This window comes from Escherichia sp. 20412-1 (assembly GCF_003027595.1).
Lineage (GTDB): Bacteria > Pseudomonadota > Gammaproteobacteria > Enterobacterales > Enterobacteriaceae > Escherichia > Escherichia marmotae.
The window spans coordinates 1-55,232 of record NZ_PYQM01000004.1 but is presented as its reverse complement, the minus strand read 5'-3'; the positions used below and the strand labels follow the sequence as shown (position 1 = coordinate 55,232).

The window sequence follows — 55,232 nt, the reverse complement described above, 5'->3', positions numbered from 1 at the left end:
ATTTGTGCTGCTCAAAGAATGGCATCACTTTTTCATCTTTGTGTGGCATAGCCCAGTATTCAAACTTCGTCATCAGGCCAGAGATGGTCGCAACTTCGAACTCGAAACCAGCAGCATGCAGGTGATACAACGGCAGCAACGTTTCAATGGGATGGTTGCCCGTCGAGAATAGTTTACCGTTATCGGTCGGCAAATAGCGTTCGTCAGCGGCGATCACCAGAATTTTATGCTTACCGCTATACGGTTTTGGGTAGTCCACACCATCAAGATCAGATACAGGACTGGTATATTGGCTAAGCGAATATTCTGAAGGGAAGAACGCATTATCTTCAGCAATATCAATCTGCGGGTTCTTACTTGTTTGAACAGTCATAGTGTATTCCTTATTGTTACTTCGGTAGGTTAGTCACTATATTCGCGACTGAGCTGGATGCTATATTTAACCAGGAACGTAAAACGAGTCAATATACCTAAAGCGGTAGAGGGTTGCGTTAAACACGTCAGGGAAAATACATCACAGTTAACGAATAGTGTTCTCATCGAATCAACCTTATTTGCAATAAAAAACGTAAAGCGTAGCAATATATTTTAGTTCATTTTTCAGAAAAGATGAGATTGCATACTCTCGTTACATAGGGCGACTGTAAGAATCATAAATGAGATTTTTAGCAAAAAATAATGATGAAGCCGTTCTGTATAACCGTCAGTCGTGGAAAAATGATGAATCAGATTAAGCTTAACTGATGACAGATATGGTTAATTACATGCTATCAGATTCTCTAATTACAGTAGCAACCAGAAAAAGGTGTGCAAGGAGTGGCTAAGGTTACAGCAGATATAATGCACCAAATATTTAAGGCATAACTATAATCTTTAACAGGTAAATTAATAATAATTTATAGTCTTTTTTATATTAAGATGTTTTCAGAGGTTTTCTATGTACTGAAATATTGTTATTCCGGTGAATGTCTTTCTCGGGATGATAGGGAACTATCGCTTTATTATGCGTAGTTTTTCGCTAACGTTTCTTCAGGGCATATTCATTTACCTGGCTTTATTCCGGAATATGTAAGAATCCTGGAGCGTAGATATGTTTCTGACATGCATCGTTTTAAAGATGCACTACGTGATCAGGCTTTGCACTGTTTAGCGACTCTGGCTGAACAGAAACTGGCAGATGTTATTGTGCCGGGAGTCACCCAGGAATTGAGTTTTGTCGACATGCTACAGCGGTTGAGAGTGCCGCTGCTGGTGATTTGACGAGGGGGATAAAAAAGCCCGAGTTCAATGAGGGACGAACTCAGGCTGGATGAGTTTTTACAGTAACGTGCCGTGGCGCGTTGGCTGATTAGAACTGGTAGACGATACCAACTGCAAACTGGTCATCAGTTGCTGCGCCAGTAATTGCCGCGTCATCTTTATCCAGCATGTTGAATTTATATGCAGTATAAACGTTCATGTTCTTATTGAAGTAGTACCAAGTACCAACTTCAATGTAGTTCACGCGGTCAGCGTCAACATATCTATGGCCTGGGACGCCTTTAATATCTTTACCTTTGGAGTAGACATAACCTAAGGAAGGACGCAGACCAAAGTCGAACTGATACTGAACAACTGCTTCAAAGTTCTGAGTTTCGTTGAGCAGTTGATCATGCATTATCGAGTTGCCGTCTTTGTCGAAGCCGCCTGTATTAACTGATGTCGGTGTCATATTACGAGTTTCACCATACATCACAGCAGCGTAGACATTGTTCGCATCATATTTTGCTGCCAATGACCATACTTCTGCATTTGAACCGTTTCCATCAGCAACTTGCTCATTGGTACGATCAGATTTACCATAAACACCGACAATACCAAAACCATCAATGTTGTAGTCTACGGACAACGCATAGCCATCACCGTTTTGTTTAGTAACGCCACGATTGCTGTTCTTGCCTTGATACTGAATTGCAAAATTCAGTCCATCGACCAGACCAAAGAAATCAGAGTTGCGGTAGGTTGCAACACCGTTGGTACGACCGTTCATAAAGTTGTCAGCGGAAGCCCAGGAATCGCCGCCCCATTCAACTAACATATCGGTATAAGCTGCGGCATCATAGGCAACACCGTAGTTACGACCGTAGTCGAAAGAACCAAATCCGTTATATTTCAAACCGGCGAAGGTTAAACGGGTTTTTTCCTGATTAGAACCTTCAGGCTTGCTGGCATCAAGGTTGTATTCAAACTGACCAAAACCAGTCAGTTCGCTGGTAATCTGAGTTTCACCTTTAACGCCGAAACGAGCATAGGAGGTATCCTCGTTTTCGCTGTTATTATCATCAGTGTTCGACCAGATGCGTTCGCCAACCATCTTGCCGTAAAAATCAACTTTATTGCCATTCTTATTATAAATTTCAGCCGCATTTGCTGCGCCAGCAACTAATAACGCCGGGACCAGCATTGCCAGAACTTTTCTTTTCATTATGTATTCCCTTGTAATTATAATCTTCATGAATATATCAATAAGTGCCATTATCCAAAAAAAAGCACATTTGGATACTATTCTATGAAGTTCATTTTATTTTAAAGATTACATGTAACAAATATATTTAAAAGATTTCAAAATGTTTCTATCTTATTTAATATAATTCAAAATCATGAATTTCAGATACAAAAATTCATGTCATTTATGGTTGTATATCAATGGATTATTGATTTTTCGGAAGGATAGTTTGTGTCAATGAGTGTTGCACCAAAGACCCTGGGTGATCTTGCGCACATTATGAATGGCATAAAAAAAGCCGGCATCATGCCGGCCCAAAAATATAAACAAGACGATAAAGGCTAATAACGGAGTTATCATGACACAGAAAACGAAAAAGGTATAATTGTATTCAGTGCTAATATATACAAGATGTGAATTAATTAATTATCCACTGCCGAAAGAAAAATACTTTCTTATTTGTTTTTTCTGCAAATAATAGCCATTGGCTAAGATTTATATATTTGTTCAAAAAATGAGTGAGACTTGACTGTCTCAACTAATGTGGAAAAATGTGACTTTTATCACATAATAGTGCTAAGTCTGAATTTCCCGGGTTATCTCAAAATGGAGTACGGTTCGACAACGATGGAAGAGAGACTTTCTCGCAGCCCTGGCGGCAAACTGGCTTTATGGGCTTTCTATACATGGTGTGGCTATTTCGTCTGGGTAATGGCGCGTTACATTTGGGTGATGAGCAGGATCCCGGATGCCCCCGTGTCGGGATTTGAAAGTGATTTAGGCTCTACCGCAGGAAAGTGGTTAGGGGCATTAGTGGGATTTTTGTTTATGGCCCTGGTCGGAGCGTTGTTAGGTGGTATTGCGTGGTACACCCGACCCCGACCCGTGCGTAGCAGACGCTATGAGTAAAAACTGCTAAGGTTGCGACTCATTTGCAGCGGAGCGTGTATGGATTTACAACACTGGCAGGTACAGTTTGAAAACTGGTTTAAAAACCATCAAACGCACCAGGACGTGACCCATGACCTGTGTCATTTTCGTCGTGTCTGGGCGACAGCGCAGAAACTGGCGGCAGATGAAGACGTCGATATGCTGGTCATTTTAACCGCCTGTTATTTTCACGATATTGTGAGCCTGGCGAAAAATCATCCGCAACGGCAGCGCTCCTCATTACTGGCGGCAGAAGAGGCGCGTCGCATTTTAAGTGCGGAATTTGTCGATTTTCCGCCAGAGAAAATAGACGCCATTTGCCATGCTATCGCGGCACACAGTTTCAGCGCACAAATTACACCTTTAACGGCGGAAGCCAAAATCGTGCAGGATGCAGACAGGCTGGAAGCCTTAGGCGCGATTGGTCTGGCGCGAGTGTTTGCGGTCTCAGGCTCGCTGGGTGTGGCGCTGTTTGACGGTGAAGACCCGTTCGCGCAGCATCGCCCGCTTGATGATAAACGCTACGCGCTGGATCATTTCCAGACTAAGCTGCTGAAACTACCGCAAACCATGCAAACGACAAAAGGTAAACAACTGGCGCAACACAACGCCCGTTTTCAGGTGGAGTTTATGGCTAAACTCAGCGCTGAACTGGCGGGCGAGAATGAAGGTGTGGATCATGACGTGATTCGTGCCTTTTCTCCTGCAGGCTGACCGCGTGGCCCTAAACTGAAGTAATTATGTTAACCTGTCGGCCATCTCAGATGGCCGGTTAAATCTATGCAGGAAAATATATCAGTAACCGATTCATACAGCACCGGGAATGCCGCACAGGCAATGCTGGAGAAACTGCTGCAAATTTATGATGTTAAAACATTGGTGGCGCAACTTAATGGTGTGGGTGAGAATCACTGGAGCGCGGCGATTTTAAAACGTGCGCTGGCGAATGATTCGGCATGGCACCGTTTAAGTGAGAAAGAGTTCGCTCATCTGCAAACGTTGTTACCCAAACCACCTGCACATCATCCGCACTATGCGTTTCGTTTTATCGATCTGTTTGCCGGAATTGGTGGCATCCGTCGCGGTTTTGAGTCGATTGGCGGTCAATGCGTGTTTACCAGTGAATGGAATAAACATGCGGTACGCACCTACAAAGCGAATCATTATTGCGACCCGGCTACGCATCACTTTAATGAAGATATCCGCGACATTACCCTGAGCCATAAAGAGGGCGTGAGCGATGAAGCAGCGGCGGCACATATTCGTCAGCACATCCCTGAACATGATGTTTTATTGGCCGGTTTTCCTTGCCAGCCGTTTTCCCTGGCTGGCGTATCGAAAAAGAACTCTCTTGGTCGCGCGCACGGTTTTGCCTGCGATACCCAGGGGACGTTGTTTTTTGATGTGGTACGCATTATCGACGCCCGCCGTCCGGCGATTTTTGTACTTGAAAACGTCAAAAACCTGAAAAGTCACGACCAGGGCAAAACGTTCCGCATCATCATGCAGACGCTGGACGAACTGGGCTATGACGTAGCCGATGCAGAAGATAATGGCCCGAACGATCCGAAGATCATTGATGGCAAACATTTTTTACCGCAGCACCGTGAACGCATTGTGCTGGTGGGTTTCCGTCGCGATCTTAATCTGAAGCAAGATTTTACCCTGCGTGATATCAGCGATTGTTTCCCTGCGCAGCGAGTGACGCTGGCGGAGTTGCTGGATCCGATAGTCGAAGCGAAATATATTCTGACGCCGGTGCTGTGGAAGTACCTCTATCGCTATGCGAAAAAACATCAGGCGCGCGGTAACGGCTTCGGGTACGGGATGGTTTATCCGAACAATCCGCAAAGTGTCACGCGCACGCTTTCTGCCCGCTATTACAAAGATGGCGCAGAAATTTTAATCGATCGCGGCTGGGATATGGCAACAGGTGAGAAAGACTTTGACGATCCGCAGAATCAGCAACATCGTCCGCGTCGGTTAACACCTCGTGAATGCGCACGGTTGATGGGCTTTGAAGCGCCGCATGAAGCGAAATTCCGCATTCCGGTTTCTGACACTCAGGCCTATCGCCAGTTCGGCAACTCGGTAGTCGTACCGGTCTTTGCCGCGGTGGCAAAACTGCTTGAGCCAAAAATCAAACAGGCGGTAGCGTTGCGTCAGCAAGAGGCACAACATGGCCGACGTTCACGATAAGGCCACGCGTAGCAAAAATATGCGCGCGATTGCCACGCACGATACAGCAATCGAGAAGCGCCTGGCCAGTCTGTTAACCGGACAGGGGCTGATGTTTCGCGTTCAGGGTGCCAGTCTACCCGGACGTCCGGATTTTGTCCTCGATGAGTATCGCTGCGTGATATTTACCCACGGCTGCTTCTGGCACCATCATCATTGCCATCTGTTCAAAGTTCCTGCCACACGAACGGAGTTCTGGCTGGAGAAGATAGGTAAAAATGTCGAGCGCGATCGTCGTGATATTAATCGATTGCAGGAACTCGGCTGGCGTGTATTGATTGTCTGGGAGTGTGCGTTACGTGGGCGAGAGAAGTTGACGGACGCGGCGCTGACCGAGCGTCTGGAAGAGTGGATCTGCTGCGAGGGTGCCAGCGCGCAGATCGACTCTCTGGGGATTCATTTACTCGCTTGATGTGTCCTGAATGACGGGGGCGACAACGGGTTTTGCAGGAAAGAGATATTTCCCCAGCGTTACCAGCACCACCGCGAAGACAATCACGCCCAGTGCCAGCCATTCAATCCGCGATAGCGTTTCGCCACCCAGCCCCGTACCCAGTAATACCGCGACCACCGGGTTAACATAAGCGTAGCTGGTCGCCAGGGCCGGGCTGACATTGCGGATTAAATACATATAAGCGTTGATGGCGATGATCGAACCAAACAGCGCCAGATAGCCGACCGCCAGGAAGCCCGAAAGAGAAGGGAGCGCCGTCAGTTTTTCACCCGCAATCATCGATGCGATCATTAACACCACGCCTGCCGCCAGCATTTCAATGGCTCCCGCCATCATCCCCACTGGCAGAGTGATTCGTGAGCCATAAACTGAACCAAATGCCCAACTCACAGACCCGATCAAAATCAGGATCGCGCCCCACGGATTGCCGCTTAAATTACCGCCACTGTTGAGCATGATGATCCCCGCTAACCCAATGGCGATGCCAAGCCACTCCAGTTTGCGCGTTTTTATGCCAAACAGGCGGCTGAAGCACAGGGTAAAGAGTGGCACCGTTGCCACCACCACGGCGGCAATGCCGGAAGGGACGTTTTGATGTTCGGCTACCGTTACCATGCCGTTACCGACAGCCAGCAGTAACAGGCCAATAAGCGCGGCATTAAGCAGTGGACGTAGCGGCGGCAATTTGTGCCCGCGCAGCAGTAAAAATGCCATTAGTAAAATACCGGCTGCCAGAAAGCGCACGCCCGCCATCATTAACGGTGGCCAGCTTTCTACCCCAATCCGAATGACAAAATAGGTTGAGCCCCAAATGATATACAGCGCAAACAGTGCGCCAAAAAGCGGTAACAACTGGCGGAAACGCATAATCCCTCACGATGGAAATAAAAAGGCGGTTCATAGTAAACGTGAAAATCATTTCACTGGCGAGAGATATAATCGTAATTGATTGTTAATAAAATGTTGACTTGTGAAGCAAGTATCAGACAAGCCGATTTTGCTTCATACTTAGCACCGTCAACAATAAAAATGAGAGGGAATGCTTTTGGCCGGGAGTAGTTTATTGACGTTGCTCGATGATATCGCCACTTTGCTGGACGATATCTCCGTGATGGGCAAGCTGGCGGCGAAGAAAACCGCTGGTGTATTAGGGGATGACTTGTCGCTCAATGCGCAACAAGTTTCAGGTGTGCGTGCCAACCGGGAATTACCCGTGGTCTGGGGCGTGGCGAAGGGATCGCTCATCAACAAAGTGATTCTGGTGCCGTTGGCGCTGATCATCAGTGCGTTTATCCCGTGGGCGATTACACCGCTGTTGATGATTGGCGGTGCATTTCTCTGCTTTGAAGGGGTAGAGAAGGTGCTGCATATGCTGGAGGCGCGTAAGCATAAAGAGGATCCGGCACAGAGTCAGCAGCGTCTGGAAAAACTGGCAGCGCAGGATCCGCTGAAGTTCGAAAAGGACAAAATAAAAGGGGCGATTCGTACCGATTTTATTTTGTCTGCGGAAATTGTCGCTATCACGCTGGGGATTGTGGCGGAAGCGCCGTTGCTTAATCAGGTGCTGGTACTTTCAGGGATCGCACTGGTGGTTACCGTGGGCGTCTACGGTCTGGTGGGGATCATCGTTAAGATTGATGATCTGGGTTACTGGCTGGCGGAAAAATCCAGTACGGTTATACAGGCGCTGGGCAAGGGGTTATTGATTATCGCGCCCTGGCTGATGAAAGCGTTATCGATCGTCGGCACGCTGGCGATGTTTCTCGTCGGTGGTGGCATTGTGGTACATGGTATTGCGCCGCTACATCATGCTATTGAACATTTCTCCGGGCAGCAGAGTGCGCTGGTGGCGATGATATTACCGACTGTTTTAAATCTGATTCTTGGTTTTATCATCGGTAGCATCGTCGTATTGGCAGTGAAAGCAGTAGCGAAAATGCGCGGTCAGGTACATTAATATTCTCACTGGCTGGTATGCAAAATTCGCCATTCTCGACTAAGGTGAACAAGTTTCACTCGAAAAAAGGAGGCGAGTATGAGCTTTGTGGTGAGTGAGGAAGTAACGGTTAAAGAGGGCGGCCCGCGGATGATTGTTACCGGGTATTCCAGCGGCATGGTTGAGTGTCGCTGGTATGACGGTTACGGCGTCAAACGGGAAGCCTTTCATGAAACTGAGCTTGTTCCGGGGGAGAAGAGTCGTTCATCGGAAGAAGTTTAAAAGCGTATAATTAACACCAGGGCAGATAAGGCGTTCACGCCGTATCCGGCGATTGTGCCAACGTTGGCATTGAAAGCCTGATGCGACGCTGGCGCGTCTTATCATGCCTCGTTATAAAAATATTGTTGTTTGGCGGTACGCTATTGCCAGGTTATGCCAGAATCATAAGAAAGCAGGTTGGGAGTTGTCAGGGTGCTGCACGAGACAGAAATGGAAAACCAGAGCTGGCTGAAAAAACTCGCGCGCCGCCTGGGGCCTGGTCATGTCGTTAATCTCTGCTTTATTGTGGTGTTGATCTTCTCAACTTTACTCACATGGCGTGAAGTCGTCGTACTGGAAGATGCCTATATTTCAAGTCAGCGTAACCATCTGGAAAATGTTGCCAACGCGCTTGATAAACAACTGCAATATAACGTTGATAAGTTATTATTTTTGCGTAACGGGATGCGCGAAGCCCTCGTTGCGCCGCTCGATTTCACCTCTCTGCGCAATGCCGTTACCGAGTTCGAACAACGTCGCGATGAACATGCCTGGCAGATAGAACTCAACAGACGACGTACCCTGCCGGTAAATGGCGTCTCTGATGCGTTAGTCAGCGAGGGGGATCTGCTTTCTCGCGAAAATGAATCCCTGGACAACGAAATTACCGCCGCGCTGGAAGTCGGTTACTTGCTGCGACTGGCGCACAACTCCTCGTCGATGGTTGAACAGGCGATGTATGTCTCGCGCGCCGGATTTTACGTTTCTACGCAGCCGACGCTGTTTATGCGAAGTGTGCCCGGGCGTTACTACGAATTTGTCACCCAACCCTGGTTTATCGGTCATTCACAACGAGAAAACCGCCAACGTGCGGTGCGTTGGTTTACCTCTCAGCATGACCATAACAATGTTACTGAACCACAAGTCACTGTAAGCGTGCCGGTTGACAGCAATAATTACTGGTATGGCGTGCTGGGAATGAGTATTCCCGTGCGTTCAATGCAGCAATTTTTACAAAATGCTATCGATAAAAATCTCGACGGTGAATATCAACTCTACGACAGTAAACTGAAATTATTGACCTCTTCCAACCCGGAGAATCCTACCGAAGATCTCTTTGATCCTCGCGAACTGGCATCACTTGCGCAGGCCATTGAACACGATACGCGCGGTGGAATCCGGATGAACAGTCGCTATGTTAGCTGGGAACGGCTGGATCATTTTGACGGGGTATTAGTGCGAATCCATACGCTTAGCGAAGGTGTGCGTGGTGATTTCGGCAGTATCAGCATTGCATTAACCCTGTTGTGGGCGCTCTTCACAACCATGTTACTTATCTCCTGGTATGTGATTCGCCAGATGGTCAGCAATATGTTTGTCCTGCAAAGCTCGTTGCAATGGCAGGCGTGGCACGACACTTTAACCCGCCTGTATAACCGTGGCGCACTGTTCGAAAAAGCGCGTCCGCTGGCCAAAATGTGCCAGACACACAAACATCCTTTTTCTGTCATTCAGGTCGACCTTGACCATTTTAAAGCGATTAATGACCGCTTTGGTCACCAGGCGGGCGACCGTGTGTTGTCACATGCTGCCGGATTAATTAGTCGTTCATTACGACCCCAGTATGTTGCCGGACGGGTTGGTGGTGAGGAGTTTTGTGTGATTCTGCCTGGCGCCAGCCTGGAGCAGGCAAAAGAAGTTGCCGAACATATTCGTCTGAAGCTGAATGAAAAAGAGATGTTGATTGCCAAGAGCAAGACTATCCGCATCAGTGCTTCATTGGGGGTGAGCAGCAGTGAAGAAACCGGTGATTATGATTTTGAACAATTGCAATCGCTGGCCGATCGTCGGCTGTATCTCGCTAAACAAGCAGGACGTAATCGGGTCTGCGCCAGTGATACCCCTTAACGGACGGTAAAAAAGTGATCCAACCCCTCGCGCCAGCCATCAGGACCTTCTCGCTGCGTTCGCCAGACACGAGGCGGATCCTCATTTTGCAGATGAATGCCTTCCCGGTTTAGCCCTTTCACAATGACCGCGTAATCCATCACTTCCAGTAATGGCGCGTCATTTGGACCATCGCCTAAGCCAAGCGTCGTCGGACGTTCTCCGCCTGATTGTTGATATGCCGCGATGATCCAGTTGGCGGCCTGATCTTTTCCGGCAGAGGCGTCCAACACATGCCAGAAGCGAGCGCCCTGGACAAACTGCAACCCTAACTCGTTCAGGCGAGCGGTAAATTGCGTCATTTGCTCGTTACTGTCGCGCCAGATGAGCGTGACCGAGGCTTCATGCAATTGCGTCAGCGCCGCCTGGCTACGGCTTAATCCAGTCCATTCAGCAATGGTTGTCTCATCGACATCATCAAAAGTGGTGAATTTGAAATGTTCTTTCTCGCGTAACGTATTCAACACCAGACTGATTTCACTATGGGCAATACCCGAGATGATACGGGGGAAACCATCTATATCTTGCCATTGATGATCCAGTTGGATCACCGCTCCGTTTTCGGCAATCAGCGGCAACCCTTGCAGACCCAGGATTTTTTGCAAGTACAGCATTTCCGCCGACGTTTTACTGCTGCAGAGAATCACTGGAACGTCTGCTTCTCGTAAACGGTTTAGCCAGGGAGCGGCAGGCTGCCAGTCATAGCTATGACTGTCCAACAGGGTGCCATCGAGATCGGTGAAAATCAGCAGTGGTTGTTGAATTGAAATCATGGTAGCGCATACTCCCTTTACCAGGATGTTTCTCAAAATAGCACGATTTGTATTTGATCATTTTTTGGGAGCGATCCCGCCCGTAGCAGAGGCCATAAGGGGTGACGAAAGTCACAATTTCATTCATTAGTGATATTAATCATTCATGCAAAGAATATTTCCTTGTCAGCGAAAAAAATTGCAGATAAGGTGATGAACACATCAGATTTCCTGGTGTAACGAATTTTTTAAGTGCTTCTTGCTTAAGCAAGTTTGATCCCGACCCCCACAAGGGCCGGGATTTTTTTATGTCGCATTTAGCGGTTTACTTCCGAGACGCTAAAGTCATGAATATCCAGTTCAAAGGCATCCGCTAATTCACGCCATGTATGGTATTCACGACCATCGATACTGACGTGTTCTGAATCACTCTGGCTGCGATGAACTTCGCTTTCGCTAATTTCATTGATCGCCGCCAGCAGGGCATCGACATCGACGCTGACCTCACGTTTTGCGGTATCGCTGTACTCTTTTGCGGTTTTCATCATCTTTCCTCGCAACCGTTACTCATTTGATGCTGCTGGCCGTGATACACGCCTGGCATCTTTTAAGTATAGACCGTCGAGAAAATCAGCACTCGCGCTCATCCGGCGCTGCCAGCAAAAAGAAATTGTTCTACACTGGCACAAAGCCACAGGAGGAAAATGATGAAGGTGAATGATCGGGTAACAGTCAAAACGGATGGCGGTCCGCGTCGTCCTGGCGTGGTACTGGCAGTTGAGGAGTTTAGTGAAGGCACAATGTACCTGGTTTCGCTGGAAGACTACCCGCTCGGCATCTGGTTCTTTAATGAGGCAGGGCATCAGGACGGTATCTTTGTGGAGAAAGCAGAGTAATTTCATTCAGCCTGACTGGTGGGAAACCACCAGTCAGAATGTGTTAGCGCATGTTGACAAAAATACCATTAGTCACATTATCCGTCAGTCGGACGACATGATAGATAACCTGTTTATTATGCGTTTTGATCTTACGTTTAATATTGCCTTTATGCGATGAAACGGTCTTGGCTTTGATATTCATTTGGTCGGAGATCTGAATGGTTCCCTGACCAGCCATCCACATTCGCAACATACTCGATTCGGTTCGACTCAATGATAACGTCGGCATATTTAAAACAGTGGCCATTGTTGTCTCTTTTTTCAGAATATCGCCAAGGATATCATCGAGAGATTCCGGTTTAATTGATTTAGAACTAATCAATAAATTTTTTCTGACCAACAGATATTCATCAAAATGAACATTGGCAATTGCCATAAAAACGATAAATAACGTATTGGGATGTTGATTAATGATGTGCTTGATACGCTGACTGTTAGAAGCATCGTGGATAAAACAGTCCTCATTAATAAACACCACTGAAGGGCGCTGTGAATCACAAGCGATGGCAAGGTCATCAACGGTTTCGATGTCGTTGATTTCTCTTTTTTTAACCCCTCTACTCAACAGATACCCAGTCAAACCTAGCCGGGTGTAACTACATAAATCCATAATAATCGTTGACATGGCATACCCTCACTCAATGCGTAACGATAATTCCCCTTACCTGAATATTTCATCATGACTAAACGGAACAACAAGCATCACCTAATGCGGCACTCTCGCGATTTTTCAGGCGGACTTACTATCCCGTAAAGTTCTTTATAATTTGCCTGGAATTGTCTTAAAGTAAAGTAAATGTTGTGATATGTGAGTGAGACTAAAATAAATATTGCGCCAGCGGAGTATCCTGGAAGATGTAGCCTGATTTTATTTTTCGGATAATCCTTAGGATAACACGATAAACATTACGGAATCATATTGCTGGAAATTCGCTAATAATATCGGCAAGCAAATTAAAAATTTCACTGAATAAATGTTCGCAAAACGGAGCAATTAACGGCATTAATGCTGCCATTAATGAAATACCGACCGTCAGAGTTAATGGAAAACCGATAACGAAAATTGATAATTGCGGAGCCATACGATTAAGTAATCCCAGCGCCAGATTCAGTGTCAGCAGCAGGGTAATAATCGGTAATGCCAGCATCAATCCGTTGAGAAAAATTAAACTTCCTGCTTTGGTGAGCGCCAGAAACGCATTGTTGTTAAGCGGCTCGCCCCCAATAGGCAGAGTGTGAAACGTATCGACCAGCAGCGAAATCAACCATAAATGGCCGTTAAATGTCAGGAACAACAGCAGAGCCAGCATATCCATAATACGCGCCAGAACGGGCATATTAAGATGGCTGCCTGGATCGACGAATGTCGCAAATGAAAGCCCCATTTGCAGACCGATAATTTCTCCAGCAGTTCGCACAGCGGCAAAGGCAAATTGCATGGTAAACCCAAGGGCAATGCCAATCAGGATTTGCTGCACCGCCAGCCACAGGGCATGGAACGAAAAAACGGGAACATCGTTGGCTGGTAATGCCGGGGTAATAGCGAAAGTGATCATCATCGCGAGTCCCAGTTTCACCCGTTTCGGTATACTACGTTCGCTTAAAATGGGCGCGGTGGAGATCAGCGCCAGCACGCGCAGCAATGGCCAGAAATACAGACTTAACCAGGAAAGCCATTGTTCGCTTGTTACCTGCAACATAGCACGCGCTACCCGATGATATACGGCAGGTTAGTGAACAAGGTGCGGACGTAATCCAGCAACAGGTTGAGCATCCACGGCCCGGCAATAATAATGGCGATAAATACGGCGATGATTTTCGGAATAAACGATAGCGTCATTTCGTTAATCTGCGTGGCAGCCTGCAAAATGCTGATAATAAGGCCAGTCACCAGCGCCACCAGTAGCAGCGGGGCGGCCAGCGCCAGAGCGACTTTCATCGCTTCCGTCCCCATCATCATGACCGATTCAGGTGTCATTTTGCCCTCTCTAACTATAAAAGCTCTGCGCCAGCGAACCGACCAGCAATTGCCAGCCATCCACCAGCACAAACAGCATCAGTTTAAATGGTAGAGCAATGGTCGCGGGGGGCACCATCATCATCCCCAACGCCATCAACACGCTGGCGATCACCAGGTCGATAATCAAGAAAGGAATGAAAATCGTGAAGCCTATCTGGAATGCGGTTTTCAGCTCGCTGGTCACATAGGCCGGTAGCAAAATGCGCATCGGCACGGCTTCCGGTCCCGGCAAGGGGCTGGTATTTGCCAGTCTGGCAAACAACCCTAAATCTGCCTCGCGGGTCTGACGCAGCATAAACTCACGCAGCGGTTGCGCCCCTTTTTCCAGCGCCTCCTGCATTGAGATTTTCTCTTCGCTGAATGGCTGGTACGCATCGACATAAATTTTGTCGATAACCGGTGACATAATAAAAAAGGTCAAAAACAGCGCCAGTCCCAGCAATACCTGGTTGGGCGGGGCGGAGGGGGTTCCCAGCGCGTTACGCAGTAAACCAAAAACGATGATGATGCGAGTGAAACTGGTCATCATCAGTAAAATCGCCGGAATAAACGTCAGCGAGGTGATGAACACCAGCGTCTGCACCGGAAGCGACCAGCTTTGTCCTCCGCCAGGCAGCGGTTGGCTGGTGATGCCAGGCAGTTGCGCAAAGGCGAGGGGGCTGACCAGCCAGAGAAGAGCAGGAGCGACAGATAACAGACGACGCATCAGGATCTCCCGTTACGCTTGAGCAAATTTTTCATTAGCGACTGGAAATCGGCCTGTGGCATCTCTTCCGTTGGCGCAGAAGGGGGAAGTTTATGCAACAGATTGATTTGCCCTGCGGTGACGCCGAGTACCAGTCGTGCATCTTCCACATCGATCACCACTACCCGCTCGCGCGCGCCAAGTGAAGCGCTGGCGCTGACTCTTAACCCGCGGGCGTCGCTGCGTTTGGCGGCAAATCCCAGCCGTTTCACCAGCCACGCTGCAGCGAGAATCAGGACAATAATGGCAATTAATGCGCCACTCACCTGCAGGAGCGGCGCGGTGGAAACCGGCGTGGTTGGTTGCACGGTGGCGTGGTTATTCATCACTAACGGCTCAGGCGGCGCATCCGCTCAGACGGGGTAATGATATCGGTGATCCGCACGCCATATTTATCGGCAACGACCACAACTTCGCCCTGGGCGATTAAATAGCCATTGATCAGAATATCCAGCGGTTCGCCAGCCAGACCGTCCAGCGCCACCACTGATCCTTGCGTCAGGCGCAACAGCTCTTTGATAGTCATTCGTGTGCGACCCAGTTCGACGGTCAGTTTGACCGGAATATCCATAATCAGGTCGATATCCTGCAATGTTCCACTGACGTCGCCGCCGCCGAGCTGTTGGAACACCGCCTCAGTGGCGCTTTTGCCGCTGGTTGATTTTTGTTCGTTCAACGCTTCAGCCCACAGATCGTCCATTGCGCCGTTGTTGTCATCGGCCGGATTATTCAAGTCACTCATTTGGGCTGTTCCTCGTTCAGAGAATTCAAAATCGGGTTAATCAAATGTTCTATCCGTAACGCATACTGGCCATTGATGGTGCCGTACTGGCTGGTCAGCACCGGAACGCCGTCAACGTGCGCGATGATACGATCGGGTTTTTCTATCGGCAGGACATCGCCGGGTTTCAGTTTCAAAATCTGCGACAGGCGCAGCGAAATATCGGCAAAGTTGGCGATCAACTCCAGTTGTGAATGCTGTACCTGACGCACCAGATTATCGCGCCAGTTCTGATCTTCATTACGCGAGTTTTCCAGTGGCGGGTTAACCAACAATTCCCGCAGCGGCTCGATCATGCTGAATGGCAGGCAGATATTAAATTCACCGGTCAGGTTGCCAATTTCGACATGAAAAGGCGTATTAACCACAATGTCGTTTGGTGAGGTGGTGATATTGGTAAATTTCACCTGCATTTCCGAACGTACATACTCGACTTCCAGCGGATTAATCGCCTTCCAGGCGTCGCTATAGCCTTCAAGCGCCAGCTTTAACATGCGGTTGATGACGCGCTGTTCGGTATGGGTAAACTCGCGACCTTCCACTTTGGTAGGGAACCGACCATCGCCGCCAAACAGGTTATCCACGGCAATAAACACCAGGCTTGGCGAGAACACCACCAGTCCTGTGCCGCGCAGCGGTTTCAGGTGGATAAGGTTAAGGTTGGTCGGCACCGGCAGGTTGCGGGCAAATTCATGATATGGCTGGATACGGATCGCCCCGACGGTGATGTCCGGGCTACGACGCAGCAGGTTAAACAGCCCCATGCGGAAATGTCGGGCAAAACGTTCATTAATGATTTCCAGCGCCTGCAAACGTTCGCGCACAACCCGTCGTTGCGTATTGGGATCGTAAGGCCGAATGTCATTGTCGCTGGTCACGCCGGAAGTCGGTTCGTCTTTGACCTCGCTGTCGCCATTCAACAGTGCATCAATTTCAGCTTGAGAAAGAATACTATCGCCCATGTCGTTATCGCAGAATAAAAGCGGTATACAGCACGTCGGTGACATCCTGTTTCGGTTGCCCGGCAACAAGCGGGGTGGAGAGTATGGCTTTAATCGCGGCAATCAGCTTTTGCTTGCCTTCTTCGGTTGCCAGCACGGCGGCATCCTGACGCGAAAACAGTAACAGCAAGCGACTACGAACTTCCGGCAAATACTCGCTCAGGCGCGAACGGGTGGTTTCATCTTTTAGTCGCAGAGTAATACCGATATAAAGCACACGATCCGCATCGCCCAGGTTGACCGTAAAAGTGTCCAGTGCGTAGAAGACCGGTGAGGGCATGACATGTTGCTGCGCATTGTCGTCAGTCGCCGCCTGATGCGAGTGCCAGTAGCTGTACCCCGCGCTGGCGCAGGCCGCGAGAGTAATGAATACCAGAATCGGGAACCAAAGCGATCGCTTGCTTTTCTTGCTTATCGCGTAATCAGTCATGTGTTGCGGTCTTCCTGTGTCGCTACTGCTTATCGGTTAATTATCCTGTGTCTTGATCGCGACAAAGCGGGGAAAAGACGCAGATTAAGGGGGTACCTCTGACGTTAGGCGAAAATATCAACGCCACTGTTGCCTGCTACACGCCCTCGTAAAGAGGCAGAAATTGGCAGTGCATCGTCATCTTCGCCAGCCTGGCGTTCATGGTTTATTGTGCGCTGGCCTTGCTGTTGCTGAGACGCTGCCTGTTGCTGACCGCTAGAACTTTCGCCGCTGATATTGCTCTGCCCCAACTGAATACCGCTTTCTGCCAGTTGTGTACGCAGTACCGGAAGAGCCGCTTCCAGGGCGGCGCGCACGTGCTGATGCGGCGAAACCATCTGGATTTGCGCCTGGTTGTCATCCACTTTGAGGGAGATGTGCACTTCACCTAAATCCTGCGGGTGCAAACGCAATTCAGCGCTTTGTTGCCCCTGACGGGTAAACAGTGAAATATGTTGGCTTAAGGATTGTTGCCATTCATGGGAACCCAGCGGGGCACTCAAAACAGGCGCTGCGACGGTGGGCAGAGGCTGCATCTGGTGTGGAGTGATTAGCGGGCTGGCAGCAGCAGTCACTGGCGAAGGCGTGCTGATGACTTCCGCTTTGCTCTGGGCTTCAGCTACCAGCGGTGTTAATGGCTGGACTGACGCTTCAGCGGTGTCGCCAGGCTGTGCTGTTGTGCGTTGCGCAGAAGTCAGTTTTGTGGGGTGTGCTGGCTTTTCTGTCGGTAACACGGTTGATGGTGTGTCAGTTACTTTGGGCGTATTGTCAAAACCCGGCAACATTGCGAAAAGGGCGCTCAGGCTGGCCGCGGCGTCTTCATTAAGATCATCCGCTTTTTCGTCTTTTGCCGTGTCTTTGTCTGGCACCGCAGCCAGCGTAATCGCCTGAGCGGTGATTAATGGTGTTGATGTGGATTGTTCGTCGTTGATGACGGGCTGTGTTCCATCCACAGAGATCCGTAAATCTGGTTGTTGCGCGTCGTTCTGAATATCGCTGACCAGCGGCTCGACTTTGATGACAAGTTTATCTGTCGCCACCAACAATGGGGGCGTAGATTTGTTGTTTGTTGTCTCGCCTGCTAATGCTCCGCTCAACAAAACGAGAAAATCTTGTGCGTTATCGGTGGCTTTACCGCCGGACAGCGTGGTGGTGTCAACGTCAGCGGTAATCAAGGGCGCTAAGCGAATCATTCTGGTTTCCTCATGGCGGCGCGCTGGGCAAACTCATCCATCTTTTTCTGATCGAGGCGGTTTTCTGCTAACAGTGCCGCCGTGGATTGCCGTTCCTGCAGTGTCTGCCAGGCCTGCAAACGTTGTTTCTTTTCCCGCCAGTTATTCAGGGCAACATCAACTTTCTGTGTCCACTGTGTAAGTTGCTGGTGGTGCTGAGTAATGGCTTTTTCCAGCGTCTGGATAAATTGCTGATAGTTAATCCAGCGATTGCTGGTCATTCCTGCACTCATATCGCTATTCAGGTTGTTACGATATTCATTCTGATAATCGATCAGCATTTTGAGTTGCTCTTCTGCCTGCTGGCATCCGCGACGCATTTCACCCAACAGTCGTGCGGCGTTATCCACCTCTTTTTCTGCCAGATCTTTCAGGGTCGCCAGTGCGCCATGTTCTGCCATCTGCTGTTATCTCCTGAGTTATGACACCGTTGGGAAAATGTGCTCCAGCCCCTGGAGAGAGTCTTCCCAGTCCGCGCGTTCAAAAATGCCTTGTTGCAAATAGCCCTCAAGCTGCGGCCATAAGGCGATGGCTTTATCGAGCATGGGATCGCTGCCTTTGGCATAAGCACCAACGCTGACCAGGTCGCGGTTGCGCTGAAAACTCGACAGCAACTGTTTGAATGTGCGCACCCGCGCGTAATGTTGCTCGCTGATCAGTGCTGTCATTGCACGGCTGATTGACGCTTCAATATCAATTGCCGGATAGTGTCCGGCTTCCGCCAGACGACGAGACAGTACGATGTGCCCGTCGAGGATCGCCCGCGCGGAGTCGGCAATCGGATCTTGCTGATCATCACCTTCGGTGAGCACGGTATAAAAAGCGGTAATCGAGCCGCCGCCGCTGATGCCGTTTCCGGCACGCTCGACCAACGCCGGTAGTTTGGCGAATACCGATGGAGGATAGCCTTTGGTGGCAGGCGGTTCGCCAATCGCCAGCGCAATTTCACGCTGAGCCATCGCGTAGCGGGTGAGGGAATCCATAATTAGCAACACATGCTGACCCCGATCGCGAAAATCTTCGGCAATGCGCGTGGCATAGGCGGCACCTTGCATTCGCAGGAGCGGAGAAACATCGGCTGGTGCGGCAATCACCACCGAGCGCGCACGCCCTTCAGCACCGAGGATATTCTCAATAAAATCTTTTACTTCGCGTCCACGTTCACCAATTAAACCAACGACAATCACATCTGCACGGGTGTAACGCGCCATCATCCCCAGCAACACACTTTTGCCGACGCCGGAACCGGCAAACAGCCCCATACGCTGCCCGCGTCCGACGGTAAGCAGGGCATTGATTGGACGCACGCCCGTATCCAGCACGTGCTCAATCGGCGTACGTTGCAATGGGTTAAACGGCGGGGTAATTAATGCACCGGTTTCAGTCGTATCGGGAGAGGGCTGGCCGTCGAGTGGTTTACCGCTACCGTCCAGAACGCGACCTAACAACGCCGGACCGAGCGGTAATTGCTTGCCGCTTTGCAACCCTTGTGGGGAGATGTTTTTGGCATAAACGCGTGCGCCAGGCAGTACACCTTCCACTTCCTCCAGCGGCATTAAAAACAGCCGTTGACCGTTAAAGCCAACCACTTCGCTTTCCACTTCGTGAGTTTCAGCGCCGTTCTGGCGTTCAATCACACAGGTTGCGCCGAGCGGTAGTTGTAATCCGGTGGCTTCCAGCACCAGCCCGGTGGCGCGGGTTAATCGCCCGTAGCGGCGTACCGCAGGAAGTTGCGCAATTTTGGCTTCAAAGCTATCCAGCGAGGTTAACCAGCGTGTCAGGCGAGTGGTCATCACACCACTCCAGGTGCTGCCAGACGGCAGAGTTCTTGCCAACGGGTGGCGACACTGGCATCGAGATCGCCTTCATCGGCAGAGACTTTACAGCCGCCGGGATGCAGAGTTGGATCGCCGCGCAACCGCCAGCCGTGCAGGCTTAACGTTGCGCCAAGCATCTCATCGACGCGTTGCAGGTCATCCGGATGCACGCGTAACTGTGGTTTGCCGCTGAATAACGGTTCCTGCTGTAGCAACTGCTGGATCTGTTTGATCAGTGCCTGGCTGTCCACCGTGGGCGTCTGACCGATCACCTGACGCGCCGCCTCCAGAGCCATTTGCATCAGCCGCGAAGCTATCACGCTATCCAGCGCGTCAAGGGTGGTCTGGAATTCGCTGACTAGTTGCTGCATCCGCGCATGAATCGGTGCTTGCTGAGATTTCGCCTGCACCAGTCCTTGTTCCAGCCCCTGTGCCAGACCCTCCTGATAGCCTTGTTCATGGCCTGTCTGGCGACCTTCGGCAATCCCCGCCTGATAACCTTGCTCGTGAGCCTGCATTTGCAGTTGTGCCAGTTGTTGTTCAAGGCTGGGTTCGATCTCTTCAGTGACGGTTTCTTCCGGCTCCATCAGCGGCACAAACTCTGCCTGTGGCGGCGCAAGATCGTCAGGCGTCCAGGTTTTCCACGGCAGGTTATCAGACATAGGTGTCCTCGCCGCTGCCAATCACCATTTCGCCGGTTTCGGCAAGGCGGCGCACAATCAGCAGAATCGCTTTCTGCTCGTTCTCCACCTGCGACAAACGTACCGGACCACGGTTGGCGAGGTCGTCGCGCAGGATATCGGCGGCGCGTTGCGACATATTGCGCAGGAACTTCTCGCGCAGTGGCTGTTCGGCACCTTTCAGGGCGATCAGCAGCGATTCGGAATCCACTTCCTGCAACAGACGCTGGATACTGCGATCGTCGACATCCACCAGATTTTCGAACAGGAACATTTCGTCGATGATTTTCTGCGCCAGCTCACCGTCAAATTCACGCACGGCGGTAATAACCGCCTCTTCCTGCTGGGTTTTCATCAGGTTGATAATTTCGGCTGCTGTTCTCACGCCGCCCATTTTGCTGCGTTTGAGATTCTGACCGTCGAGCAGACCATTCAGCACTTCGGTCAGTTCCGCCAGCGCGGCAGGCTGTACACCGCCAAAGGTGGCGATACGCAGCATCACGTCGTGACGCAGACGTTCATCGAACAACGCCAGAATATCGGCGGCCTGGGCGCGCTTCAGATGTACCAGAATGGTGGCGATAATCTGTGGATGTTCATCGCGAATAAGATCGGCGGCACTCTGCGGCTCCATGAAGTTGAGCGTTTCTATGCCGCTGGCGGTGTCGCGGGTTTCGAGAATATCTTCCAGCAGGCTGGCGGCACGCTCTTCGCCCAGCGCTTTCACCAGCACCGAACGCAGATAATCGTTGGCGTTAATATTCAGGGCGGCGAACTGTTCAGCTTCTTGTTCAAACTCCGCCAGCACTTCAGTTAACTGTTTATTGGAGATCTGCGTGACATTTGCCATCGCTGCGCTCAGGGTTTGCACTTCGCGCTGGGAGAGGTGCTTGAACACTTCAGCCGCCCGATCTTCGCCAATGGTCATTAGCAAGATGACGCTTTTATCGGTGCCTGTCAGGTTACTCATGATCGTTATTTATCCACTGGCGAATGACCAGCGCTACTACGCGCGGATCGTTATCAGACATGTCACGGATACGCTGGCTCATTACTTCCGCTCCCAGACGTTGGTTAGCACGGCGTTGCTGCAATTGTTCGTCTTTGCTGAGGCGTACTTCCACCGCATCTTCCACTTCCTGGCGAGCCTGTGGCTGCTGTTGTACGGCGCTCGCCGCCTCGGTGCGGCGTGTTAACTGCGGGCGTACCGCTTTACGCCACAGCAGCCACGCCACCAGTAGCACCAGCAACCAGCGACCGGCAGCCAGCAGTTGATCGATAAACACTTGTTGTTGCCAGAACGGCAGTTCTCCACCGCTTTCGTCACCGCTGTTGAAGGGGGAGTTGACGACATTGAGTGAATCGCCGCGCTTTTCAGAAAAGCCCATCGCCTCGCGGGTCAGATCTTCAATTTGCTTCATCTGTTCGGCGCTCAGTGGCAGCGGTTTACCATCCGGCAGCGTTTTGTAATTCACCACGACGGCGACCGACAAACGTTGCACGTCGCCTACGTTCATTTTGGTATGACGAATAGTGCGATCGACTTCGTAGTTGCTGGTTTCATTACGCTGGGTGCTGCGCGGGCCGCTATTACTGGTGGTGCTTGTTTGTTGCTGACGGTTGTTTTGATTTGCCGGAGGCGTACTGATTGGCGCGTTATTGGCAGGCGCAGGCTGATTCGATAATGCGCCAGGCACGCCGCCAGGGTAACCGGAACCGCTTTGTTCGCTCTCATTCAGTTGACGGGAACGGAGCGCTGCCTGTGACGCATTGCCATTAGGGCGATACTGTTCTTCGGTTTGCTCTTTACTGGCGAAATCCAGTTGTGCCGTCACCTGAGCGTGAATATTGCCGTTGCCGACAACTGGTGACAGGATCGCTTCAATACGCCGCTGAATGCGACCTTCGACATCACTGGCATATTTTAACTGGACGTCATTAAGATCGCGCCCGCTGGTGCTGGACTGGGTTAACAGATGCCCACCCTGATCCACCAGCGTGACGTTACCCGGTGGCAATCCGGCTACCGCACTGGAAACCAGATGCACAATGGCACTGATTTGCCCTTCATCCAGCGCGCGACCAGGTAAAAGATTTACCGTCACTGATGCCGAAGGGGATTTTTGTTCACGGACAAATAAAGACGGTTTCGGCATCGCCAGATGCACGCGCGCTCCTTTTACCGGGCCGATAGTTTCGATGGTACGGGAAAGTTCACCTTCCAGCGCTCGCTGATAATTCACCTGTTCGCTGAACTGGCTGATACCAAACTTTTCCTGATCGAGCAGTTCAAAACCGACCGCGCCGCCTTTAGGCAAGCCTTGCTGTGCCAGACGCAGACGTAGCTCGTGAACTTTATCTGCCGGAACTTCAATCGCGCCGCTGGCTTCGCTGAAGCGGTAAGGAATATTCATTTGTGTCAGTTGGCTGACGATCGCACCGCCATCCTGATCGGAAAGATTGCTGAATAACGTGCGGTAATCAGGGGCTTTTGCCCACAGAATTAACGCGACCATCACTGCAACCGCCGCGGAAGCAGCAACAACCAAAGGTATTTTCGGATTTGCGCGCAGGCGATTAAGCCACTCAAGAGATTTTGTCTGGGCTGCAGTCGCATTCATCGCGCACCTCGTGGCAGATGATAGACAGCGGTATTGGCAAAGTGGAACAAGACGCACTCCCGGGTCAGCAAACTCGAAAAATTAACGGCCTCATTATTTGTGGTTTTATTTTTTTCTATGCGCCAATTAACCCATTTTTTTGTCTCTATTTAGCGCCTTTATCTTATTGACTTACTGGTAGGCTCTGCTACCAAGAATTGTCCGGGAGATGAATATGTCAGCGATACAGGGGATTGAAGGGGTTATCAGCCAGTTACAGGCCACGGCGATGAGTGCGCGTGCGCAGGGGACTCTGCCGCAACCGACCATCAGTTTTGCCGGACAGCTTCATGCTGCGCTCGATCGCATTAGCGATACGCAAACCACCGCCCGCACACAGGCAGAAAAATTTACCCTCGGTGAACCCGGCGTAGCGCTAAACGATGTGATGACCGAGATGCAAAAAGCGTCGGTTTCGATGCAAATGGGGATTCAGGTGCGTAATAAGCTGGTGGCGGCGTATCAGGAAGTGATGTCCATGCAGGTGTAGGTTTTGTAACCTGTTGACTATGAGAGTGAAAAGAAGCGCGGCTGTCGGATTGGAGCCGCGGGACAAGGTCCAAAATTATCTAAGAGTTGTTGAATTTCCCAGCTTCTGTTGAAGCATATGCATCTTACTAATAACTAAAAAAGGTTTAAACTAAAAAATTAACCGTATTTTCAGGTAAGTCTTACCGACATATCCTCACCGCATTCAGACGGTTAAAGAAGCCGTATTTAGCGCGTAAACAGGGCGCGGGGGTGTCCCTTATGCCAGCAGATTCAATCGGGTGGGAAGACTCCGGGTCATATTTCATGTGGCAGGAACAGCGTCATAGACAGCCTCTGTCTGTTACTGACAGTTATCCTCAGGTACAGGAAAGCAATGACGGGGATAGCCCCGTCAATTTCTGTTTACTCAATCTGTATGTTGACGCTGTATTTTTTTACTTTGTTTTTACGAGCGTCATTACGGGTTTGAAGCACTCTTAGCTCATATTTACCGGAAGCGGGAAGGATGTACTGACCATTGTCATCAAGCTCGGGAGAATATCTGGAGAGATCAACAGAGTCGCTAATTCCTGGCCCAAAGAGGACAATATCAGCACCCTCATTGGAGATACTGATATGCACCTTCTGGCCTTTTTTGGCATAGAAGTTATATGTGTCGTAATCGTACCCCTTTATCTCTCCTGAGTACTGGGCGCTACTATGCCCCTTTCTGAACTCAACATTAATGTCCTTGCCAGCGGCAGAGGCCGTTGAGGTTAGCAGTGCAAAAAGAAAAATGATTTTACCTATGTCATTGATTTTCATGTATTTTCTCCTCAATCAGGGTAAAACTGTTCACTGTTATAATATAACAATTTTTGGCAGGCATTTTCCATGAACTTCCCGTCTGGGAGCTGCTATGGAGCGTGAGTGGTGTCAGAGAAGAGAAAATCAAGCCAGAGATAATCTGACAGATACCTGTACGGATAACTGTCAGATCTGAAATGAGCTAATACATCTAAATTAAGGGTTTATTGTTCTCAACATCTTCAATATATAAGAGTGTATTATCGATAGAATAGTAACGACGTTTATTATCGTTAACGTCAGTAACCCACCGGAAGACACCCGCATTCGCGAGCGTTATACAATATTCCCGAAAAGTAGATCTTCTGGCAATGTGAGTCCGGGCTGCTTTTATTACTTTCTCAGGGTTCTTAGTGGCACTGACTTTTAATAGATTTCTGCTTCCTCTTATTAACAATACCTTGTCATCGTGTGTAACGATCCTAATGTTATCTGTAGCAAGATAGTAAATGTAATGCGCAATATGATGACGTTTTAACTCTGTGTAAAACCAGGAAAAGTTTAGCTCCGTTCTCACTTGCTCAAACATCTTTTGGAAAATAGCAACCTGATCCATCAGGGGGAATAATCTCTTGTTGGTTGTGAGAGTTTGTAGTTTGCATGATTGGTGCTATTCCTTCAATCAGATCCGATGACTTAATGTTGTCTCTGTACTGCATTCATGATTTCCCGTTATTACTGGCAGCGCAGTAAGACAAAATCATTACAATAAAAGCTTTCAACGGCGCATTTCTTCAACGGTTGTAGTTGGTGATAAAGACGTACTAAATGTAGGGTTATGGTGCGTGTGTTTGGTTAGGTTTTGCTATTCGTTCTTCAGTGTTGTTTTTATTAAATGTTATGTTATAACATTATGTGATGTTGAAGCGGGAGGACAAACTGGATGATGATTGTTAATAAATTGGCTTTTGCTCTGGGGTTACTATTAGCAGGCAACTATGCACTTGCTCATGGGCATCATTCACATGGGGCACCACTGACAGAAATGGAACAAAAAGCAGCAGAGGGTATTTTTGATGATAATAACGTGAAGGATAGATCCCTCGCTGATTGGGAGGGTATTTGGCAATCGGTGTACCCCTTGCTTCAAAGTGGTGATCTTGATCCTGTCTTTAAAATGAAAGCAGAAAAAGAACCGGGTAAATCATTCGCAGATATTAAAGCCTACTATCAGAAGGGATACATAACAGATGTTGACACAATTGGCATCGAAAATGGTGTTATGGAGTTCCATCGAGGGGAGGAGATGACTTCCTGTAAATATAATTACAGTGGGTTTAAAATACTGACATATAAATCAGGGAAGAAAGGTGTGCGTTATCTGTTTGAGTGCCGGGAACCAGCCAGTAAAGCCCCTAAGTTTGTGCAGTTTAGTGATCATATTATTGCCCCTCGTAAATCATCCCATTTTCATATATTTATGGGGAATACGTCACAACAGCAGTTACTTGAAGAAATGGACAACTGGCCAACTTATTATCCTTATCAGTTACAGACGAAAGAAATTGTGGATGAGATGCTTCACCACTAATTCATTCCTGCATGGTCATCAAATATTGAGACTATTTTTCTGATATACCACGGACTTTCTGTACGTCCACAATGGAGAATTCGTAGCAAAGATACTCCCGCTGCCTGAAACAGCGGGAGAAAAGATTACTTCTGAATTAAATAACGAATGGTCGGCCCGTCTTGTTGGATATCCAGTACGGTATAGCCGTGGTTACGTGCGTCCAGTGGAATATTATTAATTGACTGCGGACAGTCGCTGACCACTTCGAGGATCTCGCCTTTTTTTAACTGCGGCATCGCCTCAAGGGTCGCGACCGCCGGATAAGGGCAGGGTTCGCCCACCATATCAAGACGGTAATCAGGAACGATATTTTTCATGCAATCTCCTTAGCAGTTTGCAGCGCCGCGCGGCGGAAGAAGCGTTTCTCCCAGCCGATAATCAACATCAGGGCAGCGAACAACAGTAAATATGTCACCAGCAGGCCGCCCATTGGGCCAAAGGTTTTCAGCAGGTTGATTTTGTCCCAGTCGGTGGCCAGTGCCGGGGCGAAGTCATCCCAGTAATAAGCCAGAATCGTTGAGCCGATAACATTACCCAGCCCAACCCACCAGTAGTGCACCTGGCCTTCCACTGCACGGTACATCCAGCCAGTTTCGCAGCCGCCCGCCAGCACAATACCAAAGCCAAACAGTAACCCGCCAATGACGGCGTTCGGGCCAGCCCACATGATTTTCGGTTCTACACCTAACTGTACGTAACTGAAAATACCGATGGCACTTACCGCCATACCGATAATGATCGCTTTCGCCATATGGGTACGCCCGGTGATCCACATATCGCGGAACGCCGAAGTAAAGCAGATTTGCGCGCGTTCAATCAGTAAGCCAAAGCCGACGCCAAACAGCATTGCCAGCCCCAGCTTCGGTTGATTCATCGCCGTTAACAGCGCCCAGCCCAACATGCCAAAAAAGACCAGCATCCCGAGGCGGAAACGACGCCGTGCCTGATCTGGTTTTTGTGTTAGCGGTGAGGCGGCAGAGACTTTTTGCATTTTTACCGGGATACGGAAGACTGGCAGCAGAGTAAAGCGTGCACCAAACCATGAGCCAATGGCGGTGGCGATGGCAAAGAACCAGGCGTGCAGTGAGAACTGCGGAATGCCAGTGAAAAATGCAGCCAGGTTACAGCCCATCGCCAGACGCGCGCCGAAACCAGCGATAATCCCGCCAATAATAGCCTGCATAATGCGGATACGGCTGCGCGGCATACGTAATTTAACGTTGTTGGCCCACAGAGCCGCGGCAAAACAGCCGCCAAACATACCAAGAATCATCATCCCGTCAATGCGGGTTAATGGCGATCCTTCCAGATGGATAATTTTAAAATAGCCCCACTCTTCGGCATGGACGCCAAACAGTTGCAGGAGCTGACCACCCCAACGGGTAAATTCGCCGGTAACAGCCCAAAAGGTGCCGGTGATGCCAAAATAATAAGTGGAGAGAATACCCGCCGCGATGACCGCAGGGATGGGGGCCCAGAATTTAATCAACCAGGCTTGTTTGAATTGCTGCCATGACATGTATATAGCCTCTGAACTCAGAAGGTTTGAAACAAGAGCCGCGAATAATACACCAGACAAATTCTTTTTCGTGGTAATAATTCACAAAAATAATGGTTAGATCAAATTTCTCTTTGGGCCTGGAAAGGCTGGCAGCATCAAGGCATTAATGCCACAATCCTCTTTTCTTCTCATGCAGGATGAATGATGAAAAAACTCGCAATTGCAGGCGCACTTATGCTGCTGGCTGGCTGTGCCGAAGTTGAAAATTATAACAATGTTGTGAAAACGCCCGCGCCAGACTGGCTGGCGGGCTACTGGCAGACTAAAGGGCCGCAACGTGCTCTGGTCAGCCCGGAAGCGATAGGTAGCCTGATTGTCACTAAAGAGGGTGATACGCTGGATTGCCGTCAGTGGCAGCGGGTGATTGCTTTACCGGGTAAGTTGACGCTGATATCTGATGATCTCACTAACGTTACTGTCAAACGTGAACTGTACGAGATTGAGCGTGACGGTAACACTATTGAATACGATGGCATGACGATGGAACGCGTGGATCGACCAACGGCTGAATGTGCTGCTGTGCTGGAAAAAGCGCCGTTGCCGACGCCACTACCGTAATGAAATATCCCCGGTTTGCCGCCGGGGATGTGTTTAAATCACCTCTTCGATAACCCACACACTGACGCTACCGCCGTTGCAAAAAAAGGTCGCTTCGCCATTTTCATCGGTCACCACGCTCTCTTGCCGATTGCCCAGAAAATCACGCCAGGTTTTATTGCCGTAATTCTCTCCCAGATGAATGGTTTTTTCGCCATCGTCACCGTTTGACATCACCACCACACAGCCTGGATATTCGTCGGTGCCGCTGCGACTAAAGGCAATACAGTTCGGATGATCGAAAAATAACGTCTGTACACCGTGGGCGAAGCGCTGGCGGGCGAGGATTAACTCATCGAGCTGTTCGATTATTGGCATATCTATCGGATAGGTTTGCCCGTCACCGCCGACATCTTCGTAATGAGCACCGTACAGATCAGGGTAGAACACTGAAGGGACGCCATTTTCCCGCAGCAAAATAAGGGCATACGCCAGCGGTTTAAACCACGGTTCTACCGGAGCTTCAAGGGCTTGCAACGGTTGGGTATCGTGGTTGGCGACCAGTGTAACGGCATGGAAAGGATCGGCTTCCACCAGCGTACCGGTGAATATCTGCGTCATATCGTAGTTGCGCCCCATTCGGGATGCTTCATGGAATTTCATTTGCAGCGGCGCATCAAATAGCATGGTTTTGCCTTCTACCTGGGCAATATATGTTTGCAGCTTATCTACTTCACGCGACCAGTATTCCGCCACAATAAATAGCGGTTTTGGCGCGACTTCCTGCACGTGTTCGATCCACTCTTTATAAAACCAGGCTGGAATATGTTTTACTGCGTCGAGACGAAAACCGTCGCACTGCGTTTGCTCCATCACCCAGCGTGCCCAGTATTTAAGCTCTTCCGTGACGGCATGGTTGCGAAAATCGATATTTTCGCCCATCAGATAGTCGAAATTACCTAACTCATCATCAACCTGGTCATTCCAGCCTTCGCCGGTGTAGTCGTTGACGATTTTAAAAATGCCATCTTCGTTTGGATTTTCGATATGGTCGATGCCGCTAAAACATTTGAAGTCCCAGATGAACTGCGAGTATTGACCGGCACGAGCCGGGAAGGTGTAACGGGTCCAGCCTTCGCACTCAATGATTTCATCATCAATTTGCGTGCGATCATCTGCATTGACGCGCTGTACGCGAATGGCTTCTTTTTCGTCAGCCCCCATTTTGTGGTTGACGACCACGTCCAGCAGTACGGCAATGTCATTGCGTTTGAGTGCGTCAATGGCCGCCAGCAACTGTGCTTTATCGCCATATTTGGTGGGGATGCTGCCTTTCTGATCAAACTCGCCTAAATCAAATAAATCATAGGAGTCGTAGCCAACAGAATACCCGCCCGATGCGCCTTTATAGGCGGGCGGCAGCCAGATCATATTGATACCAATATCATTTAAACCGTCGGCGCGCTCGGCCAGTTCAGGCCAGAGCTTGCCGCCTTCCGGGTAATACCAATGAAAACATTGCAACAGCGTGGGGTTACGCATTCTTCGACTCCGCTCAAGGGGAACATTAGAAGCGTAGCCGTAATCGGATTATTCGCGAGCAATCAGCTCTTTAAGCTTCAAAAGAGATTTTCCTGCGGCGCCAGCACGTAGCCACCCTGATCGCCGTAGGTGCTTAACACCGATTTTTGCATTGATGACTGACCGACCAGTTTCGCCAGTTCATCCATCCGAATCTGCAATAACTGTTTTACTTTGTTTTCGTTTTCCAGAACGAGGCGCAGCATAGGTCTGAGTTGCTCCTGGATCATGGCAGAGGGTTCCATTTCTTCCGTTAAGTGTGCAATTTTTTGCACCGCATTGACATATTCCATTTCGCTGGCGATGAGTTCATCCCACCGTCCTTCTGTCGCCAGGCGTAACATGAGCTGGCTTTTTTCGACGAGTTGTTGCCAGGCAAAATACAAGTGCGGTGCATGGTTCATCAGACAGGGTCCTGAATCAATGAAGGGGAGAGTAGAGACTCTTTCCAGGCATCGGCAAGATTGCGCATTAAAGTTTCCACTTCTGCGACTGCGGAGACATCGTTGCGTAAATTAGCTTGCAGCAAACGCCTGATCATATAGCTATAGAGTGCAATCAAATTCTGGGTTAATTCGTCCTGACTTTCTTCGTCAAGACTGAGTCTCAGCCCGTTCTCAATAATGTTGATCGCTTTTGACAAAGAGACGCCTTTGCCTTCCTGATTGTTGTCCTGCATAAACAAGCGCGCTCTTACCAGCGCACTCAACACGCCGTCAAATAGCATGGTGACCAGTTGCTGTTGGCTGGCACTCATTACGGCGCTTTCGACGCCAATTTGTGCGTAGGCCTGGGTGCCTTTTGCGCTGTACATTGTCTCTCCTGAGATTATTTCGAACTGCTATTTGAGGTGTCGAACTGTTGTGTCAGATAGCTGCTGGTGGAGTTCAGCGAGTTCATTAACACATCTAATTGGGTGAACTGGGCTTTATAGCGCGCCATTAATGTATCGATGCGTTCGCTGGCGGCATTGTATTGATCGGTCAAATTGTTCAGCGTTTTGCTGACGCCATCTTTTGCGGCCTGGATTATCCCGGTGGAGGAGAGCCAACTGGTCAGGTTGCTGCTAATGCTGGTGGTTACGCCTGTACTTTTACCGTCACCAATAAACATTTCACCGACGCCAGCAGCATCTTTTTTCAGCGCTGTTTGCAGTTTGTCGGTCGCTATTTCCAGCTTTCCGGTACTGGCATCGCTGGTAATGCCAATTTGTGCCAGCGTTTTATAGTTTGAACTGCTGTGGGTATTGGCGAGCAAGGTTTTAAGCTGAGTCTGGATGGTACGCAGTGTGGAGTCACCGAGTAATGCACCATTGCTGGAATCCTGGTTTTCAGCACCGGCATCGACGGCTGTGTATTTCGTTAAGTTGCTGAAGGTATCCTGTAATGCGTTATAGGCATCCACCCACGCTTTAACCGCATTTTCAGCTTTGGATGTATCTTTACTGATGGTCAGTGTCTGATTACCGGTGGTGACGTCATTCAGGTTGAGGGTGATATCTTCCAGCGCGTCACTGATAGTATTGCTGCTGTTTTCAATCTCAACGTTATTGACCGTCAGTTTGGCGTTCTGCGCGGTGACGCTTTCAACCATGCCATTGCTGCTATCACCCGAAGTTCCGTTGTAACCCATAAAACTTTGCAGGGTGCTGTCACCGCTGACGCTGAGCTTCATGGCGTTGTCGTTACCGGTATCATTGGCGGTGATGGACAAACGATACTCGCCGTTACCCACATTGATGATACTGGCGCTGACACCAGCTTTGGCGTTGTTAATGGCATCGCGAATGCCGGAGAGCGACGAATCAGCCGCACTGATATCAATCGTGACCGGCTCTTTACCGCCGCCTTGCTGGATGGTCAGTACGCTATCGCTGGTGGCGATGGCGGCTTTACTGTCTTTTTGACTATTTTGGGTGGTCAGCGTCTGCGCCTGCGCCAGTTGGCTGACGCTAATGGTGTATTTCCCGGCAATCGCGCTGCCCGTGGTCGTGGCGCTGAAAGCTGATGAGCTGCTGGTGGTTGAGGTGGCGGTAAATAAATCGGCTTTATTCAGTGCTGTATTGGCCGTCTGGAAACTCTCCAGCGCGCTTTTCAGCGTCCCGTAGGCGCTCAGTTTCGCGGTGTAAGAACTTTGCTGTTTCGATATCGGCGTCAGGGTAGATTTTTCTGCCGCCTCCAGACTGTCGAGGATGCTGCTTAAGTCCAGCCCCGACCCAACCCCAAGCGTTGAAATACTCGCCATATAGATTCCTTAATCATGCGACATGTAGAACGAATACCGGGGTTATCGGCGTAAGTGGGGCAAAGTTTACGATTTATTTTTGGGCTTAATGACACGAACAGCAACGAGGAAGGGGAGTATTTCGACCGCTAGAAAAAAATTCTAAAGGTTGTGAGTGACCAGACGATAACAGGGTTGACGGCGACGAAGCCGAAGGGTGGAAGCCCAATACTTAAACCGTAGACTTGAAAACAGGAAAATGAATTATGGCACAAGTCATTAATACCAACAGCCTCTCGCTGATCACTCAAAACAACATCAACAAAAACCAGTCTGCGCTGTCGACTTCTATCGAACGCCTCTCTTCTGGCCTGCGTATTAACAGTGCGAAAGATGACGCTGCCGGTCAGGCGATTGCTAACCGTTTCACCTCTAACATTAAAGGCCTGACTCAGGCTGCGCGTAACGCCAACGACGGTATTTCTCTGGCGCAGACCACAGAAGGTGCGTTGTCTGAAATCAACAACAACTTGCAACGTGTGCGTGAGTTGACCGTTCAGGCGACGACCGGTACTAACTCTGATTCTGACCTGTCATCTATTCAGGACGAAATCAAATCCCGTCTGGATGAGATTGACCGTGTTTCCGGTCAGACCCAGTTCAACGGCGTGAATGTACTGGCAAAAGACGGTTCGATGAAGATTCAGGTTGGCGCGAATGATGGCCAGACTATTAGCATTGATTTACAGAAAATTGACTCTTCTACATTAGGGTTGAATGGTTTCTCCGTTTCTGCTCAATCACTTAACGTTGGTGATTCAATTACTCAAATTACAGGAGCCGCTGGGACAAAACCTGTTGGTGTTGATTTCACTGCTGTTGCGAAAGATCTGACTACTGCGACAGGTAAAACTGTCGATGTTTCCAGCCTGACGTTACACAACACCCTGGATGCGAAAGGGGCTGCCACCGCACAGTTCGTCGTTCAATCCGGTAGTGATTTCTACTCCGCGTCCATTGACCATGCAAGTGGTGAAGTGACGTTGAATAAAGCCGATGTCGAATACAAAGACACCGATAATGGACTAACGACTGCAGCTACTCAGAAAGATCAGCTGATTAAAGTTGCCGCTGACTCTGACGGCGCGGCTGCGGGATATGTAACATTCCAGGGTAAAAACTACGCTACAACGGCTCCAGCGGCGCTTAATGATGACACTACGGCAACAGCCACAGCGAACAAAGTTGTTGTTGAATTATCTACAGCAACTCCGACTGCGCAGTTCTCAGGGGCTTCTTCTGCTGATCCACTGGCACTTTTAGACAAAGCCATTGCACAGGTTGATACTTTCCGCTCCTCCCTCGGTGCCGTTCAAAACCGTCTGGACTCTGCGGTAACCAACCTGAACAACACCACCACCAACCTGTCTGAAGCGCAGTCCCGTATTCAGGACGCCGACTATGCGACCGAAGTGTCTAACATGTCGAAAGCGCAGATCATCCAGCAGGCGGGTAACTCTGTGCTGTCTAAAGCTAACCAGGTGCCGCAGCAGGTTCTGTCTCTGCTGCAGGGCTAATCGTCGTAATATAATGACAACAAACGCCAAATTGCCTGATGCGCTACGCTTATCATGCCTACAAGGTGAATCGCAATTAATTAAATTTGCATATTCGCGTAGGTCGGATAAGGCGTTTACGCCGCATCCGGCAAGATGAGGCGGACTTTGTCAGCTATCTTAACCCCGCTCCAGCGGGGTTATTCTGCTCACTATTTACCGATTACCCCAAATAACCCCTTATTTCACCCATTAATCGTCCGATTAAAAAACCTGCAGAAACGGATAATTATGCCGATTATTTATATAACGCAGGGCTGTTTATCGTGAAATCACTCTATACCGCTGAAGGTGTAATGGATAAACATTCGCTGTGGCAGCGTTATATCCCGCTGGTGCGTCACGAAGCATTGCGCCTGCAGGTTCGACTGCCCGCGAGTGTAGAACTTGACGATCTGCTACAGGCAGGCGGCATTGGATTACTTAATGCTGTTGAACGTTATGATGCCCTGCAAGGAACGGCATTTACAACTTACGCAGTGCAGCGTATCCGTGGTGCTATGCTGGATGAACTTCGCAGCCGTGACTGGGTGCCGCGCAGCGTGCGACGCAATGCACGTGAAGTGGCGCAGGCAATAGGGCAACTGGAGCAGGAACTTGGCCGCAACGCCACAGAAACGGAAGTGGCAGAACGTTTAGGGATTGAAATCGCTGATTACCGGCAAATGTTGCTTGATACTAATAACAGCCAACTTTTCTCTTATGATGAGTGGCGCGAAGAGCACGGTGATAGCATCGAACTGGTTACTGACGATCATCAGCGGGATAACCCGTTACAGCAGTTACTGGACAGTAATTTGCGCCAGCGGGTAATGGAAGCCATCGAAATGTTGCCGGAGCGCGAACAGTTGGTATTAACGCTCTATTACCAGGAAGAGCTTAATCTCAAAGAGATTGGCGCGGTGCTTGAGGTCGGTGAATCGCGGGTTAGTCAGTTACACAGCCAGGCTATTAAACGGTTACGCACCAAACTGGGTAAGTTATAACTCAGGTAAATGCCGCACATTAATTTTGAATACCAGGAGTTCTTAATAATGATGCAGCACCAGAAAAGGCGACCATTAAGCCGCTATCTTAAAGATTTTAAACACAGCCAGACTCATTGCGCATATTGCCGTAAATTACTCGATCGCATTACCCTGGTTCACGATGGCAAAATAGTCAATAAAATCGAGATTTCCCGTCTTGATACGCTGCTTGATGAAAATGGCTGGTATGAGGAACAAAAATCATGGGCAGCGTTATGCCGTTTCTGCGGTGATTTACACTGCAAAACCCAGAGTGATTTTTTTGATATTATCGGCTTTAAGCAGTTTCTTTTTGACCATACTGAAATGAGCCCCGGTACAGTGCGCGAATATGTGGTTCGTCTACGTCGTTTGGGTAATTATTTAAGCGAACACGATATTTCCTCTGACCTGTTGCAGGATGGTTTTCTTGATGAAAACCTCGCACCCTGGCTGCCCACCACCAGCACCAATAATTATCGCATCGCATTACGTAAGTACCAGTGTTACCAGATGCAAACCCGCGGCGACCTTGCGCAGAAATCCCCCAGTCTGTCAGCTACTGATATATATTAAATAAGAATAAGATGTAGCAGAGTTGTTTTTGTGTCTACGAACAATGGCTCTACACTGCAAACCAACATAACAACATTCGGGGTGAATATGAAATTAGTACATCTGGGGCGTCAGGCGTTGATGGGTGTTATGGCCGTGGCGCTGGTTGCGGGTATGAGCGTGAAAAGTTTTGCCAACGAAGGCCTGCTCAATAAAGTAAAAGAGCGTGGCACGTTGCTGGTGGGACTGGAAGGGACTTACCCGCCGTTTAGCTTTCAGGGCGATGACGGTAAATTGACCGGTTTTGAAGTGGAGTTTGCTCAACAACTGGCAAAACATCTGGGCGTTGAAGCCGCATTAAAACCGACCAAGTGGGATGGTATGCTGGCGTCCCTGGATTCTAAGCGCATCGATGTGGTGATTAATCAGGTTACCATCTCAGATGAACGTAAGAAAAAATACGATTTCTCTACCCCTTACACCATTTCCGGTATTCAGGCGCTGGTGAAAAAAGGTAATGAAGGCACAATAAAAACCGCAGACGACCTGAAAGGTAAAAAAGTTGGCGTTGGTTTAGGCACCAACTATGAAGAGTGGCTGCGTCAGAATGTTCAGGGTGTTGATGTGCGCACCTATGATGATGACCCGACCAAATATCAGGATCTGCGCGTAGGTCGTATTGATGCCATCCTGGTTGACCGTCTGGCGGCGCTGGATTTGGTGAAGAAAACCAATGATACGCTGGCAGTAACCGGCGAAGCCTTTTCCCGCCAGGAGTCAGGTGTCGCGCTGCGTAAAGGCAACGAAGATCTGCTGAAAGCAGTCAACGATGCCATCGCAGAAATGCAAAAAGATGGAACCTTGCAAGCTCTTTCCGAAAAATGGTTTGGTGCTGATGTGACCAGGTAATCAGCATAATGACAAAAAAGGGCGCTTTAATCGGCGCCTTTTTTATTTAAGCGTTTTCAGCGTGCATAATAACAATATCACAACAACAGACATCGGAGGCTTTTATGCCACTGCATAATTTAACTCGTTTTCCACGGTTGGAGTTTATCGGCACACCGACACCGCTCGAATATCTGCCACGTTTTTCTGATTATCTCGGTCGGGACATTTTCATCAAACGGGATGACGTCACCCCGTTGGCAATGGGCGGAAATAAGTTACGCAAACTGGAATTTCTCGCAGCAGACGCCTTGCGCGAAGGTGCTGACACACTGATTACAGCCGGAGCGATTCAGTCTAACCATGTGCGCCAGACTGCCGCAGTGGCCGCAAAACTTGGTCTGCATTGCGTGGCGCTGCTGGAAAATCCCATTGGCACTACTGCAGAAAATTATTTAACCAACGGCAACCGCTTGTTGTTAGATCTCTTCAATACCCAGATTGAAATGTGCGACGCGCTGACCGATCCCAATGCCCAACTGGAAGAGCTGGCGACTCGCGTCGAAGCACAAGGCTTTCGCCCATACGTCATTCCGGTTGGCGGTTCCAATGCTTTAGGCGCGTTGGGCTATGTGGAGAGCGCGCTGGAAATCGCGCAACAGTGTGAAGGGGCGGTTAATATTTCTTCGGTGGTGGTGGCGTCGGGCAGTGCCGGAACGCATGCCGGGCTTGCAGTAGGGCTGGAACAACTGATGCCAGAAAGCGAACTGATTGGCGTGACCGTGTCACGTTCCGTTGCTGACCAGTTGCCAAAAGTGGTTAGCCTGCAACAGGCAATCGCGAAAGAGCTGGAACTGACCGCGTCAGCAGAAGTTTTACTCTGGGATGACTACTTTGCCCCTGGCTACGGCGTGCCAAATGACGAAGGCATGGAAGCGGTGAAACTGCTGGCGCGGTTGGAAGGCATTCTGCTTGATCCTGTGTATACCGGAAAAGCGATGGCGGGGCTGATTGATGGCATCAGTCAGAAACGCTTCAAAGACGAAGGGCCGATTCTGTTTATTCATACTGGCGGCGCGCCTGCGCTGTTCGCCTATCATCCTCACGTCTAGCCCCGGAAACGCTCATGCAAGAAAGTATACAACTGGTTATTGATTCTTTGCCGTTCCTGCTAAAAGGGGCTGGGTATACGCTGCAACTCAGCATCGGCGGTATGTTTTTCGGTTTGCTGTTGGGGTTTATTCTCGCGCTGATGCGCCTGTCACCCATATGGCCCGTACGCTGGCTGGCGCGTTTTTACATCTCCATTTTTCGCGGTACGCCGCTCATTGCACAACTGTTTATGATCTACTACGGTCTGCCGCAGTTTGGCATTGAATTAGATCCGGTTCCGTCAGCGATGATTGGACTGTCACTGAACACTGCCGCCTATGCTGCCGAAACGCTGCGGGCAGCGATTTCGTCTATTGATAAAGGTCAGTGGGAGGCGGCTGCCAGTATTGGCATGACGCCGTGGCAAACTATGCGTCGCGCAATTTTGCCGCAGGCGGCGCGGGTGGCACTGCCGCCGCTGTCGAACAGCTTTATCAGCCTGGTGAAAGATACCTCACTGGCCGCGACGATTCAGGTGCCGGAACTGTTTCGTCAGGCGCAGTTGATAACCTCGCGTACTCTGGAAGTGTTCACCATGTATCTGGCGGCTTCGCTCATCTACTGGATTATGGCGACAGTGTTATCGACGCTGCAGAACCATTTTGAGAATCAACTAAATCGCCAGGAGAGAGAGCCAAAATGAGTGCCATTGAAGTTAAAAACCTGGTGAAAAAATTCCACGGTCAGACGGTGCTGCACGGTATCGATCTGGAGGTCAACACCGGCGAAGTGGTGGCAATTATCGGCCCGAGTGGTTCCGGCAAAACCACGTTGCTACGCAGCATAAATTTGCTGGAACAGCCAGAGGCGGGGACCATCACCGTTGGCGATATTACTATTGATACCGCACGTTCGTTAAGTCAGCAAAAATCGCTGATTCGCCAGTTGCGCCAGCACGTCGGGTTTGTGTTCCAGAACTTTAATCTGTTCCCGCATCGTACGGTGCTGGAAAACATTATTGAAGGGCCTGTGATCGTTAAAGGCGAACCGAAAGAAGAGGCCACGACACGCGCCCGCGAACTGCTGGCGAAGGTCGGGCTGACGGGGAAAGAGACCAGCTATCCGCGTCGTTTGTCCGGCGGTCAACAGCAACGTGTGGCGATTGCGCGTGCGCTGGCGATGCGCCCGGAAGTCATTCTGTTTGACGAACCTACCTCGGCGCTGGATCCGGAGCTGGTGGGCGAAGTCCTGAATACCATCCGCCAACTGGCACAGGAAAAGCGCACGATGGTCATTGTGACGCACGAAATGAGCTTTGCTCGTGACGTTGCTGACCGCGCGATCTTTATGGACCAGGGGCGGATAGTCGAGCAGGGGCCAGCAAAAGCGTTATTTGCTGATCCGCAGCAGCCCCGTACCCGCCAGTTCCTTGAGAAGTTTCTGTTGCAATAATAAGAAAAAATCAGCCCCGTCGGCTTTCCAGACGGGGCGAGAACGCGCTCTCAATCTGGTGAATTGCTTAACAAATCAGCATAACTTATTAATAACATAAAAGAATGCTATGTCTTGAAAAAGTAATTCATTGTCTGAATAATATAAATTATATATAAATCTTATTTATGTGATAGTTTGAGTTATCAATATAAATGATACTCACTCTCAGGAGCGTTGCGGTTAACTATGCAGGATACGGATTTTTTCAGTTGGCGTCGCACGATGCTGTTACGTTTTCAGAGAATGGAGGCCGCGGAAGAGGTCTACCATGAAATAGAGCGGCAGGCTCAACAACTCGAGTACGATTTCTATTCATTATGTGTGCGTCACCCGGTGCCATTCACGCGACCGAAAGTGGCCTTCTACACCAATTACCCGAAATCATGGATTAGTTATTATCAGGCAAAAAACTTTCTTGCCATTGATCCGGTGCTTAACCATGAAAACTTCAGTCAGGGGCATTTATTGTGGAATGATGACTTATTTAGCGAAGCGCAGCCGCTATGGGAAGCCGCGCGTGCACATGGTATACGCCGTGGTGTCACTCAGTATTTAATGCTGCCAAACCGGGCGCTGGGTTTTTTGTCCTTTTCCCGTAGTAGTACGCGTGAAATACCTGGCCTTAGTGATGAACTGCAATTAAAAATGCAGTTATTGGTGCGCGAAAGTCTGATGGCGTTGATACGCTTAAATGATGAAATAGTGATGACGCCAGAGATGAATTTCAGCAAGCGGGAAAAAGAAATTCTGAAATGGACCGCGGAAGGAAAAACGTCAGCAGAGATAGCGATGATCTTGTCAATCTCTGAAAATACGGTCAATTTTCATCAGAAAAACATGCAGAAAAAAATCAATGCACCGAATAAGACACAGGTTGCCTGCTACGCTGCTGCAACTGGCTTAATATGACATCAATTACATTCTGCGTGCCAGATGCAAAACCGGCTGAAAGGCGCGCTTTCAGCCGGTTTTATATTACTGACGGTAGGCTTGTTTAATTTGCTTAACCGTTTTGGAAAATATTGCAGCCTGGGTTTCGTCTTCGATCAGCGCAAGCTGTTTTTCCATCTTTAACATCACGCGGCCCGCGTCAGCTTGTCCCATCGCCTGCAGCATCAGCGTCAGCATCGCTTTCAGGCAGGAGACTTCATTTGCCAGATCTTGATTATTCTCGGCAGTAGAAAAATCAGGCGTACTCATTTATTTTCCTCGTCATGTTGCAATAAAAATTTGCGGTGAAAAATGTTAAGGCGGCGGAGTATACCATAAGCTTTGCTAAAAATATTAGTGGTTGTTTTTTGTGCGCTGTATCGTCAACTATATTAATTCAGTCAATATAATGACCAATAAATATTTTTATCATGAATGTTTTTTGCACGTATTGTTCGGGTTAATTAATGTTACATATTCATACCGCTGATTTTTCATTTGTGCTGAATAAAGTCAATTTTTGTCACATCTCGCCGTTGGTTGTGCTGTGAAACGAACCGGCAAACCTTTGATGACGGGCGTGATCATAACTGTGGACAATCGAATTTACAAAAACGAGAGAAAAATCGAATACCCACCATTTTTAACGTTTCAAAGTTGCAATAAAACCCGCTAATATACTAATGACTAACTATCAGTAGCGTTATCCCTATTTCTGGAGATATTCCTTTGATCAACGTTCTACTTGTTGATGACCACGAACTGGTGCGCGCAGGGATACGACGCATTCTGGAAGATATAAAGGGTATTAAAGTTGTCGGTGAGGCATCCTGCGGTGAAGACGCCGTTAAGTGGTGCCGGGCAAATACCGTTGACGTTGTGCTAATGGACATGAGTATGCCTGGCATTGGTGGTCTTGAGGCGACGCGTAAAATCGCCCGCTCGACAGCCGATGTCAAAATCATCATGCTTACGGTTCATACCGAAAACCCTTTACCAGCGAAAGTGATGCAGGCCGGTGCCGCGGGCTATCTCAGCAAAGGCGCAGCCCCGCAGGAAGTCGTGAGCGCGATTCGTTCTGTTTATTCAGGGCAGCGTTATATTGCTTCTGACATTGCTCAACAAATGGCGTTAAGCCAAATCGAACCAGAAAAAACAGAAAGCCCGTTTGCCAGTTTGTCGGAACGTGAATTGCAGATTATGCTGATGATTACCAAAGGCCAGAAGGTCAATGAGATCTCAGAACAGCTTAATCTCAGCCCGAAAACGGTGAACAGCTATCGCTACCGTATGTTTAGTAAATTAAACATACATGGCGATGTTGAGTTGACTCACCTGGCAATTCGCCATGGTCTGTGTAATGCGGAGACATTAACAAGTCAGTGAGTGTTCAGTTTGACGCAAAAGCGTTTTTAAAAACCGTAACCAGCCAGCCGGGCGTTTATCGCATGTATGATGCTGGTGGTACGGTTATTTATGTCGGCAAAGCGAAAGACCTGAAAAAACGGCTTTCCAGTTATTTCCGTAGCAACCTCGCTTCGCGCAAAACCGAAGCGTTGGTCGCCCAGATCCAGCAAATCGATGTCACGGTTACCCACACCGAAACAGAAGCGTTATTGCTGGAGCACAACTACATTAAACTCTATCAACCGCGTTACAACGTTCTGTTACGCGATGATAAATCTTATCCCTTTATCTTCCTGAGTGGCGATACCCATCCGCGTCTGGCTATGCATCGCGGCGCGAAACATGCCAAAGGTGAATATTTCGGCCCGTTCCCAAACGGTTATGCCGTGCGTGAAACCTTGGCGCTGCTACAAAAAATTTTCCCGATTCGCCAGTGTGAAAATAGTGTTTATCGCAACCGCTCGCGTCCGTGTCTGCAATATCAGATAGGGCGTTGTCTGGGGCCGTGCGTTGAAGGGCTGGTGAGTGAAGAAGAATACGCCCAGCAGGTAGAGTATGTGCGCCTGTTTTTATCCGGCAAGGACGATCAGGTGCTTACCCAACTGATTAGCCGCATGGAAACAGCCAGCCAGAATCTGGAATTTGAAGAGGCTGCACGTATTCGCGACCAAATCCAGGCGGTGCGGCGCGTAACCGAAAAACAGTTTGTCTCCAATACTGGTGATGATCTTGACGTTATTGGCGTGGCGTTTGATGCAGGCATGGCTTGTGTCCACGTCCTGTTTATTCGTCAGGGCAAGGTGCTCGGTAGCCGTAGTTATTTCCCGAAAGTACCTGGCGGTACGGAATTGGGCGAAGTGGTGGAAACTTTTGTCGGCCAGTTCTATTTACAGGGTAGTCAGATGCGCACTTTGCCGGGTGAGATCCTGCTCGACTTTAATCTTAGCGATAAAACGCTGCTTGCCGATTCTCTTTCGGAACTGGCGGGGAGAAAGATTAACGTTCAGACCAAACCACGTGGCGATCGGGCACGTTACCTGAAGCTGGCGCGCACCAATGCGGCGACTGCGTTAACCAGCAAACTTTCGCAGCAATCTACTGTTCACCAGCGTCTGTCTGCGCTTGCCAGCGTGTTGAAACTGCCGGAAGTGAAGCGGATGGAGTGTTTTGATATCAGCCATACCATGGGCGAACAAACAGTCGCTTCGTGTGTGGTGTTCGATGCTAACGGCCCGCTGCGAGCGGAGTATCGACGCTATAACATTACTGGTATTACGCCGGGCGATGATTATGCGGCGATGAATCAGGTGCTGCGTCGGCGTTACGGAAAAGCTATCGACGACAGTAAGATCCCGGACGTGATCCTTATCGACGGCGGCAAAGGACAGCTTGCGCAGGCGAAAAATGTTTTCGCTGAGCTGGATGTCTCATGGGATAAAAACCATCCGCTGTTACTTGGGGTAGCGAAAGGGGCCGATCGTAAGGCTGGTCTGGAAACGCTGTTCTTCGAGCCGGAAGGAGAGGGATTCAGCCTGCCGCCAGATTCACCTGCGCTGCATGTCATCCAGCATATTCGCGATGAATCACACAATCATGCGATTGGTGGTCACCGCAAAAAACGGGCAAAGGTCAAAAATACCAGCACCCTGGAAACCATCGAAGGTGTCGGGCCAAAACGCCGGCAAATGTTGTTGAAATATATGGGCGGTTTGCAAGGTTTACGTAACGCCAGCGTCGAGGAAATTGCAAAAGTGCCGGGTATTTCGCAAGGTCTGGCAGAAAAGATCTTCTGGTCGTTGAAACATTGATGTCTCTGTAGCAACATAGGGGTAATCTTACTGACAACAGATAGTTACCCGTCATTATGCAATTTAATATCCCTACGTTGCTCACGCTGTTCCGTGTCATCCTTATCCCATTCTTTGTATTGGTTTTTTATCTGCCTGTTACCTGGTCACCGTTTGCTGCTGCGCTCATTTTCTGTGTCGCAGCGGTGACTGACTGGTTCGACGGTTTTCTGGCGCGTCGCTGGAACCAGAGTACCCGGTTTGGTGCTTTCCTTGATCCAGTAGCAGATAAAGTGCTGGTAGCCATCGCTATGGTGCTGGTAACAGAACATTACCATAGCTGGTGGGTGACTTTACCGGCAGCAACGATGATTGCCCGTGAAATTATCATCTCCGCGTTGCGCGAATGGATGGCTGAATTGGGTAAACGCAGCAGCGTGGCCGTATCCTGGATCGGTAAAGTTAAAACTACTGCTCAAATGGTAGCGTTGGCCTGGCTGTTATGGCGCCCGAACATTTGGGTTGAATACGCTGGTATTGCACTTTTCTTTGTGGCAGCGGTACTGACTTTGTGGTCAATGTTGCAATATTTGAGCGCTGCGCGCGCAGATTTGCTTGATCAGTGATCGTTTCGACGCAAAATTCAGCAAACGATCAAAACTGGTGAAAAATATCGTTGACTCATCGCGTCAGGTAAGTAGAATGCAACGCATCGAACGGCGGCACTGATTGCCAGACGATAATAAAATCAAGTGATTAGCTGATTGCTTGATGAATGCGGGAATAGCTCAGTTGGTAGAGCACGACCTTGCCAAGGTCGGGGTCGCGAGTTCGAGTCTCGTTTCCCGCTCCAGTTTAAAAGACATCGGCTTAAGCGGGTGTCTGGCTGAAAAGCCTGAAGAATTTGGCGCGTTAACAAAGCGGTTATGTAGCGGATTGCAAATCCGTCTAGTCCGGTTCGACTCCGGAACGCGCCTCCACTTTTTTCCCGAGCCCGGATGGTGGAATCGGTAGACACAAGGGATTTAAAATCCCTCGGCGTTCGCGCTGTGCGGGTTCAAGTCCCGCTCCGGGTACCATGGGAAAGATAAGAATAATCAAAGCAATAAGCAGTGCTGTGGAACCACCTTCGGGTGGTTTTTTCTTTCCACTACATCCATTTCCTAACATCTTTCCTAACATCAATCCCATTATTGACCGCCAACGACTGGCACTATTTTTACTTTTCGATCGTATCTGGCTGTCTGTGTGATTGTTTTGTGACCTGAAATTTGTTGCTTTTCCTGCAAGGTTCCTTCAAGGTCAGAAACCCCCTTTGCTTTCAGATCGTGAAACGTGAAGTTCAGATTTAAATCTGGGTGCTTTTTTGCTGCACTCTCTTTAGCTTGCCTCCATCGGCTGTTAAAACCGTCGCGGGTGTATCTGCTGCCATCCTGCTGGTGGATGAGGTATACGCTGGAAAAACCTGGCCTTACCGGCAATGATAAAGCCAGATTAACTGCTGTTCTCAGGCGGTCTGTCCAGCCTTTGATCTGTTTTGCTGCTGTTTTGTTTTGCCGGATAAAAATTCCTTCCGGCAAGAGCTGGGATTTTTGTAGCGCCAGAACGTCTCCCTGGCGAGCCAGACAAAGGTAGGAAATCTCCATTGCTGCCCTGACTACATCGCAACCTTCATCATACACAGCATAATACTCTTCATCGGTAACATACCGATCCCGTGCGGTTTCCTTAAACTGTCGAACTCCTTTGCAGGGATTTCCCTTCACGACGCCCCGTTCATAAGCCCAGCTATAAACTCTACTAAGAAATGATTTTTCCCGGTTGGCTTGTGTTGGTGATGACACTCCTCTTTTATCCATGTACATCCTGATGTGTTGTGGTTTCAGTGCATCAGGATCCATTCTCCCAAAAACAGGAAGAAGTTTTTTTGAATATTTTCTGTAGTCTTTTTGTGTTTCACTACTGAGATTGCAAAAATCAGCACAGTTGAAAAAATCGTTTATTAATCCCGCGAGGTTGTTTTTTTGCCGGATCTCGTTCAGAGCTTCCTCATATTTTGCCCAGATCAGCGAAACCGGAGAATCCAGTGAACATAGGTTAATAGAACCGCCGTTAGCAGGGTGAAATTCATACTTTGATTTTCCTCTGTATACTCTTGGTGGAAGAATTGCATCTGCGTGATTTTTTCTTTTTCCAGCCATTTTTTATTACATTGCGTCAAAATTTGGTGTTGTTAACTCTGAATCCAGACTGTTGTTTAGTCGCAGAGATAACGGGTTATTTATGTGAAACCAGGTTGTTTTTGGATTGCCATTTCGATCTTGTGCAAACCAGATACCTTGCTTTGCTAACTCGTTTCGCTGTCTTTTGGCTTGTGTATAGCCAGTGAATTCAGTGATCTCTTCTTTTGTCAAAAAACGATCGGTCATAGCTAAGCCTGATAACCGCCGCCACTATAATCCGTGGACGGCGATCTGGGTTGAACATTAAAAATCAGCCTGACTTGGGATCAGTTTTTGCCAGATTGCTGAAACTTGTTTTGCCTGGTGACGGGCATCGTCCAGCGCATTGTGGGGTACGCCTTCGAATGGAATAGCCATTCTGACATCAAAGCCAATGGCATTACCCAGTTCAACGATTGTGCGTACATCGCGATCGTTGTAGTAAAGCCACGGGCAGGGGATCCCCTGCCGTTCATATGAACGGCGTAAAATTACGTTGTCGAAGTTGGCTCCATTTCCCCATACCTGGACAAAACACCCGCCGGAGTTTTTTTCGATAAATTCTATGAATAGCCGGAGAGCAACATCTAACGAGATTTCATCGGTAAAAATAGCGGATTGTGCTTCGCGTGATCGTTTCGCCCACCACTTTATTGTTTTACGGTCGATGATTCCGCCGGAGGTTTCCAGATCGATAGCTTTACTGAATTCAGGCCCCATCTCTCCGGTTGCCGGATCAAAAAATTTACCGCCAATAGAGTTGATTGGCGCATCAGGATTTGTTCCCATCGTTTCAAGGTCGACCGACAGGTGAATCCACACTCTGCTGGTGGATGTGATAATGTGATGACCGTTCACCGAAATTAAGGGATCTGCCGCCTCGCCAGTTTCACTATCGCTGGTGTGATGCTGATCGTTACCAGCATTCTCATTGTTCGGATGTTCAGCGCCTTCTATTTCCTCCGGATCATTTTTCTTAGCTTCAGCCTGATTTTTTTCATCGAATGTTTCCTGGTATGTTGCGTCGCCCATCACCGCGCCACAATCAGGGCAGCTACCGCCGCCGGTCTGACCGCAGGCGGTGCAGACTTTTTCCGCTTCCTGTTGCGCTACTGGTTCAGGCTGTCTCGTTTCTGGCTCGTTTTGTAATGCATTTTGGCTGTTTTGTTCCGCTTTTGGGTCGTACTGTTCCGTTTCTGACTGGTTCTGGTGCACAGAATCGCGGGTTTCAATCCCCTTCACCCACTTCGGATCGGCAGGGTCACTGATGCCTTCAACAAACTCTCCGCGAGAAGCCGCCAGTAATTTGGCTGCGTCGACAGGATTTTTGGGCGAAATGTTTTTCCTGGCTTCATGGAGTTCTGCCCGCAGTTTCTGATATTTCGCATCAACAGAATTTACCTGTGCCTGAGCATCCAGCGGCTGCGTGTCCTGGTAATGTTCAGTTGTATCCTGTTCCACTGCTTTAAGGGTTGCCTGTTCATCTGCCATTGCGCCAGAAGGTTGCGGTTTTTCTTCATCATCCTGTTTTCCTTCTTCAGTTACACGCTGCGGCATTGGGGCAGAGGAGCGACCGCAGGCAATATCCACGATTTCCGGATCAGGGTTGGCATGATCAGTTTCAGTCAGCACCCTGTTCAGATATTCGGTGACACGGTGGGGGGTAGCCTCTATACCAATTGGCGCTTCTTTCACGGACGCAACCACGATGGCGCGGGAGTAATCCTTGTGGCCTGGCATAGTGATGAATTTGCCGAAAAAAACAGAAAAGGGCGGCTTATTCTCTGAAACGATTTCTTCAACGCGTTTTGCATGCGCAGGATGAAGGTTATAAATATCCACGTCCATTGAACGTGCCAGTACGCCAGTGGCTATGTCACGCGCCACTGACGCATCATCGTGGACAAAACCTTTGCCACGGTCGGTAAGAATTCCTCCGCCAGCATTAGCACCGGATGGGGTGCGATTGATTTCAGATACGCAATTTCCCTTTGCCCACTCTTTTGTCAGCAATCCCTGATCAAGGTAGTCAGTTTTCATCCAGGTGGAAATGAACTTGTCGAATTCTGCCGGGCTGATACGGCGGGTTGTTGCGTGAGTGAATGCCTTGTCCACCGAATGCGCCAGTCTTCCCAGATGATGGTTTGTCAGCTTATCCAGCTCCGGATGCGAACGTACTGCGGTAAGCAGGCTCTGCATGTTTCCATCTTCCATATCCATTTCGATGCGGATCACGTCCCTGCGTTGTTCTGGTGTGGCGTGATGTTTGTATTTCCCGTCGAACTCCCGACCAAATAAGTAGAGGTGCAGGAAACGATGGGTAAGGCTCAGGGTGGCGACGGGAATTTCACATTCAGGGCAGTCATCGTCACTGTCCCGGGATTCACTTTTCTCTGCGTTCTCTGGCTGAGAATCACTTTGTTCATCGTTGCCACAACTGACAGTTGCGACATCTTCACCGCTGGTATTGTCAGTGCTGGCAGGTTTGTCCTGAGCTGAGGGAGAGGGCGCGATAAATACCATTGTGATGCCATCTTCCCCGCCTTTTTCGTAACGGTTGCAGAATTCAGTGTCAAACACGCCTTCAGGTGGAAGGTCATCCACAACGGGTAAATGGACGCGGACGGGTTTTTTGAAATCATCCTCGTCGTAGCCTGCGTCGTCCATTGCGGCAATGCAGCGGGAAGTTGCGACGGATAATTTTTTGGCAGTTATCCAGTAAAAACCACCTTTAATCACAAGACGTTTTCTGACCTTGTCATTTTTGGCTTCGCAATATAGCGCAAATTCTTCTTTATCAGTGCTCATTGATAAACCTCATTACAGATTTAAGGGTGAACAAATCCCTGCCATTGCTGGCATATAAAATTGAACCGAATATATTTATTAAGCCGAATATCGTACCGGGTTAGTTACTTATTACCGTTCACCACGACTCCGCCTTTACAGGTAAACCATCACGCCCGAGAAAGACCTTAATCATGGTTTCCTTAATACAGTGTTGAGTGGAAAAATCACGAATATAGAGTCGGTGTTTTTTAATATTATTTACCGAAGCAATATACGTTCTTCCTTTATGAATAACATAATCCCCGGGAGTCACGCACTGACGGGGTATTTCATCAGTTCCGAAGTGATGAGCAATCATAGATGCCTCCTGAATAAACGGTCTTACAAAGGAAATGTCATAAAACTATTTAATACTCAGCAACTGTTCGACGGTCATATTTTTAATTGTGCTCCGGTTTACAAGAGTCCATCCCTGTTTTTCCAGATAAAACCGGAAGGTGTCCAGGGTACAGACCATTGCACCATCAGGAACGGTTTCGGTGAATTTGATGTTGCCGTACTCATCCAGATGAATAACCAGAGTGCGGCCATTGCCAGGAATCATTCTGTTAGAGGGGTGGGTGTTGTTCTGGTGTAACTCTGCCTCCATGCGGTCGAACTCAGCAATGTAAGCTTCTTTGAATGCAGCGGCTTTTTTGCCAGTGAAACCCATCACCAGGAAAACGAAGCCGTTTTTGGTGATTTGGTACATTGGGCGTTTTTCGCCTTTGGCGTCGGTGTAGGTGACGTCCTTAAAATTAAGGGCGTTAAATTTTTCAGAGCACTCCAGAGTTTTGATTTTTTGAATAACGTTGTCGTGTCGCTTACCAAAATATTCGGCAACCGCAACGGACGTAGTGACAGCGCGACCATTTTCGATGGTTACGTCAGGGTGAGAAAGGGCAGGGATAGTAGCCATAATGGCAGCCTCGATAGTCAGTTTAAATAACTCACCACCAGAGGTAGCAATCTCATGGGTGGTGAGACGCACAGGGTTGCTACAACCGGTGACTACCGAAACCGGCCAGCCTTGCGGCTGCCCTGCACGCCCCACCATAATGCGAATGTGGCTGTGCTTGACGCATAAAAAAACCGCCTGAGCGCGGTTATGCGCAGTAGTCATCATCGGGGTAGCAATCCCGGCACCCGTTTTATAAGGTGCAGGTGCACTATAATTCCACCCGTTCTGGTTTTCAATAGCTACATTCAACATTTTCTCTTACCTTTCATCACCGAAGTGAACTTTGTTGATGCGGTGCCTGGTGCCTCCAGGTGACGTTAACCAGTTAACAATTAACGCCGGATAGAGAGTATTCCCGTTACGCCTTTTAACTGTGCCGCGTGTGCTTAGCCGCATTCACCGCATCACAAAATTCACTTTAAAAAGGGCGGCAGAGCAGTCACGGAGTAAAACTGATACCGCCAAACGTCACCAGAAAATTGATAACAGAGGGCGTTGCAGCGGGGTTGTCACTTAAGCGTATGGTCAACCTGACAACCCGGTGTCCTCAACGGGGAAGGAATAACCCCGCCATACTTACCGCCGCGCCATTTCGCGGATTGCCACAACCTGAAGCGCACGGTCGAAGAAATCTAACGACAAGCCTTATATGCAAAGGAATCTCGCCGTGCGCTTTCGCGTTGTGCGCCTGCTTTTAACCACATCAGGCGAGGTGGTATCTTTAAAGCCTGCCTAAGCTTTTCGGATAAATAAGTTATGTCGCAACAGCCAATAAATCCGCTTGAAAATATGATAGTTGACTACTGGTACAAGGCTCTTACGGTTGTAGGGGCGATGATATTTGTTATTAATGGAACGTCTCTTTTTGACAGATACCCTGTTGTTCCATTGGCTTTTTTGTCCTCCGGGATTTTCTTCATTGGTTTGGGAGAGTGGATTAACCACCCTCTCAGGGTGAGATTTCTTGGTCCCGGGATTTTTGCTCGCGGTCATAATCGCTCTTCGTGTGCGCTTGGGATCATCTTCGATATACTTGGTGGTTGCCTGATTGTTACAGGTGTCGTTAAGTTCTTCTGATGTGAATCCGCAAACAGGGCATACAACTGGAATTCGGCAAAGGATTTCACCTGGTTTGAGGTAAATTGTGTTTATATTCCCGGGGGAATTATCATTACTTTGCCTTTGTTTCTGTATGCCCATATTGACCTCATTTCCCCTTAACGCCGGGGTAGCGGAACTGAAACCTGCTGCGCTGTTATACAAAGTGTTCCCGCCGTCATGTTCATACGCCTCGGGCTGGCTACTTAACCCCTGACCACTGCCTGGTAACTCTGGGTATTGCCCTGCATTGTGTGGAGCGGGGTGGGTTGGTAGATGTATGATGTACTTTTTGTTCATTCATGTAAAGTACTTTTAGTACATTTTATGTTTAAAAAAATGAGGAGGGATTAAGTGAAGCACAAACCCGGAGGGATGTTACCGGATTTATGCTGGATCAAGAGGCTTTTTGTTTTTTCTTTCGTGTTAATTCTTCGTAAATTGCATTGTACTTCTGTTTTTTTTCCTCAAGAGTTTTTAAAAGCTCATCTGTTTCACTGTCAGGTAGCTCGTCTAGAAGGTCAATGATGATTTTTTGTCTTGGGTTTAACTCCTGATAGAAGCGTGCCTGCGCACCATTTTCTGTATCCTCGCCCAAAAGATATGTTGGCGTTGTTCCTATGAGTGCTGCTAATTCCCTCAATTTCTCTCGTCGAGGAATTGTTTCGCCATTAAACCATTTACTGACCGCTTTTGGTGTTAATTTCATTCGACGGGCAATTTCTGCCTGCCTCCCGTGTTGTTCATAACCAGCGTTTTCACAGGCTAGCGCAAGCCTACTGGCGAACTCTTTACGCGCTTTATCTTCATGAACCATAAGTTCAATTATATTCGCTATTGAATGTACTGTCAGTTCTGCTATATCATGTACTCAAAGTTCACATTGTGGAGATGGTATGAACCAGAACACACTTGAAGATGTAATCAAAACTGTTCGTGTTTCTGTTGTGTCCGACGTTTGTGGTGTCAGCCAAAGAGCAATCTACAAATGGATTAATAACGGGAAATTGCCGCGCACTGAATATACCGGTGAAACCAATTACGCTGAAAAAATCGCTCTTGCATCAAACGGATTATTTTCTGCCGATGCAATATTAACTATTGGCAGAAATAAAACTACCACGAAAAAGCTGATGGGAGTTGATTCATGAAAATCAAGCATGAACACATCCGCATGGCGATGAATGCCTGGGCGCATCCGGACGGCGAAAAAGTACCGGCTGCGAAAATTACCAAAGCGTATTTCGAACTGGGGATGACGTTCCCGGTACTGTACGACGACAGCCATCCGGAAGCCCTGGCTCGTAATACCCAGAAAATTTTCCGCTGGGTGGAGAAGGACACGCCTGATGCGGTTGAAAAAATTCAGGCGTTGTTACCTGCGATCGAAAAGGCAATGCCGCCTCTGCTGGTGGCCCGTATGCGCAGTCACAGCTCTGAGTATTACCGGGAGATTGTCGAACGGCGGGATCGGCTGGTGAAGGATGTCGACGATTTTGTTGCGTCAGCGGTCGTTTTGTATGACCAGATGAATCGCGGCGGCCCGGCAGGGAATGCTGTGGTGATGCACTAAAAGCACGGTGTTCGGGGGTTTTATGAGCAGCAAGCTTCATGGTCTTGTCTGGGAAGGGTGCGCCTTCACCGGCATGATCTTATCCAGGGTGGCAGTGATGGCCCGTCTTGCAGACTACAGCAATGACGAGGGCGTGTCATGGCCTGCCATTGAAACTATCCGGCGTCAGATCGGTGCAAGAAGTGAATCCACCGTGAAATCGGCTATTGCAGAACTGGCGAAAGAGGGCTGGCTGACGAAGGATGAGCGTAAGGTCGGTGGGCGTAACGTAAGCAATATCTATCGGCTTAATGTGGAAAAACTCGAAGCAGCTGCAGCAGCGGCGCGTGAGGCATATAAACCGAAAAGAAAAATTAGCCCGGCAAAAAATGACCCGTTAACGGTTGACCAGTCAAATATTGACCCCTCAACGGTTGACCCGTCAAATTTTGATGGATCAACCGTTGATAAAAAACAGCCGGTTAGGGGGGCGATAATTGACCCCGATCCGTCAGTATTAAAACCTGATCCGTCAGATAAAAGATCTTCTTGTCCGGACGTTTCACTCTCGGACGAAAAACAATCATCGCCGGTCGAGCGATTTCTGGAGAAACACCCGGATGCGCATACCTGGAATGTGCCGAAGCGACAGTGGGGAACCCGGGAAGATTTGGTGTGTGCGCAGTGGATCTGGGGACGGGTTGTTGCGTTGTATGAACAGGCTGCCAGTGATGATGGTGAGGTTTCCCGACCGAAAGAGCCCAACTGGACGGTCTGGGCTAACGATGTGCGCATGATGCGGATGCTGGATGGACGTAGTCACCGGCAGATTTGTGAAATGTTTGGGCGTGTCCAGCGGGATACGTTCTGGGTGAAAAACATCATGAGTCCGGCCAAACTTCGCGAAAAATGGGATGAGCTGGTTATCCGCCTGGGGCGTTCGCCCGCGCAGCGTTGTGTGATTCATATTTCTGAACCGGACACCGAAATTCCGCCGGGATTCAGGGGGTGACGGGGCATGAAAAACATTGCGGCAGGTGGAGTTCTTGAGCGTATCCGCAGACTTGCACCACTGGGTGCTGTTCCACCGTACCGGACGGTGGAGGAGTGGCGGGAATGGCAGCTTGCTGAAGGACGAAAACGCAGCGAGGAGATTAACCGCCAGAATCGCCAGTTGCGGGTGGAAAAAATCCTGAACCGTTCGGGCATCCAGCCTCTGCACAGCAAATGCTCGTTTGCGAATTATCAGGTGCGGAACGACGGGCAAAAACACGCGCTGAGCCAGGCCAAATCCATCGCTGATGAACTGATGACCGGGTGCACGAATTTTGTGTTCAGTGGTAAAACCGGCACCGGGAAAAATCACCTTGCAGCGGCGATGGGCAACCGGCTGATGGCGAAGGGGCGTAGCGTGATTATTGTCACCGTGTCTGACGTCATGAGTGTGTTGCATGACAGCTACGACAACGGCCAGTCCGGGGAAAAATTTTTACAGAAACTTTGCGGAGTAGACCTGCTGGTCCTGGATGAAATAGGCGTTCAGCGTGAGACGAAAAACGAGCAGGTGGTATTGCACCAGATAATTGATCGCCGGACAGCATCACTGTGCAGTGTCGGGATGTTAACAAACCTGAATCATGCCGCAATGAGCACGCTTCTTGGTGAGAGGATTATGGACCGCATGACCATGAACGGTGGTCGCTGGGTGACGTTTAACTGGGAGAGCTGGCGTCCAAATGTCAGCCATCTGAGGGTTGTGAAGTAATTTTTATCCGGAGGAAATTTTAATGGAAACCGTTTTTGACGCACTGAAAGCGATGGGTAAAGCCTCTTCACAGGAGGTGGCATCCCGCCTGGGAATCAGCCGTGAAGATGCTGTCCACGAACTGTGGAAACTGAAGCGCCGTGGTGAGGCGGATAACAGGGGCTCGATGTGGTGGCTGACTGAGGCGGGTGAAAGTGAACCGGTGTCACCGGTACCGATAGTGACAGGGCAAATGCTGATTGAGGCGATTGAACAACATGGCCCACAAACGGCGGATGAACTGGCATTGATGTTCGGAATTACTTCCCGCCGGGCGAATTCATCGCTGGCAATGGCAATCAGCAAAGGTCGCCTGAATCGCGTGAATCAGGGCGGTAAATTTCGTTACTGCATACCGGGCGATAATTTACCAGCAGAACCGAAAGCTGCATTGGTAACGAAAAATGATGGTAAAGCCTTTCCTCAGCCAGCCGGTGTTGCGTTACCAGTACAGGAAGCGGCAACACAGGAAGATATTAAAACAGAAACTGTGGCGGACATTGAGCAGACGTTGTCATTGCTCACCGAAACGCAAGCGGATGACCTGGTTTTACCATCGCTGCATATGGCAAATCGCGAACTGCGTCGGGCGAAAACTCATGTCCAGAAGTGGGAGCGAGTCTGCGCCGCGCTGCGGGAGCTGAACAAACACCGGGATATCGTCCGACAGATTGTCGATTCCTCCAGTCGTATTGTGTCGGAAAAGTGATTGCCGGAGGCGCTTATGGCAAAAGTATTTACACAGGAAAAGCGTGAAAAAATTAAGGGACAAATTGTTGAACTCGTACAACAACGTGGACGAATGACTCTTCGGGAACTGGCAGAGATTGTTGGTGCATCACGTGAAACGATTAGTGGGTACATCACTGAGATGGATGCCAGGTTATATCCAACAGCCCGGCATGGTGTGTTCCCGTCAGAGGAAGCCTGGCTGGCCTGGAGGAGTGAACATCCGGGGAGACCGACAAAAATAACAAAAGTGGCAGCGGTTGATCCGGGCCTTATCCGTGCATTACCTGACGGAAAAATACGTCGTTACGACAGGCGTCAGAACATAATTTGCGAGGAATGTCGTAACAGCGAATCAATGCAGCGTGTGCTGGCTTTTTACCGGGGTAATTTTCAGGAGTTGTTCCGTGAGCAGATGGTGCAGGGCTGAAATCCTGATACTCCGGCAGTGTGCGGGAACCATGAAGGTGAAAAGCATTGGCGCACTTATCGGACGGACAGAAGCGGCAGTGAGAACGAAGGCGCGTGAGCTGGGTATCAGCATGATGTTACGGGGTGATTTTCACCAGTCAGCAAAATATCCGCAGCGCGATATCGAGCTGGTGCGGCATCTTCATCAGTGCGGTATGTCCCGGCGTGAAATAGCCAGACAATTCGGTATGCCGCTGCGCACAGTGAATAACTACGTCTATTTCGACAGGAGGGTATATGAAGTCTGAAGGTTTAACGCAGGCACAACTGGCAGAGCGTAATGCTAACTATGTGACAGAAATTACCCTGCATGAGAAAGAACGCGCGGTGCTGGCGCTGGAGAATGCCTGGCTGAAACACGCAATGGTCGTGGCCCTTGAGCACGTGTCAGTTACGGATGCAGGGCAGGCCGGAGTTGTTGCGAGGATTATCAACAGTGCCCTGCACAACAGCAAAACACTGGCTCCCTACGCTTTACTGGCTGAACTGCGGGCACAGGGGGTGGAGATGATGCGCGAACATCCATCAATCAAATTTTGCTCTTTGACGCATATGTGTGACGAGTTAGCCGCCCAGCTTCGCAAAGGAGGCAACCAGTGAGCGAATCAAAATGTCAGGTTAATGGCAACAA

At 49.2% G+C, this 55,232-nt stretch carries 67 protein-coding genes and 3 tRNA genes (1 of these 70 running past the window's edge); 34 read left to right on the top strand and 36 right to left on the bottom strand.

The window, feature by feature from the left end; translation table 11 throughout:
• Window positions 1-373: the beginning of a glyoxalase III HchA gene (gene hchA / locus C7B16_RS04635; protein ID WP_000218188.1), read on the bottom strand. It extends 479 nt beyond the left edge of the window; 373 of the gene's 852 nt are visible here — the first part of the coding sequence; the start codon lies at window positions 371-373; its stop codon lies beyond the left edge, outside the window.
• Window positions 374-1,101: 728 nt separating this feature from the next.
• Between hchA and C7B16_RS25205 the strand changes: the two genes are divergently transcribed.
• Complete coding sequence (locus C7B16_RS25205) at window positions 1,102-1,260, top strand: hypothetical protein (protein ID WP_236942350.1); 159 nt, start codon at window positions 1,102-1,104, stop codon at window positions 1,258-1,260.
• Between the two features lie 88 nt (window positions 1,261-1,348).
• On the opposite strand, the gene C7B16_RS04625 is transcribed toward C7B16_RS25205, so the two are convergent.
• A complete protein-coding gene (locus tag C7B16_RS04625; RefSeq protein WP_016248841.1) occupies window positions 1,349-2,464 on the bottom strand; it encodes a porin in 1,116 nt (371 codons plus the stop codon).
• Between the two features lie 648 nt (window positions 2,465-3,112).
• On the opposite strand from C7B16_RS04625, the gene drpB reads away from it, so the two are divergent.
• The 4 genes from drpB (at window position 3,113) to C7B16_RS04605 (ending at window position 6,065) form a co-directional block, all read left to right on the top strand.
• Window positions 3,113-3,394, top strand: coding sequence for a cell division protein DrpB (gene drpB, locus C7B16_RS04620; RefSeq protein ID WP_242664688.1), 282 nt, complete (start codon window positions 3,113-3,115; stop codon window positions 3,392-3,394).
• Window positions 3,395-3,433: 39 nt separating this feature from the next.
• Window positions 3,434-4,129 (top strand): phosphohydrolase, encoded by a 696-nt coding sequence (locus C7B16_RS04615; protein ID WP_107179412.1) that lies wholly within the window; start codon window positions 3,434-3,436, stop codon window positions 4,127-4,129.
• 66 nt (window positions 4,130-4,195) lie between these two features.
• Complete coding sequence (gene dcm / locus C7B16_RS04610; protein WP_001157228.1) at window positions 4,196-5,614, top strand: DNA-cytosine methyltransferase; 1,419 nt, start codon at window positions 4,196-4,198, stop codon at window positions 5,612-5,614.
• Window positions 5,595-6,065, top strand: a complete 471-nt coding sequence (locus tag C7B16_RS04605) for a very short patch repair endonuclease (protein WP_107179411.1) — start codon at window positions 5,595-5,597, stop codon at window positions 6,063-6,065. Before dcm ends, C7B16_RS04605 begins: the two co-directional genes overlap by 20 nt.
• Here the strand turns inward: C7B16_RS04605 and yedA are convergent.
• Complete coding sequence (gene yedA, locus C7B16_RS04600) at window positions 6,054-6,974, bottom strand: drug/metabolite exporter YedA (protein WP_001212246.1); 921 nt, start codon at window positions 6,972-6,974, stop codon at window positions 6,054-6,056. The genes C7B16_RS04605 and yedA overlap by 12 nt on opposite strands.
• 172 nt (window positions 6,975-7,146) lie before the next feature.
• On the opposite strand from yedA, the gene C7B16_RS04595 reads away from it, so the two are divergent.
• From C7B16_RS04595 to dgcQ, 3 genes are all read left to right on the top strand, one after another.
• Window positions 7,147-8,064 carry a DUF808 domain-containing protein gene (locus C7B16_RS04595; protein ID WP_000922674.1) on the top strand — a complete coding sequence of 306 codons (918 nt, stop codon included), beginning with the start codon at window positions 7,147-7,149 and terminating at the stop codon, window positions 8,062-8,064.
• A 78-nt stretch (window positions 8,065-8,142) separates the two neighbouring features.
• Entirely contained in the window at window positions 8,143-8,325 is a 183-nt protein-coding gene (locus tag C7B16_RS04590) for a YodC family protein (RefSeq protein ID WP_000011632.1), read from the top strand.
• Window positions 8,326-8,517: 192 nt separating this feature from the next.
• Entirely contained in the window at window positions 8,518-10,212 is a 1,695-nt protein-coding gene (dgcQ, locus tag C7B16_RS04580; protein WP_016248837.1) for a cellulose biosynthesis regulator diguanylate cyclase DgcQ, read from the top strand.
• Here the strand turns inward: dgcQ and C7B16_RS04575 are convergent.
• Window positions 10,209-11,024 carry a mannosyl-3-phosphoglycerate phosphatase-related protein gene (locus C7B16_RS04575; RefSeq protein WP_105267899.1) on the bottom strand — a complete coding sequence of 272 codons (816 nt, stop codon included), beginning with the start codon at window positions 11,022-11,024 and terminating at the stop codon, window positions 10,209-10,211. The genes dgcQ and C7B16_RS04575 overlap by 4 nt on opposite strands.
• A 296-nt stretch (window positions 11,025-11,320) precedes the next feature.
• Entirely contained in the window at window positions 11,321-11,548 is a 228-nt protein-coding gene (yodD, locus tag C7B16_RS04570; RefSeq protein WP_001516578.1) for a peroxide/acid resistance protein YodD, read from the bottom strand.
• A gap of 162 nt (window positions 11,549-11,710) precedes the next feature.
• On the opposite strand from yodD, the gene dsrB reads away from it, so the two are divergent.
• Window positions 11,711-11,899 carry a protein DsrB gene (gene dsrB, locus C7B16_RS04565; RefSeq protein ID WP_000867217.1) on the top strand — a complete coding sequence of 63 codons (189 nt, stop codon included), beginning with the start codon at window positions 11,711-11,713 and terminating at the stop codon, window positions 11,897-11,899.
• 43 nt (window positions 11,900-11,942) lie between these two features.
• Here the strand turns inward: dsrB and rcsA are convergent, their stop codons facing one another.
• From rcsA to fliF, 14 genes are all read right to left on the bottom strand, one after another.
• Complete coding sequence (rcsA, locus tag C7B16_RS04560) at window positions 11,943-12,566, bottom strand: transcriptional regulator RcsA (protein ID WP_000103995.1); 624 nt, start codon at window positions 12,564-12,566, stop codon at window positions 11,943-11,945.
• Between the two features lie 289 nt (window positions 12,567-12,855).
• Window positions 12,856-13,641 (bottom strand): flagellar biosynthetic protein FliR, encoded by a 786-nt coding sequence (gene fliR / locus C7B16_RS04555; RefSeq protein WP_107179410.1) that lies wholly within the window; start codon window positions 13,639-13,641, stop codon window positions 12,856-12,858.
• 8 nt (window positions 13,642-13,649) lie between these two features.
• The gene (fliQ, locus tag C7B16_RS04550; protein WP_000187358.1) at window positions 13,650-13,919 is read right to left on the bottom strand and encodes a flagellar biosynthesis protein FliQ; all 270 of its coding nucleotides are present in this window, start codon (window positions 13,917-13,919) and stop codon (window positions 13,650-13,652) included.
• 10 nt (window positions 13,920-13,929) lie between these two features.
• Window positions 13,930-14,667, bottom strand: coding sequence for a flagellar type III secretion system pore protein FliP (gene fliP / locus C7B16_RS04545; protein ID WP_001253435.1), 738 nt, complete (start codon window positions 14,665-14,667; stop codon window positions 13,930-13,932).
• Entirely contained in the window at window positions 14,667-15,032 is a 366-nt protein-coding gene (gene fliO, locus C7B16_RS04540) for a flagellar biosynthetic protein FliO (RefSeq protein WP_001059112.1), read from the bottom strand. Before fliO ends, fliP begins: the two co-directional genes overlap by 1 nt.
• A 2-nt stretch (window positions 15,033-15,034) precedes the next feature.
• On the bottom strand, window positions 15,035-15,448 hold the full coding sequence (gene fliN / locus C7B16_RS04535; protein ID WP_107179409.1) for a flagellar motor switch protein FliN: 414 nt from the start codon (window positions 15,446-15,448) through the stop codon (window positions 15,035-15,037).
• A complete protein-coding gene (gene fliM, locus C7B16_RS04530) occupies window positions 15,445-16,449 on the bottom strand; it encodes a flagellar motor switch protein FliM (protein WP_001516574.1) in 1,005 nt (334 codons plus the stop codon). Before fliM ends, fliN begins: the two co-directional genes overlap by 4 nt.
• 4 nt (window positions 16,450-16,453) lie before the next feature.
• A complete protein-coding gene (gene fliL, locus C7B16_RS04525) occupies window positions 16,454-16,918 on the bottom strand; it encodes a flagellar basal body-associated protein FliL (protein ID WP_000133098.1) in 465 nt (154 codons plus the stop codon).
• A 104-nt stretch (window positions 16,919-17,022) separates the two neighbouring features.
• A complete protein-coding gene (locus C7B16_RS04520; RefSeq protein WP_107179408.1) occupies window positions 17,023-18,150 on the bottom strand; it encodes a flagellar hook-length control protein FliK in 1,128 nt (375 codons plus the stop codon).
• Entirely contained in the window at window positions 18,147-18,590 is a 444-nt protein-coding gene (gene fliJ, locus C7B16_RS04515) for a flagellar export protein FliJ (protein ID WP_000807573.1), read from the bottom strand. Before fliJ ends, C7B16_RS04520 begins: the two co-directional genes overlap by 4 nt.
• An 18-nt stretch (window positions 18,591-18,608) precedes the next feature.
• On the bottom strand, window positions 18,609-19,982 hold the full coding sequence (gene fliI / locus C7B16_RS04510; protein WP_000213265.1) for a flagellar protein export ATPase FliI: 1,374 nt from the start codon (window positions 19,980-19,982) through the stop codon (window positions 18,609-18,611).
• Window positions 19,982-20,668: a flagellar assembly protein FliH gene (gene fliH, locus C7B16_RS04505; protein ID WP_001282686.1), complete on the bottom strand. Its 687-nt coding sequence runs from the start codon at window positions 20,666-20,668 to the stop codon at window positions 19,982-19,984. The genes fliI and fliH overlap by 1 nt, the downstream gene beginning before the upstream one ends.
• Window positions 20,661-21,656, bottom strand: coding sequence for a flagellar motor switch protein FliG (fliG, locus tag C7B16_RS04500; protein WP_000067961.1), 996 nt, complete (start codon window positions 21,654-21,656; stop codon window positions 20,661-20,663). Before fliG ends, fliH begins: the two co-directional genes overlap by 8 nt.
• The gene (fliF, locus tag C7B16_RS04495) at window positions 21,649-23,307 is read right to left on the bottom strand and encodes a flagellar basal-body MS-ring/collar protein FliF (RefSeq protein WP_085449024.1); all 1,659 of its coding nucleotides are present in this window, start codon (window positions 23,305-23,307) and stop codon (window positions 21,649-21,651) included. The genes fliG and fliF overlap by 8 nt, the downstream gene beginning before the upstream one ends.
• 214 nt (window positions 23,308-23,521) lie before the next feature.
• Here fliF and fliE point away from each other — a divergent pair, with 214 nt between their 5' ends.
• Window positions 23,522-23,836, top strand: a complete 315-nt coding sequence (fliE, locus tag C7B16_RS04490; protein WP_001274304.1) for a flagellar hook-basal body complex protein FliE — start codon at window positions 23,522-23,524, stop codon at window positions 23,834-23,836.
• Window positions 23,837-24,240: 404 nt separating this feature from the next.
• On the opposite strand, the gene pliG is transcribed toward fliE, so the two are convergent.
• Entirely contained in the window at window positions 24,241-24,642 is a 402-nt protein-coding gene (pliG, locus tag C7B16_RS04485) for a g-type lysoyme inhibitor PliG (RefSeq protein ID WP_107179407.1), read from the bottom strand.
• A 193-nt stretch (window positions 24,643-24,835) separates the two neighbouring features.
• On the bottom strand, window positions 24,836-25,240 hold the full coding sequence (locus C7B16_RS04480; RefSeq protein ID WP_016248821.1) for a DUF1398 domain-containing protein: 405 nt from the start codon (window positions 25,238-25,240) through the stop codon (window positions 24,836-24,838).
• A gap of 327 nt (window positions 25,241-25,567) precedes the next feature.
• Between C7B16_RS04480 and zinT the strand changes: the two genes are divergently transcribed.
• Window positions 25,568-26,215 carry a metal-binding protein ZinT gene (zinT, locus tag C7B16_RS04475; protein WP_001516569.1) on the top strand — a complete coding sequence of 216 codons (648 nt, stop codon included), beginning with the start codon at window positions 25,568-25,570 and terminating at the stop codon, window positions 26,213-26,215.
• A 125-nt stretch (window positions 26,216-26,340) separates the two neighbouring features.
• On the opposite strand, the gene yedF is transcribed toward zinT, so the two are convergent.
• On the bottom strand, window positions 26,341-26,574 hold the full coding sequence (yedF, locus tag C7B16_RS04470) for a sulfurtransferase-like selenium metabolism protein YedF (RefSeq protein ID WP_000790504.1): 234 nt from the start codon (window positions 26,572-26,574) through the stop codon (window positions 26,341-26,343).
• A complete protein-coding gene (gene yedE / locus C7B16_RS04465) occupies window positions 26,571-27,776 on the bottom strand; it encodes a selenium metabolism membrane protein YedE/FdhT (RefSeq protein ID WP_001516568.1) in 1,206 nt (401 codons plus the stop codon). The genes yedF and yedE overlap by 4 nt, the downstream gene beginning before the upstream one ends.
• A 186-nt stretch (window positions 27,777-27,962) precedes the next feature.
• On the opposite strand from yedE, the gene yedD reads away from it, so the two are divergent.
• Complete coding sequence (gene yedD, locus C7B16_RS04455) at window positions 27,963-28,376, top strand: lipoprotein YedD (RefSeq protein WP_001516567.1); 414 nt, start codon at window positions 27,963-27,965, stop codon at window positions 28,374-28,376.
• Window positions 28,377-28,409: 33 nt separating this feature from the next.
• On the opposite strand, the gene amyA is transcribed toward yedD, so the two are convergent.
• The 4 genes from amyA to fliD all read right to left on the bottom strand — a co-directional run bounded on the left by amyA (window position 28,410) and on the right by fliD (window position 32,180).
• Entirely contained in the window at window positions 28,410-29,897 is a 1,488-nt protein-coding gene (amyA, locus tag C7B16_RS04450; protein ID WP_001516566.1) for an alpha-amylase, read from the bottom strand.
• 77 nt (window positions 29,898-29,974) lie between these two features.
• Complete coding sequence (fliT, locus tag C7B16_RS04445; RefSeq protein ID WP_001015042.1) at window positions 29,975-30,340, bottom strand: flagella biosynthesis regulatory protein FliT; 366 nt, start codon at window positions 30,338-30,340, stop codon at window positions 29,975-29,977.
• Complete coding sequence (gene fliS / locus C7B16_RS04440) at window positions 30,340-30,750, bottom strand: flagellar export chaperone FliS (protein WP_000286599.1); 411 nt, start codon at window positions 30,748-30,750, stop codon at window positions 30,340-30,342. Before fliS ends, fliT begins: the two co-directional genes overlap by 1 nt.
• Window positions 30,751-30,764: 14 nt before the next feature.
• Window positions 30,765-32,180 carry a flagellar filament capping protein FliD gene (fliD, locus tag C7B16_RS04435; protein WP_107179406.1) on the bottom strand — a complete coding sequence of 472 codons (1,416 nt, stop codon included), beginning with the start codon at window positions 32,178-32,180 and terminating at the stop codon, window positions 30,765-30,767.
• A 245-nt stretch (window positions 32,181-32,425) separates the two neighbouring features.
• On the opposite strand from fliD, the gene C7B16_RS04425 reads away from it, so the two are divergent.
• The 8 genes from C7B16_RS04425 (at window position 32,426) to sdiA (ending at window position 39,720) form a co-directional block, all read left to right on the top strand.
• The gene (locus tag C7B16_RS04425; protein WP_000079767.1) at window positions 32,426-33,736 is read left to right on the top strand and encodes a FliC/FljB family flagellin; all 1,311 of its coding nucleotides are present in this window, start codon (window positions 32,426-32,428) and stop codon (window positions 33,734-33,736) included.
• A gap of 305 nt (window positions 33,737-34,041) precedes the next feature.
• Entirely contained in the window at window positions 34,042-34,761 is a 720-nt protein-coding gene (gene fliA / locus C7B16_RS04420) for an RNA polymerase sigma factor FliA (protein WP_000839544.1), read from the top strand.
• A 45-nt stretch (window positions 34,762-34,806) separates the two neighbouring features.
• Window positions 34,807-35,358, top strand: coding sequence for a flagella biosynthesis regulatory protein FliZ (gene fliZ / locus C7B16_RS04415; RefSeq protein WP_107179457.1), 552 nt, complete (start codon window positions 34,807-34,809; stop codon window positions 35,356-35,358).
• Between the two features lie 87 nt (window positions 35,359-35,445).
• A complete protein-coding gene (tcyJ, locus tag C7B16_RS04410) occupies window positions 35,446-36,246 on the top strand; it encodes a cystine ABC transporter substrate-binding protein (RefSeq protein ID WP_000779811.1) in 801 nt (266 codons plus the stop codon).
• A gap of 104 nt (window positions 36,247-36,350) precedes the next feature.
• The gene (gene dcyD, locus C7B16_RS04405) at window positions 36,351-37,337 is read left to right on the top strand and encodes a D-cysteine desulfhydrase (protein ID WP_107179405.1); all 987 of its coding nucleotides are present in this window, start codon (window positions 36,351-36,353) and stop codon (window positions 37,335-37,337) included.
• A gap of 14 nt (window positions 37,338-37,351) precedes the next feature.
• Window positions 37,352-38,020: a cystine ABC transporter permease gene (gene tcyL, locus C7B16_RS04400; RefSeq protein ID WP_001158227.1), complete on the top strand. Its 669-nt coding sequence runs from the start codon at window positions 37,352-37,354 to the stop codon at window positions 38,018-38,020.
• Window positions 38,017-38,769 (top strand): L-cystine ABC transporter ATP-binding protein TcyN, encoded by a 753-nt coding sequence (gene tcyN, locus C7B16_RS04395; RefSeq protein ID WP_001516561.1) that lies wholly within the window; start codon window positions 38,017-38,019, stop codon window positions 38,767-38,769. Before tcyL ends, tcyN begins: the two co-directional genes overlap by 4 nt.
• A 228-nt stretch (window positions 38,770-38,997) precedes the next feature.
• The gene (sdiA, locus tag C7B16_RS04390) at window positions 38,998-39,720 is read left to right on the top strand and encodes a transcriptional regulator SdiA (RefSeq protein WP_001154282.1); all 723 of its coding nucleotides are present in this window, start codon (window positions 38,998-39,000) and stop codon (window positions 39,718-39,720) included.
• A gap of 66 nt (window positions 39,721-39,786) precedes the next feature.
• Here sdiA and yecF read toward each other — a convergent pair whose 3' ends face one another.
• Together yecF and C7B16_RS24500 are read right to left on the bottom strand one after the other, a co-directional pair.
• The gene (gene yecF, locus C7B16_RS04385; protein ID WP_000106471.1) at window positions 39,787-40,011 is read right to left on the bottom strand and encodes a DUF2594 family protein YecF; all 225 of its coding nucleotides are present in this window, start codon (window positions 40,009-40,011) and stop codon (window positions 39,787-39,789) included.
• Complete coding sequence (locus C7B16_RS24500; RefSeq protein ID WP_228929308.1) at window positions 39,998-40,138, bottom strand: hypothetical protein; 141 nt, start codon at window positions 40,136-40,138, stop codon at window positions 39,998-40,000. Before C7B16_RS24500 ends, yecF begins: the two co-directional genes overlap by 14 nt.
• A 332-nt stretch (window positions 40,139-40,470) precedes the next feature.
• On the opposite strand from C7B16_RS24500, the gene uvrY reads away from it, so the two are divergent.
• The 6 genes from uvrY to C7B16_RS04355 all read left to right on the top strand — a co-directional run bounded on the left by uvrY (window position 40,471) and on the right by C7B16_RS04355 (window position 44,014).
• A complete protein-coding gene (gene uvrY, locus C7B16_RS04380; protein ID WP_000611331.1) occupies window positions 40,471-41,127 on the top strand; it encodes a UvrY/SirA/GacA family response regulator transcription factor in 657 nt (218 codons plus the stop codon).
• A complete protein-coding gene (gene uvrC, locus C7B16_RS04375; RefSeq protein ID WP_000116020.1) occupies window positions 41,124-42,956 on the top strand; it encodes an excinuclease ABC subunit UvrC in 1,833 nt (610 codons plus the stop codon). The genes uvrY and uvrC overlap by 4 nt, the downstream gene beginning before the upstream one ends.
• A gap of 56 nt (window positions 42,957-43,012) precedes the next feature.
• Entirely contained in the window at window positions 43,013-43,561 is a 549-nt protein-coding gene (pgsA, locus tag C7B16_RS04370; protein ID WP_001160187.1) for a CDP-diacylglycerol--glycerol-3-phosphate 3-phosphatidyltransferase, read from the top strand.
• 151 nt (window positions 43,562-43,712) lie between these two features.
• A tRNA-Gly gene (locus tag C7B16_RS04365) sits at window positions 43,713-43,788 on the top strand.
• Between the two features lie 53 nt (window positions 43,789-43,841).
• A tRNA-Cys gene (locus tag C7B16_RS04360) sits at window positions 43,842-43,915 on the top strand.
• 12 nt (window positions 43,916-43,927) lie between these two features.
• Window positions 43,928-44,014 (top strand) — tRNA-Leu (locus C7B16_RS04355).
• A gap of 111 nt (window positions 44,015-44,125) precedes the next feature.
• Here C7B16_RS04355 and C7B16_RS04350 read toward each other — a convergent pair.
• From C7B16_RS04350 to C7B16_RS04310, 7 genes are all read right to left on the bottom strand, one after another.
• The gene (locus C7B16_RS04350) at window positions 44,126-45,136 is read right to left on the bottom strand and encodes a tyrosine-type recombinase/integrase (RefSeq protein ID WP_033553034.1); all 1,011 of its coding nucleotides are present in this window, start codon (window positions 45,134-45,136) and stop codon (window positions 44,126-44,128) included.
• 6 nt (window positions 45,137-45,142) lie between these two features.
• Complete coding sequence (locus tag C7B16_RS04345) at window positions 45,143-45,364, bottom strand: DUF4224 domain-containing protein (protein ID WP_033553033.1); 222 nt, start codon at window positions 45,362-45,364, stop codon at window positions 45,143-45,145.
• Between the two features lie 57 nt (window positions 45,365-45,421).
• Window positions 45,422-47,965, bottom strand: coding sequence for an exonuclease (locus tag C7B16_RS04340; RefSeq protein ID WP_107179404.1), 2,544 nt, complete (start codon window positions 47,963-47,965; stop codon window positions 45,422-45,424).
• 118 nt (window positions 47,966-48,083) lie between these two features.
• Window positions 48,084-48,305 (bottom strand): cell division protein FtsZ, encoded by a 222-nt coding sequence (gene kil, locus C7B16_RS04335; RefSeq protein WP_033552884.1) that lies wholly within the window; start codon window positions 48,303-48,305, stop codon window positions 48,084-48,086.
• 45 nt (window positions 48,306-48,350) lie between these two features.
• Window positions 48,351-49,199 (bottom strand): Rha family phage regulatory protein, encoded by an 849-nt coding sequence (locus tag C7B16_RS04330; protein WP_107179403.1) that lies wholly within the window; start codon window positions 49,197-49,199, stop codon window positions 48,351-48,353.
• Between the two features lie 480 nt (window positions 49,200-49,679).
• Window positions 49,680-50,345 (bottom strand): hypothetical protein, encoded by a 666-nt coding sequence (locus tag C7B16_RS04320; RefSeq protein ID WP_258182526.1) that lies wholly within the window; start codon window positions 50,343-50,345, stop codon window positions 49,680-49,682.
• 97 nt (window positions 50,346-50,442) lie between these two features.
• The gene (locus C7B16_RS04310) at window positions 50,443-50,862 is read right to left on the bottom strand and encodes a helix-turn-helix domain-containing protein (protein WP_050516704.1); all 420 of its coding nucleotides are present in this window, start codon (window positions 50,860-50,862) and stop codon (window positions 50,443-50,445) included.
• Between the two features lie 79 nt (window positions 50,863-50,941).
• Between C7B16_RS04310 and C7B16_RS04305 the strand changes: the two genes are divergently transcribed.
• The 8 genes from C7B16_RS04305 to C7B16_RS04270 are packed head-to-tail and all read left to right on the top strand — an operon-like array spanning window position 50,942 to window position 55,201.
• Window positions 50,942-51,196, top strand: a complete 255-nt coding sequence (locus C7B16_RS04305) for a helix-turn-helix transcriptional regulator (protein WP_033552620.1) — start codon at window positions 50,942-50,944, stop codon at window positions 51,194-51,196.
• Entirely contained in the window at window positions 51,193-51,618 is a 426-nt protein-coding gene (locus C7B16_RS04300) for a toxin YdaT family protein (protein WP_033552622.1), read from the top strand. Before C7B16_RS04305 ends, C7B16_RS04300 begins: the two co-directional genes overlap by 4 nt.
• Before the next feature lie 22 nt (window positions 51,619-51,640).
• Window positions 51,641-52,609: a helix-turn-helix domain-containing protein gene (locus C7B16_RS04295; protein ID WP_107179456.1), complete on the top strand. Its 969-nt coding sequence runs from the start codon at window positions 51,641-51,643 to the stop codon at window positions 52,607-52,609.
• A gap of 6 nt (window positions 52,610-52,615) precedes the next feature.
• Window positions 52,616-53,362 (top strand): ATP-binding protein, encoded by a 747-nt coding sequence (locus C7B16_RS04290; protein ID WP_107179401.1) that lies wholly within the window; start codon window positions 52,616-52,618, stop codon window positions 53,360-53,362.
• Window positions 53,363-53,384: 22 nt separating this feature from the next.
• Window positions 53,385-54,110: a DUF1627 domain-containing protein gene (locus C7B16_RS04285; protein ID WP_107179400.1), complete on the top strand. Its 726-nt coding sequence runs from the start codon at window positions 53,385-53,387 to the stop codon at window positions 54,108-54,110.
• A gap of 15 nt (window positions 54,111-54,125) precedes the next feature.
• Complete coding sequence (locus tag C7B16_RS04280) at window positions 54,126-54,560, top strand: DUF977 family protein (RefSeq protein ID WP_107179399.1); 435 nt, start codon at window positions 54,126-54,128, stop codon at window positions 54,558-54,560.
• Window positions 54,561-54,564: 4 nt separating this feature from the next.
• Window positions 54,565-54,849 carry a helix-turn-helix domain-containing protein gene (locus C7B16_RS04275; protein ID WP_107179455.1) on the top strand — a complete coding sequence of 95 codons (285 nt, stop codon included), beginning with the start codon at window positions 54,565-54,567 and terminating at the stop codon, window positions 54,847-54,849.
• The gene (locus C7B16_RS04270; protein WP_107179398.1) at window positions 54,839-55,201 is read left to right on the top strand and encodes an eae-like protein; all 363 of its coding nucleotides are present in this window, start codon (window positions 54,839-54,841) and stop codon (window positions 55,199-55,201) included. The genes C7B16_RS04275 and C7B16_RS04270 overlap by 11 nt, the downstream gene beginning before the upstream one ends.
• Window positions 55,202-55,232: the final 31 nt, after the last annotated feature.

Coding starts and splice junctions, on each gene's coding strand:
- C7B16_RS25205 (WP_236942350.1), top strand. CDS start 1,102: ATGCATCGTTTTAAAGATGCACTACGTGATCAGGCTTTGCACTGTTTA.
- C7B16_RS04625 (WP_016248841.1), bottom strand. CDS start 2,464: ATGAAAAGAAAAGTTCTGGCAATGCTGGTCCCGGCGTTATTAGTTGCT.
- drpB (WP_242664688.1), top strand. CDS start 3,113: ATGGAAGAGAGACTTTCTCGCAGCCCTGGCGGCAAACTGGCTTTATGG.
- C7B16_RS04615 (WP_107179412.1), top strand. CDS start 3,434: ATGGATTTACAACACTGGCAGGTACAGTTTGAAAACTGGTTTAAAAAC.
- dcm (WP_001157228.1), top strand. CDS start 4,196: ATGCAGGAAAATATATCAGTAACCGATTCATACAGCACCGGGAATGCC.
- C7B16_RS04605 (WP_107179411.1), top strand. CDS start 5,595: ATGGCCGACGTTCACGATAAGGCCACGCGTAGCAAAAATATGCGCGCG.
- yedA (WP_001212246.1), bottom strand. CDS start 6,974: ATGCGTTTCCGCCAGTTGTTACCGCTTTTTGGCGCACTGTTTGCGCTG.
- C7B16_RS04595 (WP_000922674.1), top strand. CDS start 7,147: ATGCTTTTGGCCGGGAGTAGTTTATTGACGTTGCTCGATGATATCGCC.
- C7B16_RS04590 (WP_000011632.1), top strand. CDS start 8,143: ATGAGCTTTGTGGTGAGTGAGGAAGTAACGGTTAAAGAGGGCGGCCCG.
- C7B16_RS04575 (WP_105267899.1), bottom strand. CDS start 11,024: ATGATTTCAATTCAACAACCACTGCTGATTTTCACCGATCTCGATGGC.
- yodD (WP_001516578.1), bottom strand. CDS start 11,548: ATGAAAACCGCAAAAGAGTACAGCGATACCGCAAAACGTGAGGTCAGC.
- dsrB (WP_000867217.1), top strand. CDS start 11,711: ATGAAGGTGAATGATCGGGTAACAGTCAAAACGGATGGCGGTCCGCGT.
- rcsA (WP_000103995.1), bottom strand. CDS start 12,566: ATGTCAACGATTATTATGGATTTATGTAGTTACACCCGGCTAGGTTTG.
- fliR (WP_107179410.1), bottom strand. CDS start 13,641: ATGTTGCAGGTAACAAGCGAACAATGGCTTTCCTGGTTAAGTCTGTAT.
- fliQ (WP_000187358.1), bottom strand. CDS start 13,919: ATGACACCTGAATCGGTCATGATGATGGGGACGGAAGCGATGAAAGTC.
- fliP (WP_001253435.1), bottom strand. CDS start 14,667: ATGCGTCGTCTGTTATCTGTCGCTCCTGCTCTTCTCTGGCTGGTCAGC.
- fliO (WP_001059112.1), bottom strand. CDS start 15,032: ATGAATAACCACGCCACCGTGCAACCAACCACGCCGGTTTCCACCGCG.
- fliN (WP_107179409.1), bottom strand. CDS start 15,448: ATGAGTGACTTGAATAATCCGGCCGATGACAACAACGGCGCAATGGAC.
- fliM (WP_001516574.1), bottom strand. CDS start 16,449: ATGGGCGATAGTATTCTTTCTCAAGCTGAAATTGATGCACTGTTGAAT.
- fliL (WP_000133098.1), bottom strand. CDS start 16,918: ATGACTGATTACGCGATAAGCAAGAAAAGCAAGCGATCGCTTTGGTTC.
- C7B16_RS04520 (WP_107179408.1), bottom strand. CDS start 18,150: ATGATTCGCTTAGCGCCCTTGATTACCGCTGACGTTGACACCACCACG.
- fliJ (WP_000807573.1), bottom strand. CDS start 18,590: ATGGCAGAACATGGCGCACTGGCGACCCTGAAAGATCTGGCAGAAAAA.
- fliI (WP_000213265.1), bottom strand. CDS start 19,982: ATGACCACTCGCCTGACACGCTGGTTAACCTCGCTGGATAGCTTTGAA.
- fliH (WP_001282686.1), bottom strand. CDS start 20,668: ATGTCTGATAACCTGCCGTGGAAAACCTGGACGCCTGACGATCTTGCG.
- fliG (WP_000067961.1), bottom strand. CDS start 21,656: ATGAGTAACCTGACAGGCACCGATAAAAGCGTCATCTTGCTAATGACC.
- fliF (WP_085449024.1), bottom strand. CDS start 23,307: ATGAATGCGACTGCAGCCCAGACAAAATCTCTTGAGTGGCTTAATCGC.
- fliE (WP_001274304.1), top strand. CDS start 23,522: ATGTCAGCGATACAGGGGATTGAAGGGGTTATCAGCCAGTTACAGGCC.
- pliG (WP_107179407.1), bottom strand. CDS start 24,642: ATGAAAATCAATGACATAGGTAAAATCATTTTTCTTTTTGCACTGCTA.
- C7B16_RS04480 (WP_016248821.1), bottom strand. CDS start 25,240: ATGGATCAGGTTGCTATTTTCCAAAAGATGTTTGAGCAAGTGAGAACG.
- zinT (WP_001516569.1), top strand. CDS start 25,568: ATGATGATTGTTAATAAATTGGCTTTTGCTCTGGGGTTACTATTAGCA.
- yedF (WP_000790504.1), bottom strand. CDS start 26,574: ATGAAAAATATCGTTCCTGATTACCGTCTTGATATGGTGGGCGAACCC.
- yedE (WP_001516568.1), bottom strand. CDS start 27,776: ATGTCATGGCAGCAATTCAAACAAGCCTGGTTGATTAAATTCTGGGCC.
- yedD (WP_001516567.1), top strand. CDS start 27,963: ATGAAAAAACTCGCAATTGCAGGCGCACTTATGCTGCTGGCTGGCTGT.
- amyA (WP_001516566.1), bottom strand. CDS start 29,897: ATGCGTAACCCCACGCTGTTGCAATGTTTTCATTGGTATTACCCGGAA.
- fliT (WP_001015042.1), bottom strand. CDS start 30,340: ATGAACCATGCACCGCACTTGTATTTTGCCTGGCAACAACTCGTCGAA.
- fliS (WP_000286599.1), bottom strand. CDS start 30,750: ATGTACAGCGCAAAAGGCACCCAGGCCTACGCACAAATTGGCGTCGAA.
- fliD (WP_107179406.1), bottom strand. CDS start 32,180: ATGGCGAGTATTTCAACGCTTGGGGTTGGGTCGGGGCTGGACTTAAGC.
- C7B16_RS04425 (WP_000079767.1), top strand. CDS start 32,426: ATGGCACAAGTCATTAATACCAACAGCCTCTCGCTGATCACTCAAAAC.
- tcyJ (WP_000779811.1), top strand. CDS start 35,446: ATGAAATTAGTACATCTGGGGCGTCAGGCGTTGATGGGTGTTATGGCC.
- dcyD (WP_107179405.1), top strand. CDS start 36,351: ATGCCACTGCATAATTTAACTCGTTTTCCACGGTTGGAGTTTATCGGC.
- tcyL (WP_001158227.1), top strand. CDS start 37,352: ATGCAAGAAAGTATACAACTGGTTATTGATTCTTTGCCGTTCCTGCTA.
- tcyN (WP_001516561.1), top strand. CDS start 38,017: ATGAGTGCCATTGAAGTTAAAAACCTGGTGAAAAAATTCCACGGTCAG.
- sdiA (WP_001154282.1), top strand. CDS start 38,998: ATGCAGGATACGGATTTTTTCAGTTGGCGTCGCACGATGCTGTTACGT.
- yecF (WP_000106471.1), bottom strand. CDS start 40,011: ATGAGTACGCCTGATTTTTCTACTGCCGAGAATAATCAAGATCTGGCA.
- pgsA (WP_001160187.1), top strand. CDS start 43,013: ATGCAATTTAATATCCCTACGTTGCTCACGCTGTTCCGTGTCATCCTT.
- C7B16_RS04350 (WP_033553034.1), bottom strand. CDS start 45,136: ATGGCTGGAAAAAGAAAAAATCACGCAGATGCAATTCTTCCACCAAGA.
- C7B16_RS04345 (WP_033553033.1), bottom strand. CDS start 45,364: ATGACCGATCGTTTTTTGACAAAAGAAGAGATCACTGAATTCACTGGC.
- C7B16_RS04340 (WP_107179404.1), bottom strand. CDS start 47,965: ATGAGCACTGATAAAGAAGAATTTGCGCTATATTGCGAAGCCAAAAAT.
- kil (WP_033552884.1), bottom strand. CDS start 48,305: ATGATTGCTCATCACTTCGGAACTGATGAAATACCCCGTCAGTGCGTG.
- C7B16_RS04330 (WP_107179403.1), bottom strand. CDS start 49,199: ATGTTGAATGTAGCTATTGAAAACCAGAACGGGTGGAATTATAGTGCA.
- C7B16_RS04320 (WP_258182526.1), bottom strand. CDS start 50,345: ATGAACAAAAAGTACATCATACATCTACCAACCCACCCCGCTCCACAC.
- C7B16_RS04310 (WP_050516704.1), bottom strand. CDS start 50,862: ATGGTTCATGAAGATAAAGCGCGTAAAGAGTTCGCCAGTAGGCTTGCG.
- C7B16_RS04305 (WP_033552620.1), top strand. CDS start 50,942: ATGAACCAGAACACACTTGAAGATGTAATCAAAACTGTTCGTGTTTCT.
- C7B16_RS04300 (WP_033552622.1), top strand. CDS start 51,193: ATGAAAATCAAGCATGAACACATCCGCATGGCGATGAATGCCTGGGCG.
- C7B16_RS04295 (WP_107179456.1), top strand. CDS start 51,641: ATGAGCAGCAAGCTTCATGGTCTTGTCTGGGAAGGGTGCGCCTTCACC.
- C7B16_RS04290 (WP_107179401.1), top strand. CDS start 52,616: ATGAAAAACATTGCGGCAGGTGGAGTTCTTGAGCGTATCCGCAGACTT.
- C7B16_RS04285 (WP_107179400.1), top strand. CDS start 53,385: ATGGAAACCGTTTTTGACGCACTGAAAGCGATGGGTAAAGCCTCTTCA.
- C7B16_RS04280 (WP_107179399.1), top strand. CDS start 54,126: ATGGCAAAAGTATTTACACAGGAAAAGCGTGAAAAAATTAAGGGACAA.
- C7B16_RS04270 (WP_107179398.1), top strand. CDS start 54,839: ATGAAGTCTGAAGGTTTAACGCAGGCACAACTGGCAGAGCGTAATGCT.